Below are 57,671 nucleotides of genomic sequence, written 5' to 3'. Positions count from 1 at the left end.
GCGTGCCGAGATGGCAAGGCCGAGGCCGTTTCCTTCGAAGGTGCGCGACCGTCCTCGCGACTCCTGCTTAAACTCCTCGAAGAGATCCGGCAGAAACGCTTCGTCGATGCCGATGCCCGTGTCCTCCACCTCCACGTACACCCGGTCTTCGGCGGCCCCGGTCGAGACCGCGACGACTCCTTCCTCGGTGTACTTGATGGCGTTCTCGATCAGATTCCGGAGGATCTGCTCAAGGTACTGCTCGTCGAGGTCGGCCCGCGCGGGAGGCCCCGAGGTGTCTACACGAAACGAGAGGCCCTTCTCTTCGGCATCTGTGCGGAGGTCCGACGCCACGCGCGCCACGCACTCGTCGATGGGCATCGGCGTGAGCCCCAGGTCCTCCTCCCCAGCTCGCAGCATCGACAGGTCGAGAAGGGCGTTGAGGGTCCGCTTGAGGCGCTGTCCGTTCTTCTCGATCATGTCCAGAAACTCGGTCTCCTCCCCCTCCATCAGGTCCCGGAGCACCTCCAGGGAGCCGAGGATGTTGGTGAGCGGGGTGCGCAGCTCATGCGAGGTGGTAGCGAGGAAGTCCTCCTTGAGCCGGTTGGCCTCCCGCAGCCGCTCGTTGGCCTTCTTGAGCCGCTCCGCGACGACGCGCTCCCGCTCCAGTTCCCGCACCCGCTTGCGGGCTTGCCGCCGCTCTCTCTTCACCAGGCGGTAGCGCCGGTAGCCATAGGCCAGGCCAATAAACCCGAGGCCGTAGGCGAGGTAGGCCCAGGGCGTGCGGTACCAGGGCGGGAGAATCTGAATGGAGAAGGTCGATGCCTCACTAACCTGCCCACGGTCGTTTCGGGCCTGCACTTTGAGCTGGTACGTGCCCTCCCACAGGCCTCGGTACCGCTGGCTCGCATCGGTCGTCCAGTCACTCCATGCGTCTCCGGCCAACTTGTAGCGGTACTGGTGGGGTTCCACGGTGCTGTACTGGGGCGCCGCGACCTCCACCTGAACGTCTCGGCCGTGCGAAAGGACCAGTGCAGGACCGTCCCCGGACACCGGACCGGTGCCTCCGTGTAGCGTCCGCCCACTTTCAAGCAGAGAGACCCGCCGTACGATCGGCGAGGGCGGCGGCGTCAACGGCGGGCCCCCCGAGCCCTCGTCCCAGTCGTAGCGAAAAAGGTCCGATCCGTGACTGAGCCACAACGTACCGTTCGGATTCACGGATGCTCTCGTCACGTCCGGCTTCGGAAAGTGAAGAGCTTTGACGGATTTCCACCTATACGCTGAGCTCTCCTGACTGCTGTCGGCATCCGCTCGACCAAAAAACACTCGGTTCTCCGCAACGACCCAGAGGCTGTTTTTACCATTCGTTACGGACTGAACCTTGAGGGTATCGGTGCCGCTGATCTTGGGGGGCACGACTTGCTCGCGGACAAACCGCCAGGACTCTGGAGGCTGATCCAAGTTTTGCACCTGGTAGAAGCCCTCCTCTGATACGATAGCGGCTCGCTCACGGATAGAAGCTAAGGCTTTGTATCCATCCGGAAGACCGTCTTTTTCATCGTACTGAGTTATCGTTTCTACCTGGCGTCCGCTGGATGAGAGAGCTATTCGGAGAACGTCGCCGCTCCCAGTGCTAGCCCAGATGTTCCCGTTTTTACCCGCCACGAGTGACCTGATTTCTGTCTCTATCTGGCCCATCGAGAAGGAGGTCCATGTGTCTTCGGACCGTACCAGGCCTTTCAATCCCGAGCGCGTTGCGGCGTAGACGATGTCGCTGCTCCCTAGTTTCAGAAGACTGTAAGTAAATACCCAGTCTTCTGCAATGCGCTTCTCCCTGCCATCGGAGATTTTCAAAACCCCCCGATCGTCGACGGCAAGTAGAAGCTCTTCCCCAACGGAAACCATGTCCCAGACAGTAGGCAGATCTCCGTCTCCCCACTGCTCAAAGCGAGAGGCCGACTGCCCAATCAGGTTGTCCTCTCCGTCTCTGAGTACGTAAAGACCGGCTTCCGTCGAGACATATGTCGTATCCTTGTGCTGCTCGATGGCCTTAACGGTGCTATTCAGGCCTGTCCGTCCATCATGAACCGTGAGGGGAGAATTGAGATCAGCCCGGAAGATTCCCTCATTGTTCAGGGCCATCCAGAGTTGTCCCCCCCGATCCACGTGGAGGTGATTCACTACGTTGTCGGGGAGGCCGGACGCCCTGTCTAGGACCCGGTCCACGTGGCCTTGAGAATCGATGAGAACAACCCCCCCACCGATAGTCGCCAGTGCGTATTGGTCTCCCGGAATGGAACGTCCGTGATAGAAGTCATTCTCTTGAAGGTAGGTAGTCACTCCGGGTCCAAAGGACCGAAATTCTTCCCCGTCGTACCGCAAAAGTCCCTTGTTCTGCGTGCCGACGAGGAGGTCACCGCTCGGATGAGGCGCTATCATGTAGATTGGCGTCCCGTGGAAGATCTCTCCGCCCGGCACGAGGCTCAGGGAGTCCCCCTCCATCCGGAGAAGACCTTTCTCCTTCTCTCGTACGTAGAGGGTGCCGTCCACGACGAAGGACGTATGGAACCCACCGTCGCTGCTCCAAGATGTGACCGTCGATCCGTCCCACCGGAAGAGACGCTGGTTGGATTGGTAGTACACGACGTCCTCAACGACGTGGGTGCTCCATATGTCCTCGAAATTCCGCTCGTCCTTCGGGATGCGGTCGTAAAGGGAGGTGTAGCGAAGGACCCCCACCGAATCGGGTTCTAGGTAGCCGAAATCCCCTTTTTCTCCAACATATACGAGGCTGTCAGCCGCGAGGGACCGCACGAATTCTCCGGAGGCCGTCGGAATAAGGCGCCACCGCTGCCCGTCGTACTGGAGGACCCCGTCGCTATTGGCAAAATACATGAGCCCCCGGTCGTCCTCCACGACGTCCCAGTTCTGGGAGGAATGCCCGTACTCCGGCGGCGCGTGGTGCTCGCTCGGGAAGGGCACCCCACGCTCATCCAGGCCCGCCGGTTGTGCGGCGGCGAGGTGGACGACAGAAAAGAGAAAAAAGGTAATTTTTATACACTTGTGTGTCATAAGTACCTACCGAACACAAGGATATAGCTGATTTAACATGGGTCAGGGTTGGAACGGGGAAACGGAGGACATATAATAGAACTCGTATTACACGGCGAATTTCGTGCCAACAGCCCTGTGAATCAACCCTGTATTTCCATGAACCGTTCTACGTATTCCACCCTCGCGTCCCTGTTCACCGCCGCTCTGGTTGCCAGCACCCTGCTGCTGGGCGGCTGCAGCGACAGCGTCACCGGTCCGCAGCAGGCCGACGAAGACGTGACGGTCCAACAGCAGGCGGAACACAACAGCATGGGCGATGGCGATACCGATCCAAGGGCAGGACACAACACCACCGACGAAGACTAGTAGACCCGTTTTCGGCGGGACCTCGCCTCGTTCGAGGTAGGGTCTATCCACCGTCCCATCGAGCACCGCCCGGTCGGGCCTTCCCGACCGGGCGTTTTCTATGTGTGCTTCTATGTGTGCCGGCTTTTTCATGTCCCTCGGGGCAACGATTGGACCCTGGCTGCGCATCTGCGTACAAGCTACCGGTTTCTTTGCGTGTCATTCTTTTCTCTGTCAGAAGTCGCGGGCCCTAGATGCGCGTCAGTTACTGCGACGGCTACCATCTCCCTCTTCCCGAGGGGCATCCGTTTCCGATGGCCAAGTTCCCGGCCCTCCACCAGCAGCTTCTCGACGAGGACGTGATTCGCCCCCCCGACGTGGTCGCCCCCCGCCAGGCCGACTGGACGGACCTGCGGCGCGTCCACACGGCCGACTACCTGACGCATCTTGCCGAGGGCAGCCTGTCCGAACATGCCGAGCGGCGCATGGGGCTCCCGTGGTCGGAGCGCCTCGTGTACCGGTCCCGACTGGCCGTGCAGGGCACCATCAACGCGGCCCTCATGGCCCTCACGGACGGCGTTGCCGGCAACCTTGCGGGCGGCACCCACCACGCGTTTCCCGGTCACGGCGAAGGCTTCTGTGTGCTTAACGACGTGGCCGTCGCCATTCGCGTGCTGCAGGCCGCCTGCTGGGTCCAGCGCGTCCTCGTTGTGGACCTGGACGTGCACCAGGGCAACGCCAACGCGGCCGTCTTCGCGGACGACGCGTCGGTGTTTACGTTCTCGATGCACGGGGCGAAGAACTACCCGTTCGAAAAGCCCCCGTCTTCCCTCGACGTTCCCCTCGACGACGCAACGGGCGACCAATCGTACCTGGACACGCTGCAGTCGTACCTCCCTCGCACCCTGGACGCCGTGCAGCCGGACCTGGTGTTCTACCTCGGGGGCATCGACGTCGCGACGGACGACCGGTTCGGGCGACTCTCCCTCACCCGGGCAGGCCTTCACGCCCGCGACCGGTACGTGCTGGAGCAGATTCAGGCCCACGACCGTCCGGTGGCCCTTCTCCTCTCGGGAGGGTACGCCGACACCCCCGAGGCCACCGCCGACCTCCACGCCATCATGTACCGGGAAGCTGCCCACGTCTTCGAGACACCACGCTCTTCCACTGTCAACTAGCCTTTGCCCGCTCGGTCCGCCCCCACACGATCCGCGGCCGCCCACTCAGGTCCTCCTCGGTATGGACCGTTTCCACAGTCCCTTCTCCACGGAACAGTCCCTCTACCGCAGCGGCGTACTCCGCATGGACCTCAAAGACAAAAGAGCCCCCTGGCGCGCACAACACCTCCGTCCACCCAACGAGGGCGCGGTAGAAGCGAAGCGGATCGCTCCCGGCGAAGAGGGATTGGTCGGGGTCGTACTCCCGCACAACGGGCGGTAGGGACCCGGCCTCCGCGTCGGGAATGTAGGGCGGGTTGGAGACCAGGAGGTCCACGTCTCGGGGCGCGGCGTCCGGGGCCTCTGAACGCAGATCCCCGTTGAAAAATTGCACGTCGAGATCCAGATCTTGAGCATTGTCCCGGGCCACCCCGAGGGCGTCCGTGCTGACGTCGCAGGCATGCACCTCGGCGTCGGGCCGTTCGTGCTTGAGGGCGAGGGCGATGCACCCGCTTCCCGTGCCGACGTCCAGCACTTGGGGCGATGAGACAGCCTCAAGGCAAGCCAGTGCCCGATCGACGACAATTTCGGTCTCGGGGCGCGGCACCATCACGTCGGGAGACACTCGGACTCGCAGCCCGTGAAAGGAGGCGTACCCGAGGATGTGCTGCAGTGGCTCCCCCTGCACGCGACGCTCCACCATCTCGCGGAATTGCCGCGCCGCCGACGAGGCGACTGTCCGATCTGGATGGGCGTACAGATGCGCCCGGTCGCAGCCCAGCAGCTCTGTCAGCAGCCACTCTGCCGTCCGTCGTGGGGTCGATCGGTCCGCCGCCGTCAAGCGCCGGGCCGCGTGATCGATCAGTTCGAGTCGCGTCGGGGATGCTCCGGCGGTTTTCTTTTCTGCCCCGGGTAGATGCTCCATAGCAGTTCTTCTTGATGGATTGGCGGCCGCGTCCCATCGCCTCAGCGACGTACCTGAAAGATCTCAAACGCGTCGTCGGCGTCGGACCAGTCCACGTCGACCTCCTCGACGCGCGCGGTTCGCGGGCCTTCGTGTACGGCCTCGACGAGCGACTCGAGCGCATCGGTTGGCCCCTCGGCCTCCAACCGGACCGACCCGTCGGGCTCGTTGCGCACCCAGCCGCTGACGTCCAGCCGCCGGGCTCGCCGCTGCGTAAAGTTGCGAAACCCGACGCCCTGCACGCGCCCTGTAATTCGTGCGGACACCCGCTTTTCCGTCCCTGTCTCCATGAGAACGTGTGAGAGACTGATTTGAGAGCTCAACTCACGTTTTCAACCGACGGCCCCATAGATGTTTTCCATGGCCCTGTTGTTCACCGTACGGAAGCGCCCCGCCGCCGGAGGTCCGGCAGGGCGGGGCGCAGTGCTCACTCTTCAAATGGGCGGGGGACGGGGCGACTACAGCAGCCCGTTCTTCGACGTCCAGTCCCGGAAGCCGTCCACGAGCTGTTCGAAGGAGTCGAGGACAAAGAGTTCTTTCTGGAGGTTGTACACCTCGTAGTCGTCCTTCTCGACGATGTGCTCGGGATCGAAGGGATGAAGCGTCACCTCGTCGGAGAGGGCATGCGTCACCTCCTCGTTGGACGACACGATGCCCGCCCCGAAGATTTGCTTCTCATCCTGTTCCTGAATCAGACCAAACTCGACGGTGAACCAGTGGAACCGCTCCAGACGGGGGCGGTCGGCCCCCTCCGCGTTCTGTGCCGCCTGGCCATAGAGCTGGTAGAAGTCCGCAAACTCCGGCTGCGTGAGCATCGGCATGTGGCCGAAGATGTCATGGAAGCAGTCCGGCGCCGGGGTGTAGTCGAGCTCCTCCCGCCCACGGACGTAGTTTGTGGACGGGAACTTGCGCTGCGACAACAGCGAAAAGAAGTTCTTCTCGTGGATGAGGCCGGGCACGTTGGCCACCTCCCATCCGGTCTCCTCGTTGAGGCGCCGGCTCAAGTGTGCCAGGTCCGGAATCCGGTCTCCCTCCAGCCCCAGCACGTCTTGCCCCCGCATGTACGCCTCGCAGGCCCGGCCCGGAAGCTGCTCCATCTGACGCTCCACGAGGATCTGCCACGTCTCGTGGTCCTCTTCCGAGTAGCCCGGATACTCAATCTCGTCCCCCACTGGCGGGGGCTCCTCCAACGTCTGGGGAATGGTGCGCGGGTCAACGTCCTCCTGCTCTTCCTGGGCCGTTTCGAAGGCCGATCGCTCTTCGTCCGGGGTGCTCTCGACGGCGTCGCTGCTCATGGTATCACCTCAGGGGTTGTGTACGTATGAATGGCGGCTCGGAACTGTGCTTCGTACAGGTCGGAAGCGCTCCCAGATCCGATGCGGGTCGAAAGGGCTACGGGATGACCTTCCTTAACGGAACGTCCCCCCGTCCGTGGTTCTCGCGTTCTCGGTCGGGCCCCTGTGCAGGACCTTGATCACGACCGGGCTTCGTCGCGGCGAATCAGCCAGGCGACCCCGAGATACCCGAGGAAGGCCGCGGCGCTCATCAGAAGACCCGCCCGTGTGACGCGGGCGCCGTCCCCTACCACCGTTTCGGCCATTACCATCACGCCCAGAAAGAGGACGGAGATGCTGCAGGCTCCCGCGATGACATGTGTCCAGGTTCGAAATGCTTGTCCGCCGAACATGGCAGTCAGGAGATGCCCCCAGGGGAGTACGGAAGGCCGCCCATCGTTGCCCAGTGGCGGGCCCCACTCAGTGCACAATCCGCTACGCCGCGTGGGCGGGCTTCGCATCGGGCGCCCACTTGATGTTGCAGCCCACAGAGGGAATCTGTTCTACCGTCACGGTGCCGTCGGTGAGAAGCTCGTCGAGGGCCCGGCGGAGATCGTCGCCGTGGGCCTCATCCCCGTCGGGGCGCGTGTCGTCGAAGCGTCCCCGATACGCGAGTGTACGACTGTCGTCAAAGACGTAGAGGTCCGGCGTGCAGGCGGCCTTGTAGGCCTTCGCCACGTCCTGCGTCTTGTCCTGGAGATACGGGAACGGGTAGTCCTTCTCGCGGGTCCGCTCGGCCATGCGGTCGAACGAGTCGTCCGGGTAGCGCTCCGGATCGTTCGAGCAGATGCCCACGACCTGCACGCCCTCCTCCCGATACGCCCGTGCCACGTCGAGGAGAGCGTCCTCGATGTGCTTCACGTACGGGCAGTGGTTGCACATAAATACAATGACGAGCACCTCCGCCTCGTCGTAGTCCGTGAGCGAACGCTGCGCGTCGCCCCGGTCATCCACCTCAGGATTGGCCGCGGGCAGTGAGAAGTCAGGGGCCGAGTGGCCCAGCTCCATCATCGTCGACTCGGTGAGTGCCATGGGCGGGGGGGAAGCATTTGGGAAAACGTAGCGGATCCTCGGTCCGTCCTTTGGCCTAACATTTTAGAACGGCACCGTCCGACACAAGGTTCAGGCGCCGATGCATCGACCGTGGATGCTCCCGCCCTTGCTCATCAGTCGGGTGGCCGGTAGAGGTCATGCGTTTCGATATAGGAGCGCACCGCCTCAGGCACGAGGTGCCGGATGGACCGGTCGGCCCGCCGGCGAGCACGGACCTCGGTCCCCGAGATCTCCATGACGGGAGCCGCCGCATACTGAACATGGTTCGCGAAGCGGGGGGCGGCCACCGACTCGATGGCGCCAGGGCGCTTGTACACGACCAACGGGACACGCTCGGCAATCTCGTCGGGCCGGTGCCAATCGGCAAAGTGGTCGAGGCTGTCACTGCCAAGAATGAGGGCGAAGTCTGTGTCGGGATGCTGGTCCTGCAGGACACGGAGTGTCTCGACCGTGTACGATACCCCTTCCCGGTGTGCCTCAACGCCACACACTCGGAAGGCCGTGTTGCTCTCGACTGTCCGCTCGGTCATTGCCAGTCGGTGCTTCACAGCTGCCAACTCGTCGTTGGGCTTGTGGGGCGGGGTGGCATTGGGGATCCACCACACCTCATCGAGCGCGAACTGGTCGCGGACGACCTCCGCGACGATCAGATGAGCAACATGGGGAGGATTGAACGACCCCCCAAAAAGACCAACAGTCATGGGCACAATGGGCCTACAGAATCCCTCCGTCAGTTGGAGCCGCGAGACGTGTCTTCTTGCGCCAGCGACTGCTCGCCCTCCCGGGCCTGCACGCGGTCGAGCTTCTCTCGGGCCTCGCTGTACAAGTCTTCCGCCCGCCCCAGAACGGTGCTCTCGGGGAAGAGCTGCGTGAGCCGGTTGTGGTTCTCGATCGCTTTCCGGTAGCGCTCGGCCTGCTTGCTTTCCACACTTCGGTCCGCGTACCGGATGTAGGCCCGAACCGCACCGAGCAGGGCATCGTCGGCCCAGCGCGTGTCCGGGTACTGGTCGAAGGCACGTTCGTAGACCGTCGTGGCGGCCTGCCACATGTTCCGCTGCTCGTAGAGCCGGCCCGCCTCGTACTTCTTCCGCGCGAGCTTCGCGCGGAGCTCATTGATCCGCTTCTCCGCCTTCGGCACCAGCTCGTGGTTGGGGTGCCGGTCGATGAAGAGGCGAAAGAGGGAGATGGCCTGCTCCGAGTCGGACTGGTCGAGCCGGTACGCGGGGGATCGGAGGTAGTACGAGTTGGCCCGCTCAAACTCGGCCCGAGCAAGCAAGTCGTCGTTGCGGTAGAGCTGTGTGAAGCGCTGAAACTCGTTCGCGGCCACGAGGTGCTTGCTCAGCTCGCGCTGCGCCATGGCGAGCTTGAAGCGCGCGTCGGGGGCCCACTCGTTGCCCCGCCCGTACTCGAACACAGCGCGGAAGAATCGGATGGCCTGCTGGGGGTCTCCCTCCTCCATTTCTGCGACGCCCTTCTCGTACGCCTCCTCGGGCCCACTGTAGGTAAGCTGGGTGCCACTCGAGCACCCAACGAGGGCCCCAAGAAGCGAAAACACCAGAACGGGAGCGAGAGCCGACGTACGCATGAAGGGACCGCTACGATAAGGGCAGTCGACGAGAGGGCCGCCCCGGCCTTCGATACGAGAGTTGGAGCGGGGACGATAACGCGGGGCCGAAACGGCAGGGGGAAGGGTCTGTTCCTCTCCGTGGCTTTAAGCCCGGATGGATCACACCGCCCTGCGCGGCCCTCGGCCCCTACCGGAGGAGCTCCGTCTGCTGATCCCGATAGCGATGGATAAACAGCGCTTGATTTCCGTTTTCTCCCTGAAAGCCAATGCGCATCCCAAGCCCCTCGTACGTCGGGGCCGTGCGGAGTGCTCGGGGGATGGAGCCGGCCTCAGACGGCGAGAGAGTGGTCAGTAGAAAGCGGGCGACGTCGTAGCCCACGTAGGCCAGACGCCGGCCGTTGGTCGACAGTTCGTCCGGGGAACTGCCCGTGAGCAGGCGGTACCGGCGCACAAACCGCTGTACGGCTGGTCGATCCGTCTGCACGTAAAAGCCGTTCGTGTACGTGGCGGTGACCGCACTGGCCGCCTCTCTAAACGGAAGATCGTGCCACTCGGCGTTGCCGAGCACCCGTCGTCCGGGAAGGATCTGCCGGAGGCCCGTGAGGGCACTCTGGATCTTGCCCGCCGTCCCGCGTCCCGACACGGGGAGGTAGAGCGCCTCCGTCTCGGCCAGCAGAGAATCGATGGCGGCGGAGTCCCGCCGGGTGCGAAGAGAGTCGGTCTCAACGAGGGTTGAATCTTCGAGAAGGGTGGCCAGCCGCGACCAGTCCCGCGCCCCCTGAAGCAGAATGCTCAGCGGCACTGTCAAGTCCTGCCGACGCGCCTCCGTCCGAAAGCCTTCGGCCATGCGCGCCCCCAGGCCCCCGGCCTCTTCGTAAATGATCCCGACGCGGTCGATGAGAAGTGCATTTTTGGCGGCCCGTGCCATGGCCCGCCCCCGGTCCGGAATCGTGGCATTGGCCTGAAACACGTGGGATTTTCCCTCGGAGACACTCTCGTCCGTGGCCATCGGAGCCACGAGGGGCACGCGGGCGGCCTCGGCCCGCGCGCCCGCCGGGCGCGCTGCGCGGCTCCGGAGGGGCCCGAGGATCACGTCAACATTGTCGAGGCGCACAAGCGAATCGACGGCCGCCCGTGCCGCCTCGGGCCGCGAGCCCGCCCGCCGGAAGTGCATCTTTGCAACCCAATCTGGCCGATCCACCTGCTCCGCGACGATTCGCAGCGAGTCGACACGAACCGTGTCGGACGGGGCAGCCACGGTGGTCGTCCCGTCCGTCGTCGCCAGGCTGTCCCCCGAGAGGCGGGCGGTGTCGTAGACCTCGAAGGTGTCGGCCTCTGTCCGCAGTCCCGGCGGACGGATGTACCGCCGCCGCAGGCCGTTGTGCTCGTCGACCGCCAGCCGGACGCCGTTGAACAGGGCCTGAGAGAGGGGCACCTCCGCGGCCCCCATCGGAAGCGTCACGCCAACGCGGAGGGTATCTTGGGCCTGCGTCTCTTCCTGAAGCCGACTCCGGGCCCGCTCCAAGAGACGCTCCGCTTCGTCCCGGTACGTGGTCTCCGCGTATTGGTTGAGGAGGGCCTCAAGCCGGTCGATGGCGTCCCGGTAACGGCGCAGCTGCACGAGGGCCTTGCCCTCCATGAGCAGGGCGGCCGTCGTTTTTCGATTGAGCTCGTACTCGCTCACCAACCGAAAGCGTTCGTGCGCCGTCGCGTACTCGCCCCGCTCAAACGCTGCGACGCCCTCTTCAAACAGCAGCTCCGCATTGTCAATGTTCGGGATGGGGGCTGCCTCCTGAGCGTGCCCCGGTGCCGCCGACAGCCCGACACCAAGAAGCAGAAGAAGCCCAAATACGTAAGCCGATCCGGCGCGGTGCGTCACCATGGAGACGAGAGACACTGTTAGGGAATTGAGAATGTGCCTGACGGGCTGTCCACGCTCCCGAGGAGCGTCCAGGAACCGCATGCTCAGCGCGGCGACGTTCCGGGGCTCACGCAGAGCGGCGTTTGCACTCGCCCCGTCGCTCAAGGCGCATGATCTCACTCATGCACGGCCTTCGCCACAGAGCGCCTGCGGGCGCCGCTCGTGTGCATGCACTCTACCGCCTCGGCGGTCGCCCCCATCCGCCAGACAGGCCCCGATGCCAAAACGATTGTGTCGTCCTCATCCCAACGCAGACGCCCCTCGCAGCATTATTCCCACTCGATGGTTGCCGGCGGCTTGGAGCTCACGTCGTAGACCATCCGGTTGATGCCGGGAACCTCGTTGACAATGCGGTTCGAGACGTGCCCGAGAAAGTCGTGGGGCAGGTGCGCCCAGTCGGCCGTCATGCCGTCCACACTGGTCACGGCGCGCAGGGCACACACATTTTCGTAGGTGCGCTCGTCCCCCATCACCCCCACCGCCTGTACCGGCAGGAGGACGGCAAAGGCCTGCCACACCTCGTCGTAGAGGTCGTTGGCGCGCAGCTCCTCGATGAAAATGGCGTCGGCCTCTCGCAGCAGGGACAGCCGCTCTCGCGTGATCCGTCCGAGAATGCGAATGGCGAGGCCCGGCCCGGGAAAGGGATGTCGCCCCACGATCTGATCCGGCACGTCCAGCAGGCGCCCAATCTCGCGCACCTCGTCCTTGAACAGCTCCCGAAACGGCTCGATGAGGTCAAAGTCGAGCTCCTCGGGCAGCCCGCCGACGTTGTGGTGGGTCTTGATGGTAACGGACGGCCCCTTGAACGAGACGCTCTCAATGAGATCGGGGTAGAGCGTGCCCTGGGCAAGGTAGGTCGGCCGGTGCCCTAGGTCGGCGGCGATGGCCTCGGTCTGCTCCTCGAAGACCTCGACGAACGTATTGCCCACGATGGTGCGCTTTTCCTCCGGGTCCGTCACCCCGTCGAGCCGCTCCAGAAAGCGGTCCGTGGCGTCGGCGGTACGCAGGTCCATCTCGAAGTGGCCCCGGAACGTCTCTTGGACCTGGGCCCACTCCCCCTTCCGCAAGAGGCCATTGTTGACAAAGATGCAGTGGAGCTGCTCCCCAAGAGCGCGCTGCAGAAGGGCCGCGGCGACCGACGAGTCCACGCCTCCGGAGAGCCCCAGAATGACATGGCGGTCGCCCACCCGCTTCCGAATCGCGGCGGTCTGCTCCTCCACGAACGAGGCAGGCGTCCAGTCCCCGCTGCACCCACAGATCTCGTGCGCGAAGTTCTCCAGGATTTGGCGGCCGTAGTCCGTGTGCACCACCTCCGGATGGAACTGTACGCCGTAGGAGGGCGCATCTGTGTCCCGGACGGCCGCCACCGGGGCGTTGTCGGTGCGGGCAATCACCTCGTAGCCGTCGGGGAGGTCCGTCAGGTGGTCGCTGTGACTCATCCAGACGGTGGACCCGCTTGGCACGTCGTCGAAGAGACGCGATTTCTCCGCCCCGGCCGGCGGCAGCTGCAGCTGCGCTCGCCCAAACTCGCGCCGGTCGGCCCGCTCCACCGCGCCCCCAAACTGATGCGCCATCGCCTGCAGGCCGTAGCAGATGCCCAGCAGCGGCACCGGGGCGCCATCGGGCCGTTCCAGGTCGAGCAGCGCGGGGTCCAGCGCCGGCCCCTCCTCATCGTAGACCGAGCACGGCCCCCCAGACAGGATGAGGCCACTCGGGCCCAGGGCATCGATCTCCTCCGCCCCCACGGTGCAGGGACGAATCTCGGAGTACACGCCGGCCTCGCGCACCCGCCGCGCGATGAGTTGCGTGTACTGCGAACCGAAGTCCAGAACAATGATCTTGTCGTGCATCGACGCAGGGATGAGGAGCAGAGGGGGGCAGCGTGTAGAGGCAACTGGTCGCTTCGGGAGGCTTTCTTACTGGGGCGACCGGCGTGCGCGGCGCACAGCGTGAGCAAAGGGGGTCATGTGACGTCCGCGTACGCGTCCGCCCCCATCAGTTCTTCCGCGTCACCGGGCGCTTCGAGGTCGATTTCAATCATCCATCCGTCCCCGTATGGATCCTCGTTCACGACCTCCGGCGAGAGCTCAAGCTCATCGTTGACCGCCGTGATGGTGCCGTCCACGGGCATGTAGAGCTCCGATACCGTCTTGACCGCCTCAACGGTTCCGAAAATGTCGTCCTGCTCGAGCTCCGTCGCTTCCGGCTCCAGCTCGACGAACACAATGTCGCCGAGTTCACTCTGCGCAAAATCCGTAATGCCCACGGTGGCTGTGCCGTTTTCGACGCGCAGCCATTCGTGGTCGTCCGTGTAGTAGAGGTCGTCCGGCGTGTCCATTCGTCGCGTAAGGGTAAGTGAGGGATGCATGTGCAAACAAAGATACAGGACGCAGCGGCGAATCAAAAGACCTCGCGCCCGACCGTGCACGCCACCATTCGCCCTTCAACCGCTGATTCGCCAAACGGATCGGAAGCCCCCCTCGTCTTCGAGACGTGTGCTGTACACGGTCACGACTGGGCCGGCACGCCCTTCTGTTCCAACGCCTCCACGACCGGGGGCGGTACGAATTTTGAGACGTCTCCCTCCCACCGGTGGGCGTCCCGCACCATCGAGGAACTGATGAGGGCGTACTCCTCGGAGGTCATGAAGAACACGGTCTCTAGCTCCGGTGCGAGCTTCCGATTGGCAAACGCCATGCGGAACTCCGCGTCGAAGTCGCTCACCTGACGGAGTCCGCGCACCAGGGCCACCGCCCCCCTCTCTTGCGCCCGGTCTACGATCAGTCCCTGGTGCGCCTCCACCTCCACCCCATCCAGTCCTTCGGTGCACCGCCGGACGAGCGCCGTGCGCTCCTGGGTCGAAAACAGGGTCTCTTTTTCGAGGTTGACGCCCACAGTTACCTCCACCCGGTCGAAGACACGGAGGGCCCGCTCCAAAACGTCCCGGTGGCCGAACGTAAAGGGATCGAACGTGCCGGGATACAGGGCAAAATTCGGGTCCATACGGAGACGAGGGATTGAGGCAAAGCGCGCAGCGGACTACGACATCTCCGACGAAGACTCCGGGGCCGATCCGGTCTCATCCGTGGCCTCCTCCTCAGGCGGAAGCGGGGGGCGGAACAGACTGACGATGGTGCGCCCGTAGGAGCGGCTCGTCATCAACCGGGGATGCTCGTCGAACCAGTCGTGGGAGCTATGTTCGAGCGTGAAGACGCCATCGGTGTGAAGATGAGGGACCGCAAGGTCCGGCATCTCCGTCATCGTGTCCAGCTTGTAGGGCGGGTCCGCCGTAATGAGATCGAGCGCCGGTCCCTGGTAGGACCGAAGGTACTCTACCGCGTCTCCCTGAATGAAAATGCACTTGTCCTCCACCCCAATCTTTTCGGCGTTTTCCCGGGCATACTCGAGAACATCCCGCTTCTTCTCCACGAACGTCACGAGATCCGCGCCCCGGCTGATGGCCTCCAGACCGAGTGCGCCGGTGCCGGAGAAGAGATCGAGCACCTCCGCCCCCTCAAGGTAGATGCGGGCGTCGATGAGCCCGAACAGGGCCTCCCGCGTCCGGGCCGTGGATGGGCGTGTCTCGTGGCCGGAGGGCGTCTTGAGGCCGTGTCCCCCAAACCGGCCGGCGATGAGTTTCATAATGATCCAGGAGCGATGGGTGAGCGGATGACGCAATGAGGCCGTACGAGCCCCGGAAATGGTAAACAGCCTTCGAGGAAGAGATCCCGGACGACGGCGTCAGCGGGGGGTGGAGCCATTCTTTTCGCTCTCACTGCACGGACAGCGCCAGGGCTCCCCCGATGCATGGCACATATTCCCCGGGCTTCTCTGCGTCCGGCTCCCAGGTGCGATGCAGTTGTTCAAACGGATCGAGCACGGCGGGTGTGCACCCAAACACCGACTTGAAAGGCTCATCGGTCACGGCATCTGCGTCCGCTCCGTACACGACGAGGGCGTCGAGCGCGTCCGGCGCCGCCCCGATCCGATTGAGCACTCCCGCAGCGTAGTAGGCCTGGTCCGCCGCCGTCGGGGCGTCTTGGGCCGCGTGGGCATGGTGCCACCTACCGCCTCGCGTCAAGGCATATTCGGTGTGGTCGGCGTACTGTCCAATAGCGAGCCGATACGTCTCTTCACCGTCCGCCGGTGCTACCAGCGCCCCGCCCTCTTCGAATGGCCCCATCAGATGGGCCGCCGCTTCCGCACTGAGGACGCGCCCCGTGGTCTCCTCCGCTGCCACCTCCGCGAACAAGGCATCCGTGCGTGCCTTCACCTGCTGAGGCACGGCCAGGACGTGCACCCACTCGATCGACTCGCCCTTCTCCGTGGTCGTGCGTACCGACTTCGATACGGTGTGGAGCGCGCTGGGCGACCGTGTGTTCGTAACCAGGGCCGCCTGGTACGCCACCCGCCGGTCGCGCTCGTCCGGCGAGAGCCCCTCGGGGAGGGGCATGAAAAAACTGTATGCGTCCTGCGGGTGAACCACCAGTCCCACCGCCGACGTGTCGGCGTCATCGAAGATTCGGGCCAGGGCGGCCGCGATCTCGTCGAGGGCCTCGGGACGTTCTTCTCCCCAGAGGACACGCGCCACGTCCACCTCAAAGGCTTCCTCCCCGCACCGCCGGAGGTCCAGGTCCGAGCCGTCCCGCTCGATCTCGGCGTACCGGATCGTCGAGCCCTGAATGTGAACCGCGGCCGAGATCGACTGCATAGTGACTTCTCTCTGCGTGCACACACGCCGGACTGCTTCCAGGAACTCCGTTTGCCGCCTCCTCGTCGGGCCTACTCCCAACTGGCCGCGTTCGACTGCGTGGGATCACCGGTCAAGGTGCCGATCTGATCGTCGGTGTCTGGGTCTTCGAGCAGGTAGGTTTCCACTCGTCCGGTGTCACTCACGGCGTACTGAAACGGGGTGCCACTCCGGGGGGAGAACGGCAGGGAGTCGGGAGTAATTGAGCCCCCAAAGATGCTGTCCTGTCTGGTTGAGAGAATCGAATCGTCGCGAACGTGCTGGAGCAAGATGTGCAGCGAGTCCGGGTAGGAGGCACTGTCGCGCTCGTAGTCGACGAGTGCCGTTCGAACATTCTCCATGCGCTGGCGCGTCTGCTCTGTTAGCTGCTGCTCCCGCTCGATGCGCTCATAGGGCTCGGTGATCGACTGATACAGGAAGTATGCAAGGCCGACAATTGCGACCACCAGGAGGGCCTGAATGGCAGTCTGGATCGTTCCGCTGCTCGTAGCCATGGGAGCCGTTCGTTCGTGTTGGCAAAGAAGATGACCGGGTGAGTTTTCCGCCCAACGCGACCTGAAGAGACACGGGAAGGCGGAGAATGTGGTAGCGGATCCGAAAATAGGGGGCTCTTCTGCGAAATGCAATTCCCTGCACACCCTTCAAAAAACAAGAGCCCCTATCTCGGTGTTGGGGTAGGCGCGCTTTTAGTCTTTCGACCAGCCCTGTGTCCCTCGTGACGAACCTGCTCATCAACGTCGATCACATCGGCACCCTCCGCAATGCCCGCGAGGAGACCTTCCCCGACCCGGTGCACGCCGCCGCGCGCTGCGAACAGGCCGGGGCGGACGGCATCGTTTTTCACCTTCGGGAGGACCGTCGTCACATCACGGAGCGGGACGTGCGGATCCTGACCGAGACGGTCAACGGCAAGCTTGACTTTGAGCTGTCCACAGAGGAGGAGGTAGTTTCCATCTGCTGCGACGTGGCACCGGACCTCGCCACACTGGTGCCCGAGCGGCGCGAGGAGGTCACCACGGAGGGGGGCCTTGACGTGACAGCGAACCGCCAGCGCCTCGAATCCGTCACGCACCGCCTCTACGACGCCGGGGTGGACCAGGTGAGTTTCTTCGTAGACCCCGCGCCGGCCCAAATCGAAGCCACCGCCGCAGCGGGGGCCAATTGCATTGAGCTCCACACCGGCGACTTTGCGAACGCCTCCACAGAAGCGGCCCAGCGCAAGGAGGCCGAGCGACTGGCCGCGGCTGCCCGGACGGCCCACGAGGCCGATCTTCGGGTACACGCCGGGCACGGCCTGAACTACAAAAACTTTCCCCTCTTCCAAGAAACAGTCCCCCAGGTCGCGGAGGTGTCCATCGGCTTTGCGGTGATGGCCCGTGCCATCCTCGTGGGCATGGACCGGGCTGTCCGTGACATGCGTACAACGATTGCAGGCACCGAACCGCAGAACCCACGTTCTTGATCACCTCTTCTTTCCTCTCTCTATGGAGCATTCCGAGCCCCTTTTCGACGACATCTCCGACGACCATACCAGCGGCTACGTGGCCATTGTGGGCAAGCCCAACGTGGGCAAGAGCACACTGATGAACGCCCTGCTCGGCGAAAAACTGTCAATCGTCACCCGGAAGCCGCAGACCACCCGGCACCGCGTTCTCGGCATCCACTCGGGGCCGGAGCACCAGGCCATCTTTCTGGACACGCCGGGCATCATCGAGCCGCGATACGCGCTGCACGAGACCATGATGGGGCAGGTACAGGGGGCCGTTCGGGACGCGGATCTTCTCCTCTTCTTGCACGAAGCGACCCAGGACGAGCCGGACACCCAAAGCCTGAAGCAAATTGGCGATACGCCGGCGTTCCTGGTGCTTACCAAGATGGACCTGATTTCGAAGACGGAGACCCTTCCCCTGGTCGAGTCCTACGAGGACCTCCGGGCCTTCGACGAGGTGGTGCCCACGTCCGCCAAAGAGGGCTTCAACCTGCAAACGCTTCTTCACCTCCTCCTTGACACCCTTCCGGAGGGCCCGCCCTTCTACCCAAAGGATCAGATTAGCGAGCACCCGGAGCGCTTCTTCGTGGCCGAGATGATTCGGGAGAAGGTGTACAAGCACTACCACCAGGAAATCCCGTACTCCGTGCAGGTCAACGTCGTGGCCTACGAGGAACGGCCGGAGGGGACGAAGGACTACATCGACGCCGAAATCGTCGTCATGGAGGAGTCGCACAAGGGCATTCTCATCGGCGAGGGCGGCAAGGCCCTCAAGAAGGTGGGAATGACGGCCCGCGAAGACATCGAGGCGTTCGTCAAAAGCCCTGTGTACCTGAACCTCCACGTGAAGGTGCGAGAGAACTGGCGCGACCGGAAGAACCTCCTCCGCTCCTACGGCTACCGGTCGTAGCGACACAGGGACCTATCCGATCTGCATCGTCAACCCTTCCGCGACGATCCGCTCGTGCGCGGAGGGAACGGCCGTCGCCGGCACCGTATGCTGCTGCATCTCACGTCGCCGGCGGTACTGGGCCCGGAGCCGCCTGAACGCCGCCCCGCGTGCACCCGGTTCCAGCGCGACCAGATCCCGGAGGGATGCATCGTCGACCGTCGGGTCGTACGCCTGTCGCGCAAGCTGGAAGCCCCAGTCTGCGACGGGCAGCCGAGGGTCCGGGGCCCGGCACCGCAGTGCGTCCGTCGAGGACGGACGAATGGCGGCCGTTCCCTCCCATCGTGCCTCGGCCCCCAGCTCTTCACAAAGCGCCCGGTACAGCATTTCTGTTCCCCGCACCTTGCCGTCGTGGGCGTACCCCGCGATGTGGGGCGTCGCCAGGTCCACAGCCTCAATGAGCGCGGGGTCGGGCGAGGGTTCGTTCTCCCACACGTCCAGCCCCGCTACCCCTAGGCCCCCTTGCCTTCGGGCCTCGAGCAGTGCCCCTCCGTCCACGACTGCCCCCCGGGAGGTATTCAGCAGCCACGCCCCGTCGCCAAGCCGATCCAAAAACGCCTCGTCCACCAGATGATGCGTCGGGTCGGGCCCGGACTCTTTGAGTGGAACGTGCAGCGTTACGACGTCGGCCGTGTCGAGCACTGTGTTGAGGGACACAAACGAATGAGGCTTTCCCGCGGCCTCCGCAGCGCGGGCCTGGGGGGGATCATGTTTTAGAACCTCCATCCCCAGCGCCGGGAGCCGACGGGCAAGGCGCCCTCCAATGTTGCCACAGCCCACAATGCCGACCGTCCGTCCCTCCAACGAAACGCCGCGGCGACGGGCAAGCGCGAGCAGTGCCGCCACCACATAGTCGGCAACCGAGTCGGCGTTGGACCCCGGGGCATGCGCAAACGGGATGCCCCGCGACCGGAGATGCGCTCGGTCCACATGATCCGTCCCAATGGTGGCCGATCCAACAAACCGCAGGTCCGTATCTTCCAAAAGCTCTGGCCCGACGGGCGTCACGCTCCGCACGAGGAGCACGTCTGCCGCCGCAACGTCCGAGGGTTCCATCTCTCGTCCGGGCATCCGGCGCACCGTCCCGAACGGTCCAAAGGCATCCTCTACGCGGGGGATGTTGGCATCTGCAAGGATGTTCAAGGGGGACACAGGTGTAATCACAGCGTGAGTGTATGGGGGCGATGCACGAGACACGCTTTCAAAGAGCGCTTCTGTTAAGACAACACATAGAATTGATTAAACACAAAGCAATGAACGATCAATGACTGGACAATCGGGAGTGAAGAAGAGACTTACCTTTACAAGTACCTGCTTTTTCAGAAGGTTACGGGAACGACCCACCGGAAACTTAGATGGACCCTCTATAGTTTCTCCTTGCACAGTCACAAGATGACTGTGGGAAGGTATATACTGAGAGTACAATAAATCGGCCGGGGAGGCTTCAGTTCTTTGTGGCCCCGACGCCGTCTCGATGGGCTTTGGATAGCATACACCGGTATATGAGCAAGCGCACGGTTCTTCTCTGTGCATCAGTCGGGACCCTCATGTTTTCGGCGGGCACAGTGTCTCCCTCGTCCGCACCCGGGCCCGAAGTGGACGCCCCCCTCCACGCGTCGGCCCCCGAAGTGCAACACGTTGAGGCCGACGGTCGGGAGACCACTTCTGCCCGACAGTTGTCCGCCGCCTACGCCCCTTCCACGCCACGAGCTTCGGGAGGGACCACAAGTTTGGAAGCCGGCGCCCCACCCGCCTCGGCCCGAGGCAAGTCCCCAACATTGCTCCCGGCCCCGACCAACCTTGACGAGTCCACCGTGTGGTTGGCCCGGGCCATCTACTCCGAAACAAAGTTGCCCCACGAGCAGGAGCTGGTCGCCTGGGTCATCCGCAACCGCGTCGAGACCGCCTACCGCGGCCACCGCACCTACCGATCAGTGGTGCTGGACCCCTACCAATTCAGCGCCTTCAACCCCGGGGCCTCGAAGCGCGCCCACTACCTGCGCCTCCGGCCGGAGGCGCCACTCCCGCAGTGGCGCCAGGCCCTATGGGTCGCCCGCTACGTGCGGCACGCGGAGGGGGCAGCCTATCGGCCGTTCCCGGTCGAGACACGGCATTTCTACAGCGAACGGTCGATGCGGGGCCGGGCAGTGCCGTACTGGGCAGAGAGAAGCGGAGTCGTGGCTCCGGAGCACGACCAATACGCGATCGACGAACGGCGCTTTCGGTTCTTTAAGCAGATCTCGTAGGGATCTAGACTGACCTGGGCCTCCGCAGCACAACAGCCCGCCGCCCGACGAAACGGACGGTGGGCTGTACAAAGCGGCTCTGCGTTGATGAGTCTCCTGTCTGGCGCTAGAACAAAACGTTCAACCGAAGCGCGTAGGCACTGAGGGTCTGGTCGCTCGGCGAGAAGTCTTTGCCCCCAACCTCAAAGGCGTCGTCAATGTAGTCCGAGGCCCCAAACTCGTACCGAAACTCCGGCTGAAGGGTTACCCCAACCCCGGGAAGCGACACGTCCGCCCCGACGCCAATATTGAACGTGAAGGAGACGTCCTCAAAGTTGTCGTCGAAGTCGTCTTCGCTGCTTTGGGGAAGGAAGGCGTTCGGCCCTCCCATCACGTAGGGACGTACGAACGGGAACGGAAAGACTGTAACCCGGACATCGACAGGGACTTCGAACGCGGTCACGTCGAGGTCCCCAACGTCCGAGCCCGAAACGTCTGAAAAATCGTAGCTTCCAATTTTTCGGTAGAACAGCCCGGGGCGCAGGCTCACAGGCCCGAGACTGAGATCGTACACAGCTCCGATGTGGTATCCAGTGGATGTGTTCTGTACGTTCTCGGCATCCTGGATGTCATCTACGGAGTCGAAGTTTGCCCCAGCGGCAATGCCGAACTGAGCCTGCGCGGGAGAGACCGTGAGCCCGAGCAGAAGAAGGGCGAAAAGGGCAGAATACGGGGTCTGTTTTGTAGAAGTGTGCATGAAAGAGCGGGTTCGTTCAGCGAGAATGCGGATGCGTGTCGTGGGCCGCCAGCCTCGACCCGGTTCTACACGAGGGAAGACGCGTCTTGGAGGCGGAAAGTAACGGTTCCGACACGGAACGGCCATCTGTAGTGGCCGCTTCACGAGGCACTTCCGCCACCGCCCGACAGTTCCGGACCGATGCCCAGTCATCCATTGTCTGGCAGCGGGGACTCAGGAAAGTATGCCCACCGGCCATTCCAGACGGGACGGAGAACCGATCTCAGTCAAACAGCCACGGACGAGATGCGGACTGCTGAGCCGTTACGATGTGTTCCTGGAAGGAGCACCGGCCGTGATGCCTGCAACCTCCCTCCAAAGCACGAGTAGGGGTCACTGATCCCGCCAACATCCAGGCGTTCCCTTTGCACCTTTCTGTTCAGTTAAAGCCATCGCTTCCCCCTCCCATGAAAGTCGGCATTACCTGTTACCCCACCTACGGCGGCAGTGGGGTCGTAGCCACCGAACTCGGCAAGGCCCTCGCGAAACGCGACCACGAGATTCACTTTATCGCCTCAGATCTGCCCTTCCGGCTTTCTCACGTGGCCGGCAACATCTTCTTCCACGAGGTCAACGTTCAGAGCTATCCGCTCTTTGACTACCCCCCATACACCCTCTCGCTCACCAGCAAGATGGTGGACATCGCCAAGCACGCGGGGCTGGACCTCCTGCACGTGCACTACGCGCTGCCCCATGCGTCGAGCGCCGTGATGGCCCAGCAGATCCTCAACTCAGAGGACCTGGACCTCCCTGTCGTCACCACCCTCCACGGCACAGACATCACGCTCATCGGCCGGGATCCCTCGTTCGCCCCCGTCGTCACGTGGTCAATCAACGCGTCCGATGGGGTGACGGCCGTATCCGACTACCTCCGCCAAGAGACCTACGATCACTTCGAGGTGTCTCAGGACATTGAGGTGGTTCCCAACTTTATTGACACCGACCGCTTCGTGCGCCAGGACAAGGAGCACTTTAAGCAGGCACTCTGTCCCAATGGGGAAAAGGTCATCGTGCACGTCTCCAATTTCCGATCTGTCAAAAACACCGATCAGGTGGTGGAGGTTTTCCACCGGTTGCAGAACGGGACCTCGAACGTGAAGCTCCTGCTCGTGGGCGACGGCCCGGAGCGGGTGCCCACGGAGCGCAAGGCCCGGGAGCTCGGGGTCTACGACGACGTGCGCTTCCTCGGCAAGCAGGACCCGATCGAGGAGATTCTATCGATCGCCGACGTGTTTCTCATGCCGAGCGGCTCGGAAACCTTTGGCCTGGCCGCCCTGGAGGCAATGGCCTGTGAGGTGCCCGTCGTGGCCAGCGAGGTCGGCGGGCTGCCGGAACTGATCGTGCACGGAGAAACCGGCTTCCTTTGTCCACTCGACGACATCGACGAGTTCACCAAATGCACCCGGACGCTTCTCGACGATGAGGAGCTGCACGACGAGATGGCGGCGGCAGCCCGGACGCGAGCGGTCGAGACCTTCGACATCGACCACGTCGTGCCGCTGTACGAGGACTACTACGAGCGCATCCGGGCCGGCACGGTGTCTCCCAGTGCCTGAGTAGACACACAAGGGAATCTTGAGGACGCACCCTTCCGGGCGCAGCGCTGGGGGCGAGAGCAACCGAGCACGCCCGGGAGGGCGACGCGGAGTCGAGGCACTGAAAACCCGCGCTGAGCCCCCGGTACCGCGTGCCCCGGGAATGAGTCGTTTTAGAGGCCCGCAGAAGGACCGGCAGGCCGGGGTGGGTTCACGTCAGTGTGCGCACCGGCTCCCGAGGGGAGTTCTGGGAAATCCCCCTGCAGTTTCTCGGGTTCGTTCGTTCCTCCGGTCGTCCGTCCCTCAGAACCTGGTATGTTGACTTTCCCTCATGAGAGGGGCACCTTCCCGGAGAGATCGGGAAACTTCCGAGGACGCTCGGATCCCCGAGACAGAAATTGAAACAGGTTCTCAGAAGAATGCTCGAATGCATGTATCTCTGCGGGTTTACTCGGCCCGCATCGACTACGCCCGGAGGGCCTCCTGCACGAACGGATTCTGCGTGCGCTCCTGACCGATGGTCGTCGAGGGGCCGTGGCCGGGGTAGATCGTAACGTCGTCGCCGAGGGGAAGGAGCTTCTCGGTAACCGAGTGCAAAAGCTGCGGGCGGGACGTTTCCGGAAGGCCCTGCGTGCGACCAATCGAGTTCTGGAACAGGACATCTCCCGTGAGGGCCTGTCGGCTCGGGCGGTGAACGAACGAGATGGAGTCGGGCGAATGGCCCGGCGTGTGCAGCACGTCGAGGGTCACGTCGCCGAACGAGACGGTGTCTCCTTCCGCGAGGTGGGTCGTGGGCACGGACGGCGGCTCCACCTCCACCCCAAACGCCGTGGCCTGCTCCTCCGCCCGCTCGATGAACGGCACCGCGGCTTCGTGGGCCTGAAATCGCTGGCCGACTTCTTCCTCGAAGAACGTGCACCCGAAGATGTGGTCGATGTGTGCGTGGGTCAGCAGCAGGTGGCGTACGTCGAGATCATGCTCCTCGATGACCTGCATCACCTGCTCACATTCAGCCTCGGTCTCGCAACTCGCGTCGACGAGCACGGCCTCCCCCTGGTCGTGGCAGAGATAAGAGTTCGTCATGAAGGAGCTACACGTAAACGGCTCGACCTGCATCCGGAGTGTGAGAGAGCATTGGGGGTACATTGAGCAGGTGTTCTCAATTCCCACGGCCCTCGGAAGATCCAACGGCGGTGGGCTCACGCCGACGCCGCGCCCCCGTCCCCGAACATGCGATTTGCACCGGGCGTTTGTGCATCCTGTTATTTGGGGCTTCCCCACGACGACACCTCTACATGCTGCGCCGCCTCCACTGGATCGTACTGCGTCGGCTGCCGGGTCCCTTCTTCGGATGGCTCGGCACGCTCATGTTTCTGCTGCTGATGCAGTTCTTGATTCGATGGCTGCCCGAGATTGCGGGCAAGGGCATCCCCGTCCCGGTCATTATCGAACTGATTGCCTACAACTTGGCGTACATGGTGGTGCTGGCAGTGCCGATGTCGGTGCTGCTGGCCGCCCTCATGGCATTTGGCGAGCTGGCCGAATCGCAGTACTACACCGTCATTAAGAGCACCGGGATCTCCTTCGGGCAGATCGTGTGGCCGACGCTCGTGGTGGCCCTTCTTCTCATGGGCGGAATGCTCTATTTCAACAACGTCATGCTGCCGGAGGCCAACCACCGGGCCCGCCAGCTCTGGAGCGACATTCGGGGAAAGCGCCCCGGCTTTGAGCTCCGATCGGGCATCTTTTACGAGGACCTGGAGGACTACAGCATTCTGGTTCGGGACCGTCCGTCCGGAACCAACGACTTGATTGACGTCACCATTTACGACTACACTCAGGGGCGGGACCGTCAGGCGGTCATCAAGGCTGAACGGGGGGTCATCACCTCAAATGACGGGGGCGCCCGCCTTACTCTCACCCTGCGGAACGGAGAGATGCACCGCCCCTTGCCGGCGGATGCGAGCAACCGGTCGGAGCGGTACGAGCGACTTACCTTCGACCGTCACCGCATCCAGTTCACGCTCTCGAACGCCGTCTTTCGGCGCTCCACGTCGGGGGAGACCTCCCGCTCCACCCGCACCATGCGCACCCCACAGCTGCTCGCAACACTCGATTCCCTCAAGGCACTGCGAGACGAGAAGTACCAGTCCCTGTACGAGCAGACCCAAGACCAGCTGTCCCCGTGGCCCCCCGACTCGGCCGCCACGGACACGTCGGCTCCGGCCCCCGTTGCCCCAACGCATTCGTCCCCCTATCTCGCCCTTGCCGACCTCGACGACGGTGCGCGCCGCTCGGTGGTCTCGCCCGCGGTCCAGAACGCCCGGTCGGCCCAGTCCACCATCCAAAACATCCAGCGAGACACGAAGTGGCAAACCCAGCGCATTCGGAGCTACCAGGTCGAGTTCTACAAAAAGTTCTCGATCGCGCTCGCCTGCCTCATTTTTATGATCGTGGGGGCACCGCTGGGCCTTGCCCTGCGCCGAGGCGGCCTCGCCACGATCGGGGCCGTGGCACTCGGCATCTTTATGTTCTACTGGGTTACCCTCGTACAGGGGGAAAAGCTGGCGGAGCGGGGCTTCTTTCCGCCGTGGCTGGGCATGTGGATCGCCAACTTTCTGATGTCCGGCGCAGGGCTCTGGCTGATTCTGTACGTCGTCCTTGACCTGGGCGCAACCCCGCCTCTTCGTCGGCGCCTCTGGGACTGGCTGCGATCCCTTCGGTCGTGAGCCGTCTCGGGGCGCCCCGCTCGACACGTCTCCGCACAACTTGTCCCCAATGCTTTACCTGGTGCCCACCCCAATCGGCAACCTAGACGACATCACGTTGCGGGCCCTCCGGGTGCTGCGGGAGGCGGACCTGATCGCCTGTGAGGACACTCGAACCTCCGGCCACCTTCTGGATCATCATGACGTAGACACCCCCACCACGAGCTACCATGAACACAATGAGCGCGAGAAAACCCCGGAGTTGATCACCCGGATGCGTGTGGGGCGCGATGTCGCCCTCATCAGCGATGCGGGCTCGCCGGGCATTTCGGACCCGGGCTTCTACATCGCTCGGGCCTGCTGGGCGGAGGACATCGAGGTGCAGGCCCTCCCCGGGCCCACGGCCCTCATCCCGGCGCTCACTGCCAGCGCCCTGCCCAGCGACCGCTTCGTCTTTGAGGGCTTTCTGCCCAAGAAGCAGGGACGCCAGACTCGCCTGACCACGCTGGCAACCGAACCGCGGACCATGGTGATCTACGAGTCGCCCCACCGGCTGCTTCGGACCCTGGGGGACCTCATCGAACACTTCGGGGCCGACCGCATGGCCGCCGTGGCTCGAGAGATCACCAAGGCGTACGAAGAGATCGAACGAGGAACGCTCGAAGAGGTGCGGTCGTATTTCGCGGGGTATACGAAAGTGCGGGGCGAGTGCGTTGTTGTTGTTCAGGGAAAGTCGTGAATGCTCCGACGTCCCCACTCGTCCCGAGTGCCCCCGGCGATCCACTCCCATTCTTAAAGCTGTACCCTACCGGGTTCGGTCGTCCCATGAGATCGCTTGTTCTTGTGCTCTTAGGTCTTGCCTGCGTGGCGACTGGTCCCGTACAGGCCCAGGAGGAGCCAGGGGAGTGTGCGGTTGGCCAGCTAGAGAAGGCCGACACACCGTCGTCCACGGCCTCCCAGAGCGGGGGGACCGACTCGTCCGCCGCACGCGCCAGGCGGTCCGCCGTTGCTGGCCCACGTCCCGCCGTGTCGGTGTCGCCCACGACGGAGGCGGAAGCCGTTGTGCAGGACCGCATCCAGGAGAAGGGGCTCCACGTGGTCCACTTCTGGGCGCCCTGGTGCTCCAACTCTCAAAACGAGCTGGACAATGGCTGGGCCGGCCTCGTGGCGGCCAACCCGGCCGTTACCTTCACGTTCGTCACCGTGTGGAACGACAACGAAAGCGGGGCCGCGACGCTAAACGAGCATTCCCTTCCAGATCGGGTCGCCGAGGTGACCCAGCCGGACCTGGGCCCCAGCGACCAGGAGGAGAACCGACGCCATTCGTTCCTGGGGCTCCCGGTCACTTGGGTCCCCTCCACCTGGATCTTCCACGGCAACGGAGAACTCGCCTTCGCCTTGAACTACGGCGAGATGGAAATGGACACCATTCAGGGGCTCCTCGACGCGACGAGCGCAGACTGGTAGCCCCGATCTTTGATTCACCACGACGCTCCCCTGTACCTTCTTGCATTCTCGTGCTTCTCGACACCAGTGCCTTCCCGTTAGGATGAATCGGAAGAGGATCGACCGTCTTACCGCCGGGCTCGTCTTTCTCTGGGCGCTCGGCCTGTACCTGGCGACCGTTGCGCCGACCGTCTCGTTCTGGGACCCTGGGGAGCGCATCGCGAGCGTCTACACACTTCAGGTGATGCACCCGCCAGGAGCGCCGTTCTACCTGCTCCTGGGCCGGCTCTTCTCCATGCTGGCCCCATCGCAGGAAACCGTCGCCCTGGCCGTCAACCTGCTCTCCGTCCTGGCCAGCGCCGGCACCGTCCTGCTCGCCCACCTTGTCATCGTCCGCCTCGTACGTCGATGGCAGGGGGACCGGAGCGAACTCGACACGGGGCCCTACGCCATCTCTCTCGCCAGTGGGGTCATCGGCGCCGTGGCCTTTTCGGTGAGCGACTCCTTCTGGTTCAACGCAGGCATCGCCGAGGTGTACGCCCTCTCCACCTTCTTTACCGCGCTGGTCGTGTGGCTCGTCCTGCGATGGAGCAGCGTGGCCCGCGCCGAGGAAGCCCGGCAGGGCGGCAGCCGGCAGCCGTTTCAGCTCAACGCGAACCGCTACCTCGTCGTCATTGCCTTCCTCTTCGGCATGGCCACCGGGGTCCACCTCCTGAGCCTGCTCGCGTTCTTCTTCGTCGCCTTCATCGTCTTCTTCACCGAGTTCGACCGCGAGCACTGGACCTCCCGCCAGCGCTGGCTTCGCATCGTGGGCGCCGGGGCCCTTGCCTCTGTCCTGTTCTTCACCATCTACCCGGGCCTCATCGTGGGGCTGCCCAGCCTCTTCGCCTCCGTCGGGGCCCCGTTCCTGACCGCAACCGTGCTCGCCCTCATTCTGGCCTACGGGATCTACGCCACGCACCAGCGGCGCATGCCGGCGGCGAACCTGGCCTTTATGTGCGTGACGGTCATCTTCATCGGCTACGCGTCGTATGCGCTCGTCTTCGTCCGGAGCGCAACCGACCCGCCAATCGACATGAACGACCCGGACACCATCGAAAACTTCATCTCGTACCTGGAGCGGGAGCAGTACGGCAATACGCCGCTCCTGCAGGGCGTGACGTTCGACGACGAATCCGGGCAGGTCAGTCGCCGCAACGGTGAATCGACGCTCTTTCCGCGACGTCACTCTGTAGACCCCCAGCACTGGAACGTCTACGAGCGATACGACTCCGACCTGGAGTTCTTTCTCGATTACCAGGTGGGGCACATGTACGTCCGGTACTTCCTCTGGAACTTCTCCGGGCGGGCGAGCGACGTGCAGGGGGCGCCCTGGATCACCGGCATCCCGGGGCTCGACCAGCACGCCAACCCCCAATCCCTAGAGACGCCGAGCGAGAAGGAGTCGCGGAACGTGTACTTTGCCCTTCCCCTCCTCTTGGGGCTGTTCGGCGCCTTCTACCACTTCGGCCGCGACTGGCGACGGGCGTTTAGCGTCTTTGTGCTGTTCTTTATCACAGGCATCGGCATTATCATCTACCTGAACCAAGCGCCGATGCAGCCGCGCGAGCGGCACTACTCGTACGTCGGCAGCTTCTTCGCCTTCAGCCTCTGGATCGGCATCGGGGCCGGGGGCCTGATGCAGATGGCCTACGAGTCGGTCCGAGATTCGCTTTCACAAATGGCCCGACTGATGCCCGCCCTCGGGGCCGGGCTGCTGCTCTTTCTGGCCGTCCCCGGCTGGATGACGCTAGAAAACTACGGCGACCACGACCGCTCCGAGAACTACGTGCCGCGCGACTACGCACACAACATGCTGACCAGCATCGAGGAGAACGGCATCCTGTTTACCAACGGGGACAACGACACCTACCCGTTGTGGTACCTGCAGACCGTCGAAGGAGTACGCAAAGACGTCCGGGTGGTCAACCTATCACTTCTGAACACGAAGTGGTACGTGCGCCAGCTCAAAAACGAGACCGCATACGAGTCGGCGCCCCTGCCCATCTCCCTGTCGGAGGACGAGATCGACCAGTTGGGCTACCGGCGCTGGAAGCCGAAGCAAATGAAACTGCCGGTGGACACCGACGCCCTCCAGTCCGAGCTCTCCGCCTACCTTCCCGACTCGGCCAGTGCCTCGCGCCTCGAACGCCCGATGACATGGACACTGAAGGGACGTCCGTTCCAGCAGGACACGCGCATCCTGCAGACCGCCGACGTGGTCACCTACGACATGTTGCGGACCAACGCGCAGAACGGATGGGACCGTCCCCTCTATTTTGCCGTGACGGTGGCGCGCTCCGGGCAGCTGAACCTCAGCAACTACTTTCAGCTGGAGGGCCAGGCCTACCGCGTGCTTCCCATCAAGCACAAGAAGCCTCTGGGGCGGGTGATCCCGGGCCTGACCGACGAGCGCCTGGCAAACTTCCGGTTTACGAACCTCAACGATTCAACCGTCTACTACAACGAGAATGCACGGCGGATGGTGGATGGCTATCGCCTGCACTACGCCCATGCGGCTGAGCAACTGGGCCAGCAGGACCGTCCGGATACCGCCGAACAGCTCCTGAACGACTTTACGGAGGCCGTTCCGTTTGCCACAATTCCGGCCGACATGCAGACGCTCTTTTTCACGGCTCAGGCGTACCAGAGCCTGGGCAGCACCGACCGGGTGGCCCGTCTCCTGGCCGATGCGGAGCCGATGGTCCTGGCCCAGCTCCGGTCGGCCGGCTCTCGTCGTCGGTTCAGCCGTGCCCTCCAGTACGCGGGTCGGGTGCGGTCTTCGTACCTCAAGGCCAACCAAACGAATGCCGTGGAGGCCTTCGACCGGAAACTTGAACAGGTGCTGGCCAACGCATCATTCCAGGTTCCCGCCCGGGTCCGTCAGGCGTACGGCCTAGCCAGCGACTCGGCCCGCGGACCGTCGCAGATGCCCGCAGTGCCCGGCGCCCCTTCCAGCGCTCCGTCTCAGGAGCCTGCTCTGCCCTCGTCTCCCCCTGGCGAGTAGGGAGGGCCTTCTTTCTGCCCGATGCCCCCGGGCCGGAGCCCCTCCTGCCCGCCCCTCCCGGGTCGGGATTTGCGCGGGCCGAGCTTCACCGGCCGCTCCTCACCTGGAGCCCCCCTCGCTACGGCCGCATCTCGTTCAGAAATCCACCGTGCCTTGACAGAGGGACCGTCCCAGACTATATTTAGCGGCAGTGAGTGCGTTGTGGCACCCGTCGTTCACCCTGTGAGGAACCGCGCGAGTGGCTTTGTATGACCGGTTCCGACTCTCCCTGGGACTCTCTTCACACTCTGCGACACGTCCGCCAACGTCCCGGGACGCAGTGTTGGGGCTTCATACGACCTCTTGCCCGACGCGGACGCATCGTTTAGGACGATCCAGTCATTACGATTGAATCGACATCATGAAGACAAGCACAGTCAAGTGGTTCGACGCCAAGAAGGGGTACGGGTTTATTCTCCATCCCGGCGATGGCGAAGATGTCTTTGTACACTACTCGAACATCCAGTCGGACGACGACTTCAAAACCCTGAAGAGCGATCAGCACGTCCAATTTGAGCTGAACGATGGACCGAAGGGCCTCCACGCCCTGGAGGTGACGCCACTGGACGAAGAAGAAGCGTCTTCCCCGGAGGCCGAGGACGAGCCGGCGCTCACACCCGCGGATGTGGACCCCACCGCCACGGTCGACCCGTCCCCGTCCAGCAGCGGATCCTCTTCGGGATCTTCGTGGTAGCCCCTCGCTCGTTTCTTCCGTCCCCTCCCCCATCTGGCACTGTGTCCCCCGAGTATCCGGAGCCGCTTTCGATTGAGCAGGACCACCCCGCCCGTCAGCTCGACGCCGAAACCCTTCGGCGTATCATCGACCACGTGGTGACCGCGGAGGAGGCGTCACTGGCGCATCTGAGTCTGGTGCTCACCGACCACGATACGGTTGGGCGCCTGAACCGGTCGTACCTTGATCACGACTACGACACGGATGTCCTCTCGTTTTCGCTCCACGAGGGCCCCGCGCCTGCTGCCTCCTCCGACGATGAAGTCGAAGGGGAGGTGTACGTGGATTTAGACACGGCGGCCGAGCGCCACGACGAGTTCGACACCTCATTTGAGCGCGAGGCCTATCGGTACGTCGTCCACGGCCTCCTGCATCTCATCGGGTACGACGACGCACAGCCGTCGGGACAGTCCACAATGCGGGAGAAGGAAGACCGGTACCTCGATGCCGTCCTGTCAACGCCGTCCTCCTGACCGTTTAACACTCGCCCTTGAGGGGCTCGCCTCTGAGGGCACGCCGGGCAGCCTTCCGGCACCTTCGTCGGCCGAGTTCATGGAACCATTCCCCGCATCTCAGAATGTGAAAATATCCCCTCAGGCATTGGGGAGCGGCGGGGAGCTGTCTCGTCTACCCACTCACAACAGAGGGACCGTCCTATGGCCTTTCAGACCCAAGTCACGACGCGTCACGTTGACGTGAGCGACCGTGTCCAGGAGTACGCTCGGGAGCGAACTGCCAAGCTGGAGCAGTTCTACGACGGGATTACGAGCGCCCACGTCATCCTTGGAGAAGACAACTCCCCCGCCGAGAACAAGACCGCCTCGATGAACATCGACGTGTACCAGAAACGGCTTTCGGCCGAGGACTCGGCAAGCAGCCACGAGAAGGCAATCAACCTATGCATTGACCACCTGCGCCGGCAGCTTGAAAAATACAAGGCCAAGCTCCGTAGCAAAGACAAGGACGCACACCGATAGTCACCATGAGAAGACGGGCTCGGCGACGGCCCTCGGCCGCTGAGCCCGTTTTTTCTGTCTGAGTGTCCATCAGAAGGCGTGATGGGAGCACTCATCTACGCCACTTCTCCGCGCATGGGCTCCACGACCTTTTTGACCGTGTCCGCACTCGACATAATGTAGAAGTGAATGCCTGGGGCCCCGGCCTCCATCAGCTCTCGAGCCTGCCGAATTGCCCAGTTGACCCCAATGCGTTCTACATCGTCGGGATCGGCCGCGTCCACCTCCGCGGCAAGTTCCTCCGGGATCTCTGTGTGGAAGTGCTTCGGCAGGAGGCGCAGGTGACGTTTGCGCTTCAGAATTTTAAGGCCGGGCACGATGGGCACGTCGATGCCCACCTCCCGGCACTTGTCTACGAAGTTGAAGAAGTACTCGTTGTTGAAAAACATTTGCGTCACGATGTAGTCGGCCCCGGCGTCCACCTGTTCCTTAAGCCGCATGATGTCCCAGGCCAGATTCGGGGCTTCGAAGTGCGTTTCCGGATAGCCCCCTATTCCCACACAGAAGTCCGTCGGCTCGGCATCCATGAGGTCCTCCAGGTACACCCCGTCGTTCATGTCCTGGATCTGCCGCACGAGGTCAACCGCGTGCTCGTTGCGTGACCGGTTGCCCGTGATGGACTTCTCGTAGCCGTTGTCGTCTCCTCGAATGGCCAGCACGTTCTCGACCCCGAGGTAGTTAAGCTCAATGAGGGCGTCCTCCGTTTCCTCCCGTGTAAATCCCTTGCAGAGGATGTGAGGCACCGTATCGATGTCAAAGCGCGCCTCAATGGCGGCACAGAGACCGATCGTCCCTGGCCGCTTCCGTTTCACGCAGCGGGTCCAGGTTCCGTCGTCCTTCTGCTTGTACTCTGCCTCCGCCGAGTGGCTGGTAACATCGATAAACGGCGGGTCGTAGGGCATGAGCTCCTCAACTACGTTCAGCATCTGGTCTGCCGACCCGCCTCGCTTGGGAGGGATGATCTCATAGGAGATCAGTGGCTCGGACTCATGATCGAAATGCTCGGTAACCTTCATGCGATCCGTGACATTCGTTTGCAAATTCGCTTGATTGGACCCGGACGCTGCTATGCGTTAGCCGTGATACTTTCCAAAATGAAGGGTGTTCGATGCTCGGAGTTATATTTTCTACACCTCACGAAGCAGCTCCCTTTGTGGAGCAATACACTGGGGAACGGTTTGGAGAACTGGAGGAGGGAGCCCATCTAGAAACGGAGGAGCAGGTCATCGCCGTGGTGGGTCCGGGCAAGATCAAGGCTGCCCTCGGGACCAGGCGTCTTCTCCACGAGCACGACCTCGACACGCTCGTGCACGCGGGCGGGGCGGTTGCGCTTGCCGACGAGCTCGAGGTAGGGACGGTGGTGGGCGCAACGTTCGTCCTGGAGGGCGACCGCGTGGAGCTGGAAGCGCCGGACTATCCCCGCATGCCACTCGAGTCTCCCTTCGACCTCGAGGCAGAGGGCACCCTCGTTTCCCAGGATCACGTGCGGGAGGACGCCGACGAGCCAGGCTACTGGGAACGCATTGCGGACATGCGGGACGCGACCGGATACGCCGTGGCCTACGTGGCAGCCCAGCACGGCACCCCGTGTCACATCGCAAAGGGCATTACCGGCCGGGCCCACGGGGACGCGGCCCCCTCCACGGACCAGCAGGCGCTCTACCGGGCCGTTGCCACGTGTCTACAGAAACACATGGATTCCGGGTCGTAGCGCGTCCAGCCCGTTCCGCTCAGTTGCGACGGGTCCACAGATCCTCGCGCCACGCCTCCGGGATGTCCTCTGATCGTCCCCACACATACTCACGCTGGGTCTCTGCGTCCCGATGGGCCCGACGCCGATCGGCCCGGATCTCGCGCACCCCGACCGACACGTGCTCCCCCTCTGCGGTGGCTCGCTCCCGTTGCACAACGGGATGCTCATGAAAAGGGCGGGGATGCTCGGGGTTGTACAGCCGATACACCATGGTACCGGCCCACACCAGCAGCGCGAAGAAGGTGACCCCGACGAGTCCAGCGAACAGAAGAACCATGGGCAGTGGCGGCAGCCCCGTGTAGTCGAAACGAAACCGAAGCCCCAGCGGATTGCCCCCCTCTAGACTGCTCTGCTTCGTGATACCCTAAAGGACCGAAGAAGTTCGTGTGCGTCGTGTCACATATCTACGCCTTCGAAGCGGAAGGCACTGCTGCACCTACGACCCCTCATCGGACTCCATACTCGCCCCTCGGTCCTGGTTGGGATAGTCCGAGGGAGCAATCCGCAGCGAGTCTGACGGGATCGCATCCTGGCGCTGCTGTGCACGCTCCTGCTCGGCCTGAATCTCCTGTACCGTCTGTGCCGTCACGTTCCCCAGGTCGCCCCGGAACGCCGTGTCGAGCAGCGTGATGGTGACGAACACGACGACGAAGATCGTTCCGATCGTGAAGGTCAGGGCGTTGACCGGGTTGTCGTACTTCAGGTGCATGAAGAAGAGCACCACGAGTGTGGCCTTGAGTCCCGCGATGCCGAGGGCAACGGGCACCGTCAGGGGCCCAAGGGGAACGTAGGCCACCCCCACCGTCAGGCCCGTTAGGACGATGAGCGCCCCGAATACCTTCAGGAGAATGGACTTGGGAACGATGTGGGGGCCGTCGTGAGCCATGGATGCAAAGGAAGCTTCAAAACTCGATGGTGTCGACGTGGCAACCGCAAACGCGAGCTGTCTCCTCTAGATGAGATAGAGAAGCGGGAAGAGAAAAATCCAGACGATGTCTACGAGGTGCCAGTAGAGCCCTGTAAGCTCCACGGGCGTGTACCATTCACTGCTGAATGAGCCGCGCCACGCCATGAGCGCGAGCACGCCGATGACGATCATGCCGATGATGACGTGCACCCCGTGGATGCCCGTCATCACGAAGTAGATGCTAAAGAATTGAGGCGCCGCGGTCATCTCGGCCAGGTGTTCGTAGTGGGCCCCGTGCGGGTCGAAGGCCGCACCGGGGAAGACCCCGTGTTCAAACTTGGCCATGTACTCGAAGTACTTGACCACCATAAACCCCCCTGCGAGCCCGAGCGTCCCCAGAAGGTAGTAGATGCACCGCTGCACCCTGTCCTGCTTGATGGCATGAATGGCGAGGGCCACCGTCAGGGACGAGGTAAGGAGCACGACGGTGTTGGCCGCCCCCATCGCTTGGTCAAGCGTTCCACTGGCCGCCGCAAACACGTCAGGGTTCCACTGGCGAAAGACGGCGTAGGCGACGAACATGCCGCTGAAGAGCAGCACCTCAGTAATCAGAAAGACCCACATTCCAAGCTTCGCCGAGTCGAACTGCTGCTTCGACGAGACAAAGTGGTGTTGCAGGTGCTCGGGGTGATGATCGTGCTCGGCCTCTTCCCTCTCGGTGGGGGCCGGGGCTGTTTCCGTTGCCATGGGTCGGGAGGTGTCGTGAGACAAGCGTAGGGCCGCTACTTACACACCGGCCGATTCTGTGGGGTCCGTCTCGGACGGGGCCGAGGGCGCCGGGTCCGGAATCTGGGGCACGTCATCGCTAAGGGCTTCTCCGTCTCCGCCGCCAAACACCTCGTCGGCGAGGTGGAAGTCGTACGGGCCCCGCGTGACGAGGGGGATCCGCTCAAAGTTGTGATGGATCGGGACGGCCGTGGTGTTGGTCCACTCGAGCGTGGTCGCCCCCCAGGGATTGGCCGGGGCCTTCTCTCCGTACGCGAGGGACCACAAGGCGTATCCGAGAATCAGGAAGAGGCCCAGTCCCAGGATCTGGGACCCGACGGTCGAAAGCTGATGCAGGCCCGCAAAGCGCTCCGCGTAGTTCGCGTAGCGGCGGGGCATTCCGCGCGCGCCAAGCACCAGCTGCGGGAAGAAGGTCAGGTTGAACCCGACGAAGACGAGCCCGGCCGCGATTTTGCCGAGCGTCTCGTTGTACATGCGGCCCGTGATCTTCGGCCACCAGTAGTGCATTCCCCCCAAGAGGGCGACCACGGACCCGCCCATCATCACGTAGTGGAAGTGGCCCACCACGTAGTAGGTGTCGTGCAGGTGCACATCCACCGAGAGCACCCCCACCATGATGCCCGTGAAGCCGCCGATCGTGAACATGAACAGGAAGCCCAACGCGTACAGCATCGGGGTTTGCAGCCAGATAGAGCCCTTGTACAGGGTCGCCACCCAGTTGAAGACCTTGATGCCAGACGGAATGCCAATGAGGTACGTGATGAGCGAGAAGACGATGGAGGAGATGGCGGACTGGCCACTCACGAACATGTGGTGCCCCCACACCAGGAAGCCGAGCATCGCGATCGCGACCGACGAGAGGGCAATCGCCCGGTACCCGAAGATCCGCGAGCGGGAGAAGGTCGCAATCAGCTCCGACAGGATGCCGAAGGCCGGCAGGATCATGATGTAGACCGCCGGGTGGCTGTAGAACCAAAAGAAGTGCTGGAACAGCACCGGGTCGCCCCCGAGGGCCGGGTCGAAGATGCCAATCTGAAGCGTCTGCTCCAGAATGAGAAGCACCATTGTGATGCCGATGACCGGGGTCGCCAGCACCTGCACGATGCTCGTGGCGTACATGCCCCACACGAAGAGGGGCAGCCGATTCCAGGTCATGCCCGGCGCCCGCATCTTATGGATCGTCACGATGAAGTTCAGCCCCGTGAAGATGTTGGCGAAGCCGGCGACGAAGATGGCCGACGTCATCCAGAGCACCCCCCCGCCCGTGGACGCAGAGTACGGCGTGTAAAACGTCCACCCGGTGTCCACCCCGCCCGTCAGAAGGGCCGTGATTGTGAAGGCGGCCCCGGCCAAGTACACGTACCACGAGGCAAGGTTGAGCCGCGGAAAGGCCACGTCCTTCGCCCCGATCTGGAGGGGCAGCACGAAGTTCCCCAGAATCGCCGGGATGGACGGCACCAGAAAGAGGAAGACCATCAGGATGCCGTGCATCGTGAACACCTGATTGTAGGTGTCATTGCCCATCAGGGTCTGCCCGGAACCCGACAGCTCAGCCCGCATGAGGAGCGCCAGCACCCCGGCCACGAGAAAGACCACGGCCAGAGAAATGCAGTAGAGAACCCCAATGCGCTTGTGGTCTTTCGTCGTCAACCACGACCAGATGCTCGTCTCGTGGTTGAGGTAGTTGGTTTCCTCCTCATCGGGCCCTGCCTGCTCGACCGGGGCGTCTTGTGTGGTCGTGCTCATAGCGTCTCAGTCTGATGTGTAACAAGCATACACGATGACGGTGGGGCCGCAGCAAGGGCCCAACGGGCTCTCATCGTTACTCCTCGGACAGCTCCTTGTCGCTCTGCTCCTTGATGAACTCAACGAGCCCGGACACCTCGCGCTCCGAGAGACTGGCGTACGACGGCATGACGTTCTGGTACCCGTCCACGACCTTCGCCCCGGACTGCAGGATGGACTCTCGAAGGTAGTTCGCGTCTGCCGTCACCGTCGATCCATCAGCCATTTTGTGTTCCGTTTTTCCGTAAAGCCCCTTCCACGAGGGCCCCACCATCTCGGAGCCATCCAGGCTGTGACACCCTTGGCATCCCTGCTGGGTGTAGAGCTTCTCCCCCAGCTTCGGCAGCGGAATGTCGTCCGGCGTCCCGGCACTTTCTAGCCATTCGTCGAACCGGGCCCGCGAGACAACCTTCACCTCCGCGTCCATTTCAGAATGGTTCCGGCCACAGTACTCGGTGCAGAACAGGTCGTAGGCCCCCTCCTTGGTCGCTTCAAACCAGACGGAGGTGTACCGGTTGGGCAGCACGTCCTGCTTTACCCGAAACGCCGGGACGTAGAAGCTATGAATCACGTCCTGGCTGCTCATGGTGGTCTTCACCGGCTCGTCGGCCGGCACATACAGGGTGTCCGTCGTGACGCCGTTCGGGTACTCGAACGACCACCCCCACGATCGTGCCTGGACCTGAATCTCATAGGCGTTGTCCGGAATCGTCTTCTGCGCCACGAACGACTTGAACCCCCAGTTGAAGACGAGCAGGACGAGGATTGTGGGGATCACAATCCAGGAGATCTCAAGTAGCTTGCTCTCCTTAACGGGACTGGGCCGCTCCGCCGGGTCTTGACGGCGATACCGATACATGAACCAGAGCATCGCCGTGACCACGCCGACGAGGAGAACCCCACTCACGACGTTGACGAAGGTAAATAGACTGTCAATCTTCGGCGCCATTGTGGACGCCGCTTCGGGAAGCCAAAAATCACCCATGTCGTGATTGGTCGTTGGTGGAGACGAATCGCTGCCTCATGTCAAAAGGGCGGCCGATAAGGTGTCGCGCACCGCTGTGCAAGAGTGGCCCTCGTGCCCCATGCCTGCCGCCCGACTCATCATTCCGACGGTTGCCGCTTCCGATACTCTTCTGTCGCGACGAGATCCATGGCACGGTCGATCGGGATCCGGTAGGTGCCCGCCTCTTCGTCCACGACGCCGTACTGCTGCAACTGCTGCGCAGCCTCCATTTCGGCCTGCTTGATGTCGCGGTACTGCATCCGCTTGGCCGACGCCCGCTCTTCGCTCTGAGTGACCTGCCCAAACCACCCGAACAGGATCGCAATGGCGACGAGGACGACGGTAATGATTGAGGCCGAGACGCCCATAATTTGGGTTGCGGCCACGCCTTCGTACGCCACGCCGCGCTCCTTTTCCTTTTCGACTTGATCCTCAAGGTCGAAGGTCTCGGTGGCGGTCGCCTCTCGACGAGCGGCGCGGGCAAGCTCCGTGACGGGCTCTTCGTCGGACGCATCGGGAGGCCCTTGCTCGGCGTCCGCCGCCGTGGTCGCAACGAAACTCTCCACAGAACTCGGCGCGCTCCACTCGCCCTCCATCTTCACGAGCACACGCCAGAAGAACGTCCGCCCGTCTGTGGGCAACTGGTTGCCCACCGTCACCGCGGTCTTGTCGCCCACCTCGGCGTCCACGACGAGGGAGTCAAACCCTGCCGTCTCGGCCACCTGCAGGCGGTATGCGTCGGCCGCCTCAGTAGAGGACCAGACGTACACCACCTCATCCCCATCGACCGAAACAGCGTCTACGGGAGTAATCAGGGACGGTGTATCGTCGGAAGCCATGTGACGAAGGGGATGGTTATGTTGATCTTTTGGGGCGAACGCAGGGGAGTCGGAGGAGGATCACCTGGATGAGTGAAATCGCCGAAAAAGCCTATTCGTTCCGCTCCCAGTCCTGTCAAGACGAGCCCACACCTCAGTCATTGCATGTTTTCGAACTGGAGCGAGTCGTGCAGGGACGGGTGGCCCTGGGGTACGAGGGGGTGTCGGCTGAGCCGATACATCAACCCCCCGGCAAAGATTCCCGTCAATCCCAACCAGCACGTAAAGTCGAGCCAGTGAAAGCCCCCGCTCTCCCGAAGCACCGGGAGCACCACCCAGTGCAGATCAAACCAGTGCATGCCGAGCAGCCACACGGACAGCACGGCCATCACCGTTCCGGCCCGCTTCGTCGCCTGGGGCAGCAACATCAAGAACGGAATGAGGAAGTGGAAGACCACGAGGGCGGCGCTGTGCCAGGCCCAGCCGCCCTGTAGCCGGTGCTGGAACCACACCGTCTCTTCCGGAATGCCCCCATACCAGTACAGCATGTACTGACTGAAGGCGATGTACGCCCAGAAGATCACGAAGCCGAAGAGATACTTGCCCAGGTCATGGTAGTGCTCCGGCGTGATGACGCCCTGGAGCAGCCCTCCGGTTCGTTGCAGCAAAAGCGAAACGAGCGTAATCGTAGCGACGGCCCCCAGGGCCCCTCCGGAGAAGAAGTAGACCCCAAAGATGGTCGAGAACCAGTGGGGGTCGGTGGACATCAGAATGTCGTAGCTGGCGAAGGCCGTGGTGACTGCCAGGAGCGGGAGCCCCCAGGCGCTGGTGCTTCGCAGCGCCGCCGGAATCTCGGGATCAGCGCGCACGTCCTGCCGGAGCGAGAGGGTGTAGAGGCGGTACGAGATGAACGTCCACACCGCAAAGTACACCCCCATCCGGACCAACCAGAACGGCGTGTTCAGGTACGCCCGCTTCCCCGCCAAAATTTCGTCGTACTGGGGACTGCCCGGGTCGTAGAGCCCCGCGTGCGTCCAGTGGTACAGGTCGTGCATTCCAAACAGCAATGGCAGCCCCAACAGAAGAAGCAACGGGAATGCCCACACCAGGGCCTCATTGATGCGATTGACGACCACGCTCCAGTGCGCTCGCGTGAGGTGGTTGAAGACCAGGAAGAAGAGCCCCCCCAGGGCCGTGGTCAGCAGAAATGACCACCCCACCAGGTAGGCAAAGAAGAAGTCGTCCGGGCTCTCCCAGAGCCCCAGGAGGCTAATTGCCAGGAGTGCAACCCCCAGGGCCATCGGCACGAGCCAGGCGCGCCGGTCCCCCACGAACCGATAGGCCCGCTTTGCGACGCCGCTCGTTGACTGGACCGGATCGACCAGCCACTTCAGAAGGGAACTACGATTGATGGAATCGGGCATGGCGTTGAGACGTCAATTCGGAGCCACAAGGGCCCTTCGAAAAGTCGGTTCGGAAGTCCGGGCAATGGGGCCGTGGGGATGCGGCGAAGCCAAGCACTACTCCGTGCTGGCCTGCGCCGTGGCGCCGTCCCCGGGCCCTGCGCCCAGCTCGGCCCGCTCTCCCGGTGGCAGATCGTCGGGGATGGCATTCTGGCTGCGCTGCAGGGCGCGGATGTACGCGACGATTGCCCAGCGGTCCATCACGGACACCTTCTGTCCGTAGGCCGGCATGCTGCGCACGCCGTTCGCGATCACGTCGTAGAGGTACCCGTCCGGCGACTCCCGGAGTCGGTCGATGTGGTAGCTCGAGGCCGGGGTGTAGCCGTAGTCCCCCCGCATGATCACCCCGTTCCCGTCTCCGGTTTTCCCGTGACAGACCGAGCATTGGATCTCGTATTGCTCTCGGCCTCGTTTCAACACTTTCCGGTTGACCGCAATGGGAATCTGGTCGAGGTAATCCCCGTCCGCCGTCCGCCCCTGGTAGAGGGCCGAGCTATCCCGGAGCTCGCCCCGCGGCACCGTGCCCGAGACCGGCGCCCGCATGGCGGCGCCGTCCTCGAAGAACGGGTTCGCCTCCTGCGGCCCGAACTTGGGCTGGAAGTCCATGTCCAGGTTCATGTGGAAGGGCGGATTGTCCGACTGGGTGCCCCGGCACCCCGCCAGGAGCAGGGCGACGAGCATCAAGCCGGTAACGAACAGGCGTCGCATTGGTCGTGCAGAGAAGTCGAAGAAGAGTGTGAGCGGAACGGGCCGATGGCGGCCTCACGCATCGACCGTGCCGTCATCCTTAACGAGCTCAAGGTGGTGCGCCCCGAGCCGCTGGAGCATCGCAGCGCTGTCCTCCACGTCAAACTCGTCGTCGCTGGCGGCGATGTGCAGAAAGAAGCGGTCGTCCGTCGCGCCCCTGAAGCGGTCGGAGTAGAACAGGGGATTGTAGGGCCGCGGCAGTCCATTCAGCGCGAACATGCCCGCCACCGCCCCGAACGCGGCGAACAGCACCGTCAGCTCAAACATGATGGGCACCGAGGGCTCTACCGCGAAGAACGGCTTTCCACTGATGTTGAGCGGGTAGTCCACCGCAGCCGTCCACCACTGCAGGAGGTACGCAACCACGCACCCCGTAATCCCCCCAAAAAACGTGAGCACGCCGACGCCGACCGCGTTGCCCAGGCCCATCGCCTCGTCCATGCCATGGATCGGAAACGGGCTGTGCGTGTCGAAGTGGCGATAGCCCTCTGCCCGGACCGCCTCCGCGGCGTGCAGCAGCGCCCCCGGGTCCGGAAACTCGGCGAGCAGGCCGTGGACCTGATCGGCGTCACTCTCAAAGATCCCCACCTGCGCCTTCAGGTCTTGGATCAGCGTAAACATGGCGTCGCGCGATGCTCGATTGAGAACAGCGATGAGTACAACGTGGGGGACCCACCTATTCAGGGGCGTCGGTCTCGTCGTTCCGGTACGCCTCCGCCAGGGCCGGCTCCGCCGGTGCGATGTAGGGCTCGCCGTCGCCCTCGGCGTGGCCGTTGCCCTCAGGGTCGTAGTGGTGCGGATCGGCCTCCGGCATCACGCCCTTCACCTCCGCCATGGCCACCATCGGCACGAACCGAAGGAAGAGCAGGAAGAGCGTGAAGAAGAGCCCAAACGACCCCACGAACGTGCCGATGTCGACCCAGGTGGCCGTGAAGTAGCCCCACGAGCTCGGCAGGAAGTCGCGGTGGAGCGACGTGATCGTAATCACGAACCGCTCGAACCACATCCCGATGTTCACCACGATCGACAGGGCAAACATGACCGGGATGGAGCGCCGCAGCCGCTTCGACCAGAAGAGCTGCGGGGTGATGAGGTTGCAGGTCATCATGATCCAGTATGCCCAGGCGTACGGCCCAAAGGCCCGGTTGATAAAGGCATACTGCTCATACTCGACCCCCGAATACCAGGCCATGAAGAACTCCGTGATGTAGGCAAAGCCCACAATCGACCCGGTCAGCAGGATGATGATGTTCATCTTCTCCAGGTGGTCGATCGTGATCAGGTTTTTCAGGCCGTAGATCTCGCGGGTGATTACCATGAGCGTGACCACCATGGCGAAGCCGGAGAAGATGGCCCCCGCCACGAAGTAGGGGGGAAAGATCGTCGTGTGCCACCCCGGGATGACCGACACCGCGAAGTCAAACGACACGACCGAGTGAACCGACAGCACGAGCGGCGTGGCAAGGCCTGCGAGCAGCAGGTACGCCTTCTCGTAGTTGCGCCAGTGGCGGTTCGAGCCCGTCCACCCCAGCGAGAAGAAGGCGAGAATGCGCTGCCGCCAGAAGTTCTTCGCGCGGTCGCGGAGCGTTGCGAGGTCGGGCACGAGCCCCACGTACCAGAAGAGGGTCGAGACGATGAAGTAGCTCGACACCGCGAACACGTCCCAGAGCAGTGGGCTCTTAAACTGCGGCCACATGGCCATCTGGTTCGGAATCGGGAGCGTCCAGTAGATGGCCCAGACGCGCCCGACGTGGAAGGTCGGCCAGATGAGGGCACAGATCACCGCGAAGATCGTCATCGCCTCCGCGGCCCGATTGATCGCCGTCCGCCAGTGTTGCCGGAAGAGATAGAGGATCGCGGAGATGAGCGTCCCGGCGTGGCCGATCCCCACCCAGAACACAAAGTTGACGATCGGCCAGCCCCAGCCGACGGGCTGGTTGTTGCCCCACACCCCGATCCCGTTCCAGACCACGTAGGCGAGCAGTCCAATCAGAAGGAGCGCCCCGGACAGGGACACGCCAAAAGCCACGTACCACGCCAGCGGCGCCTTCTTCTCCGCGTGTCGCGACACCATCTCGGTGATGTCGTGAAACGACAGGTTGCCCTGGACGAGACGCTCCGGGTCGGCTGCGCCGTCCCCGGCGGGCGACGGGGGCGACTCGGACGGGTCCGTTGGAAGCTTCTTGGATGTCTCCACGAATGGCTCAGATCAATTCGACGAGTTCGTATGAGCGGGGCTTCTCTGGCCACTAGGCCTCCACCGGCGCCTCTCCCTCCGCGTCGGCGCCCGAGAGGGCCTCTTCCAGGCGGGGATTTGTGTTCCGCACGCGCCCGAGATAAGAAAGACGGGGCTTCGTATTGAGGTAGGAAAGCAACTCGTAGCGGCGCGGGTTTTTCTTCTCCTCCACCACGTCGCTTTCAGGGTTGTTGAGATCCCCAAACGTGATGGCGTCAGTGGGGCACGCCTCTTGGCAGGCCGTCTCCACCTCGTTGGGACGGAGGTCGCGCTCCTCGTTGTCGGCCTGTTGCTGCTGCTTCCGGATCCGCTGGACGCACCACGTGCACTTTTCCATAACGCCCCGAGTGCGCACGGTCACGTCGGGGTTCTGCGCCATCTGCACCTCCGTGGGCAGCGTCTTGGTCCAGTCGTAGAAGTTGAAGCGCCGGACCTTGTACGGGCAGTTGTTCTGGCAGTAGCGCGTCCCGATGCAGCGGTTGTACACCATTTGGTTGGTGCCATCCGGCGAGTGGACCGTCGCCGCCACCGGGCAGACGGACTCGCACGGCGCGTTCTCGCAGTGCTGGCACATGACCGGTTGTGTGAGCATCTCGGGATTGTCGTCCCCCTCCTCCTCACTCACGTAGTAGCGGTCGTTTCGAATCCAGTACATGTGCCGCCCGTTGCTCACCTCCTCCTTCCCCACCACCTGCACGTTATTCTCACTCGTGCAGGCCACCACGCAGGCGTTGCAGCCCGTGCACGTGTTGAGGTCGACGGTCATGCCCCACTGGTTCTGGTAGTAGGGGTTGTTTTTGGACGCCGCCTGGTCCTTCGGGTGGTTCTCTTCCCAAGCCATCGGGTACTCTTGCTGCTGCTCCACCGCGCCCGGTTCGTCGGAGCCGGCGTCGCCGTGCTGACCGGCACCATCGCCTCCGTGAGCAGCCTGCTCGGGCATGTCGTCCGCCCCGTGGGCATCGGCCCCAGGCCCCGCCTCCAAGCCCTGCTCCGACACGTCGTGGGCTGCCCCATCCCCGCTGTGGCCATTCCCCCCGCCGTGGCCCTCTTCCTCGTGCCCCAGGTTCGGAACCGGCGGCTGCGACTCGTTGACGAACTCCGGGTCCTCCTTGAACTCCTCCAGGGTGGCCCACCGCACGATCGGGCGGCCCTGCATGCTCCCCTCCTCCTGCGTCGTTGCCAGAAGATACCCGCTGTCGACCTGCGTGACCTCGGCCCCGGTGGCCACGCGGCCTCCGTTCGGCCGCATCGGCGCCACGTTGCCCCCCACCACGTCCATCGGCTCTCCGGACGCGTCGATCCCCCCCGCAATGGGGCTTCCGTTGTAGATGTTGGTTTCATCGCTGGTGTCCCAGAACGGCGTGCTCTCGGACTCGCGGGCCGAAGCGATGGTGCGCCCGTAGCCCATCGACACCCCGATCGAGCCGTCCGGATACCCGGGCTGCACCCACACGGGCAGCTCCACAGACTCGCCGTCGAGGGCCAGCTCCACCCGGTCGGCGTAGAAACTGCCCTCCCGGCGCTGGACGTCCACTCCCAGCTCGTCCGCCGTCGCCCGGCTCATGACGGCGACGTTGTCCCACACGATTTTCGAGATGGAATCCGGCAGCTCCTGCATCCACGGGTTGTTGGAGAATCGCCCCGCCAACAACTTCGAGTCCGTGCGGAAGACGACCTCAATCTCGTCCGGTTCGGACGCCGGGACGTCGATGGACGGCACGGTCGCCGGGCCCACCGAGGCAACGTCGTACCCCTCCCCCTCCAGGTACCCGTCGTGCAGCGTCCGGCGCCACTGCTCGCGGAACGGCGCCGAGAGCTGCGCGCGCCACTGCTCGCGGACGAGGTCGTGCCCACTGGCGTCCACGCCCGTCGCGGCCAGGTTGAGCACCTCGATGAGCGAGTGCGCATCGTCGTAGAGCGGCTGGATGAGCGGCTGGACGACCGAGGGCGTGCCGTCGTAGGCCCGCCCGTCGCCCCATTGCTCCAGGTAGTGAGTGCGGGGCAGGTGCCAGCGGGCCGCCTGGGCTGTTTCGTTGCGGAGGCGGCCCAGGTGCACCGTGTCGCGCACGTTCGACAGCGCCTCCTCAAAGTTCAACTCGGACGGGGCGTCGTAGACGGGATTCACGCCCAGCATGAAGAGGGTGTCCACCTCGCCCGCCTGCATCGACGCGGTCAGGTCGGCCAGGGCCTCGTCCTGGGGTTGAATCTCGTCGTCTCCGGTGTCGAAAAGCGTAACGGTGGTGCCGAGGCCGCCGAGTCGCTGGTTGACCGCCATGGCGAGGGCGTGCACTTCGGGCGGCTGGGCCTCGCCCGCCATCACCACGCCGTGTTCGCCCGCCTCGCGCAGGTCCCGGGCCATTTCCCGGACGTGCGCCCGCTCTCTCTCGCTCCACGAGACGTCCGGCGCCTCCCCCACGCCCAACTCGGCCGCGAGGGCCGCCGCAAGAGCCGGAATGCGCCCGGCCCGCATCCCGAGCCGGTGGTCCGAACTGCCCCCCGTGGTGGAGTAGCGGCTCTCCACCGTGTAGAGCCGGCTCATGGTGTCCTCTACGCCGTCCAGGCGCCGCCCCTCCGCAAACCCCTGCGTGTGGTACCCGAAGTCGGGGGTGCGCCCGTCGAGGAAGTTGGCGTCGAGGCTCACGATCACCTCCGCCTCCCCAAGCTCGAAGCGCGGCCGGAGGGGGCGACCGAAGGCCTGCTGCGTGCCGAGCCGCCGCGGATCGGTTCCGGTGGGGGCGTACGGCACCCACTGCAGGTTCGGAAAGCGATCCGCCATGCGCTGCCGCATCGCCTGCGCGGTCGGGGAGGAGGTCTCTGCCATCAGGACCGCCACCCGGCGCTGGTCCGCCTCGTTGCCGAGCTGGCGACAAAACGACACGAAGTCGTCCCACGAGGCCGTGCGTCCCTCCTGCCGAACGGACCGGGACCGGTCGGGGTCGTACAGGTTGAGCACCGAGGCCTGTTCGTAGGGGCTGGTGCCGCTCTGCCCCGCCGGATGGTCGTCGTTGCCCTTGATCTTGGTCGGGCGCCCCTCATTGCTCTTGGCGACGACCGGCCGGAGCACGCCCCGGAACGGCATGCCCGTGGCGTAGTGGTCCGCAATGCCGGGCGTCACCGCGTCCGGCTCCCGGGCGTACGGAAGAATCTTCTCTTCCGGCCGCCGGCAGCCAGCCAACCCCGCCATGGCCATGGCCGCTCCCATCAGCTGCAGGAACTGCCGGCGCGACGCCCCACTCGGGGGCTCGCTGTCCCCCGGCACAAACTCCGTCAGGTCGTCGCCGTCCTCGTCGGCCTCCGACTCGGACCAGTGGCGCCAAAAGGTGGGCCCCGACGACGCATCTTGAGCAGTCGCCTCTCCGTCGCGGGCGGCCGTCTCCGAATCTATGACGTCTAGTTCGATCATACTACACTGTGGCGTTGCGGGTTGAGGGGACAGTCCCGAGCGCTGCGCGCTCAGCATCCGGCGTCGCAGACGATCCGCCTTTCCAGGCACGACGCTCGACGCTTCCCGAGACGATTAGTAGTGGCAGGCCGAGCAGTTGGTGGGCGGCTGGATGCCCTGCTCCTCGATGCGCTCCAGGTTTCGCTCGACGAAGCTGGCCGGCTGGGTGTACCCCATGGTCGTGATCTGGTCGTTGGGACGAAGGTACTTCTCCGGCTGCCGGTGGCAGTCCAGACACCATCCCATCGACAGGGGCTCGGCCTGATACACACCGTCTGCTCCCATCTGATCGATGCGGCCGTGGCACGTCTCACACCCAACCCCTTTGTTCACGTGCGACGCGTGGCTGAAGTGCGCGTAGTCCGGCAGATGGTGCACCTTGGTCCACTCGATGGGCTCATTGTTGGCCCAGCTCTCCCGCACCGAAAGCAGCTTCGGCGAGTTGGTCTTCACCTGGCTGTGGCACGTCATGCACGTCTGGGTGGACGGCACGTTGGCGTGCTTCGAGTTTGCCACGTTGGTGTGGCAGTACTGGCAGTCCATCCCCAGCTTCTCGACGTGGGTCTCGTGGCTGTAGGGCACCGGCTGCTCCGGTTGGTACCCCACCACCTTAAACTCGGGCGAGAAGTAGTACCAGACCAAAAACACCAGAAGGACGCCCCCAAGGAGCGAGGCCCCCAAGGAAAGAAAGGGGAGCGTGTTGGCCTTCTTGGGAAAAAATTGCGGCATACTAGCGAATCATTCGACAGTGAGTAATCGGGCACCGCTGTCCGTCCGGGCAAACAGCCCCACCGAGATCCTTCGTCTTCAGATTCAGTTCCAAGGCGAATAGAACATACGATATGGCGTTCAACAAGCCAAAGCCCCAAGCGGCTTTCCGCTGAATCCTAGGGGATTTACGCCAAACCTTAACGCTTATGGGAAAGATCGAGCGGCAGAACTTCGATGGAATTCGCGGGGGTACTCGGCGAGCGTACCGTCCTAAAACGGGCTTGCTTCGCTCCTTGTCACTGTGTCGAGACGAGCGGCACGGAAGAAGGACGGGCCCCTTTCCACCTCGGACATCTATTCGTGACAAAGCCGAGCCCCAGGGATGAACCTCTCTCTCCTCTCCTCAACTTCCTCGTCGGTCCACTCGGGTGCAGCTGTTTTTGTTGCAGCGTTGTACTTCATACATGCACGGCAACGTCGCGTTCGTTCACCACGGCGCCCCAACAATCGCCCCTGCTCTTGCACGCGGTGCAAATCCGTCGGGACGACCTTTTCCGCCTGGGATTCCTCCATCTGCAAAACACACGCCAGATGCCGAGTACAGAACCAGGACGCGTGCACCGCCGGACGAGAACCTCCACGGCGCCACCCTCACTACCGCCGTCGGACGGGGGCAGGGTGAACCTGTGTTGCCTCCTCTGCCCACGCCCCTTCACGAGTCTGCCTTGCGCCTCCCTTTGGCGACTGAATGTGACTCCGTCCGTGCACTGTTTCTGATCGGCAGCAGTTGCCCGTTGGGGTTGGGCCCCAAGGAAGCCGGGCGGGGGACTCTGTCTCTCGGCCCCAGCGTCCCCGCCGAACAACTTGGGGATCGGTTCTCTTTCCGCGGGCGGTTCACCGGACGTACGCGGGCTTTCCAGACGCCACGACTGGGCTACGGATTGGGGGAAACGGAGCGCTCTTCCTCCGCACCCTTTTTGAGATGGCGTGTTGGGGCAACGTGCGATAGCACCGTGAGTGCCTGCCTGTGGCGTTCGTCACAGCTTCGTCCTCTGCCCGTGCCGCCCTTCACGTCCTCCGGTGTGCCGATCAACATTGCGACGGACCCCGATGCGACCCCCCAATCGACAGGGCGGCCCAGCCGTGTGTGTCTCCACGAGTTCCACGGCCGGACCGCCCTGCGATCCGAGCAATCCTCCCCCCGTCGATATGTGCGTCCTGCCACGCCGGTTAGAACCGCAGGCGCAGCGTCGTCGACACGACGCGGCCCGGCTCCGGCAGCGAGTCGCCGGAGAACGGATTCTTGGCATTCAAGTGGTTGACGTATGTCTCATCGAACAGGTTTTCGACGCTCACGTCGAGTCGCACGCGCTCCAGTACGGTCGCGCCGGCCCGCAGGTCGACCGTGGTGTAGCCGTCGGTCTCCGTCTCTCTGCGAGTGGTGGCCGCGCGGTCCTGCTCCGCCACGAGTTCCACACCTCCGTCTACGAAGACTTCTCCTACGGCCGATGTGGTGGGTTGATGTGTCCACCGAAGGCCAAGGGCAGCCGACGCGGGAGACACCCCAAAAGCCGGCTCGTCCGCCGTCTCGTCCTCGCCCCACAGATAACTTCCGGAGGCCCGGGCCGTGAGCGGCTCCGCGAGGGACACCGTCGCGTCCACCTCCGTCCCGTAGAAGGTGGCCTCCCCGTTGACGTACCGGAACACCGTCTGCGGTTTGCTCAGCGGGAGAATCGGATCGATGCCCGTGGGGGCGAGGGTGATGTAGTCGTCGACGCGACGAGCGAAGGCATTGACGCTGAGCGACCAGGCCTGCCCGTCCCCTTCGAGCCAGAGGTCGCCCTGCGTGCTGCGCTCCGGATCGAGTGACGGGATGCCCTGGAACTCGGCGCTCATCTGAGACTTGCTAGCGGGGAAGCGATCTGCATAGCGCTCTAGGGCGCTGGGCGGCCGCGCGACCGTCCCGCCTCCCAGCGAAAGGGTCCATCGCTCCGTGAGGACTAGCGACGCCGTCACGGCCCCGCTCGGCATCACGTCGCTCTGGTCCAGCCCGGCCTCCGAAACGCCAGCATTCTCCAGAAACGGCTGGGTCGGGTCGTTGGCATCGGACTGGGCCAGGTCGAGGCGCGTGGTGCCCGTCAAGGTCAAAAGATCGCCGAGGGCGCGGCTCGCCTCGGCAAACACCCCCTCCTGCGTGATCGTCACGCCGGGCCAGGCGTTATCGAGAATTTCGTCCCCTCTCCTGTAGAATGGCGGCACGACGCGATTCCCATTCGGCATCACCGCCTCCAGGGGCCGGGTGGCGTCCCGGAAGGTGTGCACCACGTCGCCCCCGACCGTGAGGTCCCAGGCCCCAAGGACCAGATCGGCCGCCACACGTCCACTGACGTTCTGAATCTCCGAGTCGACGCCAATGCGGAATGGAGCGGGCGGCTTTCCGTCCGGACAACCGTTCTTCTCAAACGTACACTTGCCCTCGTTCGTCATGCCGTGGAGCGTCTGCTGGGCGCTGGCGCGCACCGTCAGGCCCCGGAGCATGTTCTCATTCTGGGCAAACTCGTATGTGAGCTGCCCCATGCCGGTCTCGAAGAAGTCGGCGTTGAGGAGGCGGCCCGGATAGTCGATGTCCTCCTGATCCTGGTAGCTGCCGCTGAGTGAGAGGGTGGACCGGTCGGTCAGCTCCACCCCGATGCGGGCCCGCCCCTCGGCGGATTCATAGTCGGCCGGGATCGGTTGTCCATTTCCGGCGTCGAAGGTGCTGCCCCCCCGCCAGGCGCCATTGACGCTGTAGAACCAGTCGCCCTGCCGCCCCATCCCAAAGACCGTCGCCTCGCGGGCCTCTCGGTTTGTGTCGTAGCCGGCACGGACGGTTCCGGTCAGCGGGGTGCGGGGCGGATCCTCGCCACGCTGCGTCACCTGGATGGCGCTCATGTTGCCAGGGCCCCAGGTAAGGGCGTACGGCCCCTTCACCACGTCGATGCTCTTGATGGTGCTCGGGTCAACATGGCTCATGGGCGAATCCATGCGGGCCGGCCCCGCGGGAAAGGTGCGCATCCCGCCGATGTAGGTCCCAACCTCCGTCTCCGAGAGGCCGCGCACATTGGGGTCGAGCCCCACAGGGCCCCGCCGCACCGAGTTGATGCCCGGCAGGTCACGGAGCAGGGCGCCGGGGTCGGCCACCTCCGCCGTCCGGATCTGCTCCGCGTCGAGCGAGCCGGTGGGCTCCCGGTCGGGCGAGAGGGCCGTGACCTGAATGCCGCTCATCTCGACGGATGAGCGGGACAGGCGAAGGCGAAGCTGTGTGGCACTACCGGCCGTCACCTGTACGGTGCGGGTCGTGGTTTCGTAGCCCACGAAGCGGGCCTGTAGCTGGTACGTTCCGGAGGGCACATTCCGAAGTGCAAAGCGCCCCTCCTCGTCCGTGACGGCCCCACGGTCCAGGGTGGAAATCACAACATTTACCTCCGGCAGGGTCGTATCCGTCTCCCCGTCGAAGACACGCCCCTCAACGGCGCCGGTCGACTGGGCCGAAGCGGCGGGAACGAGTAGAAGAAAGGCACACGAGAAGCATGCAAAAGCGATGTAGCGATGCATAGTATCCATAACAAGAAGTCCTCCAAGTCTTGAGAGATGCACGGATGACCTCGTCAGCGCAGAAGTCCGAACGACACAAGTGGGAAGACGCCTGCCGGTCAGCGCAGGCGCACGGAAGGTGCCGGTCGAGGAGGACGAAAGATATCATCGCCGAAGCGGTGCGGCGGCCGGGACGGCGACGAAGACAAAAACGTCGCCTCAGAGACGAGAGGGCCCGGAACAGAGATGGGGGCACGGAGCAACTGCCATGTGGACACAGGCCCCAGGACCTCCGATCCGCCATGACACGCCCGGATGGTCGGACCCTCCGTCTCCCCATCGGATTCGGTGTGGGCACAGGTGCACGCCCCATCGGGGTTGCGCGGACACACGTCATGCGCAGTGTGAGCACACTGATGGGTCCCCATCGCCTCATGGGCCCCCTGCACGAGGCCCTGGAGAGGCCCCTGCATCAACAGAGCCCCGACGATCAGGACGGACAGGGTCCGCCCCCACTGGGGACACCGGAATGTATGCAGTCCTAAACGCATCGCGGACGCGGCTGGGGAAATGAGTACTAATCGTTACGTCTTTTCATCTCCGGAGATCAACCTGTGCCCCTCGTTTTCGTGCCATTCAGCGTATCTTCGTGGAGTTTGGCGACGCACTGAAACATCTCGACGATGCACTTTCCATAATCCTGCGCCCACGCTGCACTCCATTCCTACATTCCCATGGACCGCAAAACGTTTCTCAAACACTTGGGCTGGGCCGCCATGGCGCCCCTGGCGCTGACTGCATGTACGCCCGGTCGGTCGAGCCCCGCGTCTGCTTCCGCCCCCGACACGCTCGGCGTGCATTCGCTTCCCGAGGATTTTCCTCCACTGGACAAGCCTGAGGAGGAGTGGCGACGCCTCTTGACAAAAGGCGAGTACCAGATTCTTTTCGAGGAGGAAACCGAGCCGCGACGATCGAGCCCACTGCTAAACGAGCCCCGGACCGGGACCTACATCTGCGCGGCCTGCCGCCTGCCGCTGTTTTCGTCGAAGACCAAGTACGAGAGCGGAACGGGCTGGCCGAGTTTTTGGGCCCCGCTCGACAGTCAGGTGGACACGAAGAAGGACACGAAGCTGGGATACACCCGCACTGAGTATCACTGCGCCCGCTGCGGCGGCCATCAGGGCCACATCTTTACGGACGGCCCGGACCCCACCGGCCTTCGCTACTGCAACAACGGCCTCGCCCTCTCTTTCGTCCCGGCCGACGCTCCGCTGCCCGACTTTCGCTCCTGACACGGCGCACTTACGGGTCCTGGGGCGTGGTGTCGTCCGGCGACGATGCGTCGATGGCGTGCGCCTTCAGCGTCTCCAGGTCGACCGCCTGCAGGGCCGCCTCGCTGGTGGCTGCCAGTACGACGGGCGGGGCCACCCCGTCCTCCACTGCCTCCCGCCACCGTGCGGCACAGAGACACCACCGGTCGCCCGGCTCCAACCCCGGAAAGTCCATCTCTGGACGCGGGGTCATCAGGTCGTTGCCCTGGCGCTTCGTGTACTCCAGGAATGCCTCCGTCATCCTGGCACACACGACGTGGCTGCCGGCGTCACGCGGCCCGGTCCGACAGTGGCCATCTCGGTAGAACCCAGTCTCGGGATCCATCGAGCACGCGCGAAGCACGCCGCCGAGAACATTTTGGGATTGTTGCACCTTCATGAGACGGGTTGATTTGGGAGCACGCTGGCGAGCTGTCGAAAGACCCTGGACAGCTTCTAACGTGCGTGGGGGGGGGCGGAGTTTTTCGTCGAACCGCGGCGGCTCCGGACCGCCCCGAGCGCACCTCCAAACGCCTGTGCCGAGACGGAGAGACTTCGTTTCGCCCGAACGAATCTCTTTTTCGCATCTCCTCCACACACATTCGGCTCCCTGCTCATTAGATGGGCGGTCGGCACCGTGCCCCCATCCCACCATTCCCTTCCCATCTCCGCGCCGCCCCATGCCCAACAACTCTCTTCGCGTCGGCGTCCTCACCGGCGGGGGCGACTGCCCCGGCATCAACGCTGCGCTCCGCGCCGTCACGAAGAGTCTCACCCTCCAGCACGACGCGGAGGTCCTCGGCTTCCGCGACGGGTTTCGCGGCGTCGTCAACCGAAACGTAGAGCCCCTTCACTACCGCGACGTGAGCGGCATTCTGACCCGGGGCGGCACCATTCTCGGGGCCAGCAACAAGGCCGACCCCTTCAACTACCTGCCACGGGGCGGGGCCGACGTCTCCGCTCAGGTGGTGAAGACCTACCGCACCCTCGACCTGGATGCCCTCGTCGCAATCGGCGGGGACGGCACCATGTCCATCGCCCATCGCCTCACCGACCTCGGGGTCGGCATCGTGGGCGTGCCCAAGACAATCGACAACGACCTGGTGGGCACCGACCGCACGGTCGGGTTCGACACCGCCGTCACCATTGCGACCGACGCGATCGACCGCATCCACACGACGGCCCAGAGCCACCACCGGGTCATGATCGTCGAAACGATGGGGCGGTACTCGGGCTGGATTGCGCTGCACGCAGGGGTCGCCAGCGGCACCGACGTGATTCTCCTCCCCGAGATTGAGTACGACGTGGAAACGGTCGCGGGCGTGTGTCGGGACCGCGCACGGAGCGGCCAGCGCTTCACGATCGTCGCGGTGGCCGAGGGGGCCCGACACGAGGAGGGAGACTACGTGGTGCAGGAGCGGGGACAGGAGTACACCGACTCCATCCGCCTCGGCGGCATCAGCCGCGTCCTCGCCGATCAACTGCGGGAGCCCCTGGACACCAGCATCCGGACCACCGTCCTGGGACACATGCAGCGCGGCGGGTCCCCCACGGCCTACGACCGCAACCTGGCCACCACCCTGGGTAGCCGCGCCGCCGCCCTGGTCGCCGACGGCACCACCGGGGTCATGGTCGCCGTCCAGGACGACACGTTCACACAGGTCCCACTCGACGAGATTGCGGGACAGACCCGGACCGTCCCCCTGAACCATCCGCTGATTGCCTCCGGGCTGGACGTGGGCACGTCCTTCGGGGTGGACGACCTGGCGGTCCAGGCCGGGGCCGGGGACGCCTCGTTCCCTCACGGGCGGTGACGAGCCCGGACAGGCAGAGCAGCGGGACGTCCGGAACAGAACGGCACCGGCATCGAGTTGGTGATCCGCCGGGACGCCCTCAGGCCCCTTTCGCTGGAGTAGGCCTGCCCAGAGCGGCCAACGCGTTTTTCGGCGCGTGGGTAGTGGGGGCCCACGGCCTTGGGGCGTCTTTCACGAATCCGCCCTCCCGCTCGGTCATGTAAGAGGCGTACGCTCCTCTCGTTACGCCCCTGCGTCTGCCATGGACGACACGCCCACCATCGCCGACATCGCCACGGCCCTCGAGGCCTGGGCCCCGCCCGGCTCCGCCCAGGACTACGACAACGTCGGCCTACAGGTCGGGGACGCGGCCCGGGGCGTCACCCGCGCGGTGCTGGCCCTCGACGCCACGCCGGAGGTGCTGGCGGAGGCGAAGGCCCACGACGCCGAGCTCGTCGTCACCCACCATCCCCTCCTCTTTCGGCCGCTCGACGGGGTGACGGCCGACGGGTACGTCTCGAACCTGGCCCTCCGGTTCGCGGAGGCGGGCATCGGGCTCTACAGCATCCACACCAACCTCGACGCCGCGCCGGAGGGGGTCTCGTTTGCCCTCGCCGAGCGCCTGGGCCTCACCGACGTCGGCTTTCTCGACGGCTTCGCGGACACGCTCTACAAGCTGGCCGTCTTTGTGCCGGAGGACGCGGTCGACGACGTGCGGCAGGCCCTCGCCGACGCGGGCGCCGGCCAGATCGGCGACTACGAGGCCTGCGCGTTCGCGACAGAGGGCACCGGCTTCTTTGCGCCCGGGGCCGACACCGACCCGCACATCGGCACGGCCGGGGGCAACGTGGAGTCGGCCGACGAGCGGAAGCTGGAGGTAGAGGTGGCCCGCTGGGCACTGGGCCCCGTAAGGGCCGCTCTGCAGGAGGCCCACCCGTACGAGGAGGTGGCCTACGACCTCTATCCGGTCAAGCAGAAGAATTCGCAGGCCGGACTCGGCGCGCTGGGCCACCTCGACGATCCGTTGCCCCTCTCCGCGTTCCTCGACCGCGTGGCGACCCGCCTCGATGCCGGGAGCCTGCGCTACGTGGGCGACCCGGACGCGACGGTCGAGCGCGTGGCCGTCTGCGGCGGGGCCGGCAGCGACTTCATCGGCACCGCCCGCGGCGCCGGGGCCGACGCCTACGTCACCGCGGACGTGACGTACCACGAGTTCTTCGACGTGCTCGGCACGGACGGGGCCCCTGAGATGGCCCTCATCGACCCCGGGCACTACGAGACGGAGGCCCTCACTGAGGCCCTGCTCCGAGACCGGCTCCGCGAGCACTTTCCCCGGGTCGACTGGCACCGGACCGACACCACCACCAGTCCCGTGCGTACGTTCGTTCCCTCCGGAGACGCAGGGGACGAACCGTCGTAGGCACCAGGGCCCGCGGCGAAATTGAAGGCCGCCTTGGGAGTCGCCGCGTCGTGTGATGCACGCTGCGCAGCCGCTCGTCTCGACCTGACGCCGTCCCTCCCGCCACACGAGACGCACAACGCGAGATTCTCAGGAGCGCTCCCCCCGGGTCCCCAACAGAGTGACGGCCCGACTCTCGATGTTTTTGCACGAAATGAAAGAAGTCCCATATGGAGGTACGAACCTCCGTCCAGTCTGGATGTACTTATTGAATGGTGTTCATCTGCGCTCAAATGATCAAAACAGCTAGTCTATGCCGACTGCTCGAAAGAAGAAGACAGATGTAAAGGACCAGCTCCGTGCCCTGGTCCGGCTCCAACATATTGACAACCGGATCGACCAAATTCAGAAGCTCCGCGGCGACCTCCCCGCCGAAATCCGTGACCTGGAGGACGAGAAGGCGGGCCTCGAAACGCGCCTCGAGAACTACGAGGAGGAGGTTCAGGAGCAGAAGGTGGCCAAGCGGCAGGCCGAGCTCGACATCAAGGAGGCGGAAGGCCTCATCGACAAGTACGAAGAGCAGCAGCTTGAAGTCCGCAACAACCGCGAGTTCGACGCGCTCACGAAAGAGATTGAAAGTCAGGAGGAGCGCATCGCCGAGGCCGAAGAGACCATCGAGGAGGCCGAAGAAACCATCGAGTCGAACGAGGGGGCCATTGAAGACACGCAGGACCGCCTCGACGAGCTCAAGGAGGCTCTCGACGAGAAGCAGGACGAGCTCGAAGAAGTCGTCGACGACACGGAGGACGAGGAGAAGACCCTTGAGGAGCTCCGGGAAGAGGCATCCGAGAAGGTCGACAGCCGCTACGTCAAGGCCTACTCGAAGCTCCGCGACCGCCTTCGCGACGGCCGGGCCGTTGTGCCGCTCAAGCGAGGCGCTGCCGCCGGCTTTGCCGTTCCGCCGCAGCGGCAGGTCGAAATTCGGAAGCGAAAGACCATCGTCGCCTGCGAGCACACCGGACGCATCATCGTCGACCAGGACCTCTACAACGAGACGGTCGACGACATGAAAGACGCACTCGCCCTGTAAAGCGCAGCTGTCCGCCGAGGCCGCTGCGCTTTTTTGCGTGGCCCTAGGCCGCTGGCGCGCATGGGACCTTCCTCCACCGGCACGGGTGTACATCAAAGGACGTGCGAATCGGGCCATCGCTCCGTCGCGCCCCAGCTGTACACCACTGGGCCGGCGGTGAGGAAAGTCTGAACACCACAGGGCACCGTGCTTCCTAACGGGAAGGCGTGCCGGGCCTCCCCGGCACGACGGCATGTGCAACAGAGAGCAGTCCCGCCCCGGCAGCCGTCGGGGTAAGGGGTGCAAGGGTGCGGTAAGAGCGCACCGGCGCTCCGGGCAATCGGAGCGGCCCGGCAAACCCCACGGGGTGTAAGGCCAAGTGGCACTGGGCCCCGGCGATCGGGACCGGAGGCTGCCCGCCTCCTTGGTGCAGGTAGGCCGCTTGAGGCGACCGGCAACGGCCGTCCCAGATAGATGATGGCCTCCTCGTCGGCCGGCCACGGCGCCGGGGGCGAGCAGACCAAATTCGGCTTACAGACTTGCACGATCCGCCTGGATACGAGCGGCAGTCCCAAGACGGGGCTGCCGCTTTTTTGTTTTGACGAGCCGCCCGCAGCCATGCAAAAATGGCGAGGGGGGATGCCCCTCGCCATTTTGTGATGTCGGTCTTTGTCGCAAGTTGCCAAGGAACGGGCGCTCAGTTCCCGCCCCCACTGCCGCCCTGCCCCCCTCCCCCCTGGCCCCCGCCTTGTCCGGGAAGCGGCTCC

The 57,671-nt window shown here is 64.0% G+C and carries 51 protein-coding genes and 1 other RNA gene (1 of these 52 running past the window's edge); 19 read left to right on the top strand and 33 right to left on the bottom strand.

All coding sequences use genetic code 11. The features are described from left to right. On the bottom strand, positions 1-3,051 hold the 5' portion of the coding sequence (locus B7R93_RS06435) for an ATP-binding protein (protein WP_103020000.1). Its footprint begins 117 nt before the window's first position; 3,051 of the gene's 3,168 nt are visible here — the first part of the coding sequence; its start codon is at positions 3,049-3,051; its stop codon lies beyond the left edge, outside the window. 138 nt (positions 3,052-3,189) lie between these two features. Here B7R93_RS06435 and B7R93_RS06430 point away from each other — a divergent pair, with 138 nt between their 5' ends. Together B7R93_RS06430 and B7R93_RS06425 are read left to right on the top strand one after the other, a co-directional pair. Then, entirely contained in the window at positions 3,190-3,399 is a 210-nt protein-coding gene (locus B7R93_RS06430; protein ID WP_103019999.1) for a hypothetical protein, read from the top strand. 233 nt (positions 3,400-3,632) lie between these two features. Further along, entirely contained in the window at positions 3,633-4,556 is a 924-nt protein-coding gene (locus B7R93_RS06425; protein WP_103019998.1) for a histone deacetylase family protein, read from the top strand. Here the strand turns inward: B7R93_RS06425 and prmC are convergent. The 14 genes from prmC to B7R93_RS06355 form a co-directional block, all read right to left on the bottom strand. Beyond that, complete coding sequence (gene prmC / locus B7R93_RS06420; RefSeq protein ID WP_103019997.1) at positions 4,549-5,460, bottom strand: peptide chain release factor N(5)-glutamine methyltransferase; 912 nt, start codon at positions 5,458-5,460, stop codon at positions 4,549-4,551. The genes B7R93_RS06425 and prmC overlap by 8 nt on opposite strands. A 41-nt stretch (positions 5,461-5,501) precedes the next feature. Continuing rightward, on the bottom strand, positions 5,502-5,789 hold the full coding sequence (locus B7R93_RS06415) for an acylphosphatase (protein ID WP_103019996.1): 288 nt from the start codon (positions 5,787-5,789) through the stop codon (positions 5,502-5,504). Positions 5,790-5,957: 168 nt separating this feature from the next. After that, positions 5,958-6,794, bottom strand: coding sequence for a phenylalanine 4-monooxygenase (locus B7R93_RS06410; RefSeq protein ID WP_103019995.1), 837 nt, complete (start codon positions 6,792-6,794; stop codon positions 5,958-5,960). A 179-nt stretch (positions 6,795-6,973) separates the two neighbouring features. Beyond that, positions 6,974-7,186: an ABC transporter permease gene (locus B7R93_RS06405; RefSeq protein WP_103019994.1), complete on the bottom strand. Its 213-nt coding sequence runs from the start codon at positions 7,184-7,186 to the stop codon at positions 6,974-6,976. 82 nt (positions 7,187-7,268) lie between these two features. Beyond that, a complete protein-coding gene (locus B7R93_RS06400; RefSeq protein ID WP_103019993.1) occupies positions 7,269-7,865 on the bottom strand; it encodes a thioredoxin family protein in 597 nt (198 codons plus the stop codon). A gap of 134 nt (positions 7,866-7,999) precedes the next feature. Beyond that, positions 8,000-8,587: a nicotinate (nicotinamide) nucleotide adenylyltransferase gene (gene nadD / locus B7R93_RS06395; protein WP_103019992.1), complete on the bottom strand. Its 588-nt coding sequence runs from the start codon at positions 8,585-8,587 to the stop codon at positions 8,000-8,002. A 29-nt stretch (positions 8,588-8,616) separates the two neighbouring features. Next, on the bottom strand, positions 8,617-9,471 hold the full coding sequence (locus tag B7R93_RS06390; RefSeq protein WP_103019991.1) for an outer membrane protein assembly factor BamD: 855 nt from the start codon (positions 9,469-9,471) through the stop codon (positions 8,617-8,619). A 169-nt stretch (positions 9,472-9,640) separates the two neighbouring features. Beyond that, on the bottom strand, positions 9,641-11,350 hold the full coding sequence (locus B7R93_RS06385; RefSeq protein ID WP_232798100.1) for an ABC transporter substrate-binding protein: 1,710 nt from the start codon (positions 11,348-11,350) through the stop codon (positions 9,641-9,643). Positions 11,351-11,643: 293 nt separating this feature from the next. After that, a complete protein-coding gene (gene guaA, locus B7R93_RS06380) occupies positions 11,644-13,224 on the bottom strand; it encodes a glutamine-hydrolyzing GMP synthase (RefSeq protein ID WP_103019989.1) in 1,581 nt (526 codons plus the stop codon). A 113-nt stretch (positions 13,225-13,337) separates the two neighbouring features. Further along, positions 13,338-13,712 (bottom strand): glycine cleavage system protein GcvH, encoded by a 375-nt coding sequence (gene gcvH, locus B7R93_RS06375; protein ID WP_103019988.1) that lies wholly within the window; start codon positions 13,710-13,712, stop codon positions 13,338-13,340. A gap of 170 nt (positions 13,713-13,882) precedes the next feature. Further along, the gene (coaD, locus tag B7R93_RS06370; RefSeq protein WP_103019987.1) at positions 13,883-14,377 is read right to left on the bottom strand and encodes a pantetheine-phosphate adenylyltransferase; all 495 of its coding nucleotides are present in this window, start codon (positions 14,375-14,377) and stop codon (positions 13,883-13,885) included. A 36-nt stretch (positions 14,378-14,413) separates the two neighbouring features. Next, on the bottom strand, positions 14,414-15,016 hold the full coding sequence (locus B7R93_RS06365) for an RsmD family RNA methyltransferase (RefSeq protein WP_103019986.1): 603 nt from the start codon (positions 15,014-15,016) through the stop codon (positions 14,414-14,416). A gap of 130 nt (positions 15,017-15,146) precedes the next feature. Then, positions 15,147-16,085, bottom strand: a complete 939-nt coding sequence (locus B7R93_RS06360; RefSeq protein WP_103019985.1) for a hypothetical protein — start codon at positions 16,083-16,085, stop codon at positions 15,147-15,149. Positions 16,086-16,156: 71 nt separating this feature from the next. Further along, positions 16,157-16,618 carry a hypothetical protein gene (locus tag B7R93_RS06355; protein WP_103019984.1) on the bottom strand — a complete coding sequence of 154 codons (462 nt, stop codon included), beginning with the start codon at positions 16,616-16,618 and terminating at the stop codon, positions 16,157-16,159. Positions 16,619-16,839: 221 nt separating this feature from the next. On the opposite strand from B7R93_RS06355, the gene B7R93_RS06350 reads away from it, so the two are divergent. After that, positions 16,840-17,586: a pyridoxine 5'-phosphate synthase gene (locus B7R93_RS06350; protein ID WP_103020045.1), complete on the top strand. Its 747-nt coding sequence runs from the start codon at positions 16,840-16,842 to the stop codon at positions 17,584-17,586. Positions 17,587-17,608: 22 nt separating this feature from the next. Next, a complete protein-coding gene (gene era / locus B7R93_RS06345; RefSeq protein ID WP_103019983.1) occupies positions 17,609-18,523 on the top strand; it encodes a GTPase Era in 915 nt (304 codons plus the stop codon). 12 nt (positions 18,524-18,535) lie between these two features. Here the strand turns inward: era and B7R93_RS06340 are convergent, their stop codons facing one another. Beyond that, positions 18,536-19,714 carry a 4-phosphoerythronate dehydrogenase gene (locus B7R93_RS06340; RefSeq protein ID WP_103019982.1) on the bottom strand — a complete coding sequence of 393 codons (1,179 nt, stop codon included), beginning with the start codon at positions 19,712-19,714 and terminating at the stop codon, positions 18,536-18,538. Positions 19,715-20,064: 350 nt separating this feature from the next. On the opposite strand from B7R93_RS06340, the gene B7R93_RS06335 reads away from it, so the two are divergent. Continuing rightward, entirely contained in the window at positions 20,065-20,808 is a 744-nt protein-coding gene (locus tag B7R93_RS06335; RefSeq protein ID WP_103019981.1) for a cell wall hydrolase, read from the top strand. Positions 20,809-20,914: 106 nt separating this feature from the next. On the opposite strand, the gene B7R93_RS06330 is transcribed toward B7R93_RS06335, so the two are convergent. Then, positions 20,915-21,544, bottom strand: coding sequence for an outer membrane beta-barrel protein (locus B7R93_RS06330; protein WP_103019980.1), 630 nt, complete (start codon positions 21,542-21,544; stop codon positions 20,915-20,917). Positions 21,545-21,990: 446 nt separating this feature from the next. On the opposite strand from B7R93_RS06330, the gene bshA reads away from it, so the two are divergent. After that, positions 21,991-23,139: an N-acetyl-alpha-D-glucosaminyl L-malate synthase BshA gene (gene bshA, locus B7R93_RS06325; RefSeq protein WP_103019979.1), complete on the top strand. Its 1,149-nt coding sequence runs from the start codon at positions 21,991-21,993 to the stop codon at positions 23,137-23,139. Positions 23,140-23,583: 444 nt separating this feature from the next. On the opposite strand, the gene B7R93_RS06320 is transcribed toward bshA, so the two are convergent. Next, positions 23,584-24,201: an MBL fold metallo-hydrolase gene (locus tag B7R93_RS06320; RefSeq protein ID WP_232798098.1), complete on the bottom strand. Its 618-nt coding sequence runs from the start codon at positions 24,199-24,201 to the stop codon at positions 23,584-23,586. Positions 24,202-24,413: 212 nt separating this feature from the next. On the opposite strand from B7R93_RS06320, the gene B7R93_RS06315 reads away from it, so the two are divergent. The 7 genes from B7R93_RS06315 (at position 24,414) to hpf (ending at position 32,067) form a co-directional block, all read left to right on the top strand. Beyond that, entirely contained in the window at positions 24,414-25,847 is a 1,434-nt protein-coding gene (locus tag B7R93_RS06315; protein WP_103019977.1) for an LptF/LptG family permease, read from the top strand. Positions 25,848-25,896: 49 nt separating this feature from the next. Beyond that, positions 25,897-26,565: a 16S rRNA (cytidine(1402)-2'-O)-methyltransferase gene (gene rsmI / locus B7R93_RS06310; RefSeq protein WP_103019976.1), complete on the top strand. Its 669-nt coding sequence runs from the start codon at positions 25,897-25,899 to the stop codon at positions 26,563-26,565. Between the two features lie 86 nt (positions 26,566-26,651). Further along, positions 26,652-27,293, top strand: coding sequence for a TlpA family protein disulfide reductase (locus B7R93_RS06305; RefSeq protein ID WP_232798095.1), 642 nt, complete (start codon positions 26,652-26,654; stop codon positions 27,291-27,293). Between the two features lie 82 nt (positions 27,294-27,375). Further along, entirely contained in the window at positions 27,376-30,318 is a 2,943-nt protein-coding gene (locus tag B7R93_RS06300) for a glycosyltransferase family 117 protein (RefSeq protein ID WP_103019975.1), read from the top strand. Between the two features lie 400 nt (positions 30,319-30,718). Beyond that, a complete protein-coding gene (locus tag B7R93_RS16325) occupies positions 30,719-31,051 on the top strand; it encodes a cold-shock protein (protein WP_103019974.1) in 333 nt (110 codons plus the stop codon). Between the two features lie 41 nt (positions 31,052-31,092). Beyond that, positions 31,093-31,563, top strand: a complete 471-nt coding sequence (gene ybeY, locus B7R93_RS06290) for an rRNA maturation RNase YbeY (RefSeq protein WP_103019973.1) — start codon at positions 31,093-31,095, stop codon at positions 31,561-31,563. A 183-nt stretch (positions 31,564-31,746) separates the two neighbouring features. Further along, positions 31,747-32,067, top strand: coding sequence for a ribosome hibernation-promoting factor, HPF/YfiA family (gene hpf, locus B7R93_RS06285; protein ID WP_103019972.1), 321 nt, complete (start codon positions 31,747-31,749; stop codon positions 32,065-32,067). Positions 32,068-32,162: 95 nt separating this feature from the next. On the opposite strand, the gene metF is transcribed toward hpf, so the two are convergent. Then, a complete protein-coding gene (metF, locus tag B7R93_RS06280; protein ID WP_103019971.1) occupies positions 32,163-33,122 on the bottom strand; it encodes a methylenetetrahydrofolate reductase [NAD(P)H] in 960 nt (319 codons plus the stop codon). A gap of 92 nt (positions 33,123-33,214) precedes the next feature. On the opposite strand from metF, the gene B7R93_RS06275 reads away from it, so the two are divergent. Beyond that, a complete protein-coding gene (locus B7R93_RS06275) occupies positions 33,215-33,817 on the top strand; it encodes a phosphorylase family protein (RefSeq protein WP_103019970.1) in 603 nt (200 codons plus the stop codon). Between the two features lie 19 nt (positions 33,818-33,836). On the opposite strand, the gene B7R93_RS06270 is transcribed toward B7R93_RS06275, so the two are convergent. The 13 genes from B7R93_RS06270 to B7R93_RS06210 form a co-directional block, all read right to left on the bottom strand. Continuing rightward, complete coding sequence (locus B7R93_RS06270) at positions 33,837-34,136, bottom strand: hypothetical protein (protein WP_232798092.1); 300 nt, start codon at positions 34,134-34,136, stop codon at positions 33,837-33,839. A gap of 159 nt (positions 34,137-34,295) precedes the next feature. Continuing rightward, positions 34,296-34,745, bottom strand: a complete 450-nt coding sequence (locus B7R93_RS06265) for a cytochrome C oxidase subunit IV family protein (RefSeq protein ID WP_103019968.1) — start codon at positions 34,743-34,745, stop codon at positions 34,296-34,298. Between the two features lie 66 nt (positions 34,746-34,811). Beyond that, positions 34,812-35,513 (bottom strand): cytochrome c oxidase subunit 3 family protein, encoded by a 702-nt coding sequence (locus tag B7R93_RS06260; RefSeq protein WP_103019967.1) that lies wholly within the window; start codon positions 35,511-35,513, stop codon positions 34,812-34,814. A gap of 39 nt (positions 35,514-35,552) precedes the next feature. After that, a complete protein-coding gene (gene ctaD / locus B7R93_RS06255) occupies positions 35,553-37,298 on the bottom strand; it encodes a cytochrome c oxidase subunit I (RefSeq protein ID WP_103019966.1) in 1,746 nt (581 codons plus the stop codon). Between the two features lie 76 nt (positions 37,299-37,374). After that, positions 37,375-38,322 (bottom strand): cytochrome c oxidase subunit II, encoded by a 948-nt coding sequence (coxB, locus tag B7R93_RS06250; RefSeq protein WP_103019965.1) that lies wholly within the window; start codon positions 38,320-38,322, stop codon positions 37,375-37,377. A 119-nt stretch (positions 38,323-38,441) separates the two neighbouring features. Beyond that, positions 38,442-39,182 carry a hypothetical protein gene (locus B7R93_RS06245; RefSeq protein WP_103019964.1) on the bottom strand — a complete coding sequence of 247 codons (741 nt, stop codon included), beginning with the start codon at positions 39,180-39,182 and terminating at the stop codon, positions 38,442-38,444. 137 nt (positions 39,183-39,319) lie between these two features. Next, positions 39,320-40,585, bottom strand: coding sequence for a hypothetical protein (locus B7R93_RS06240; RefSeq protein WP_103019963.1), 1,266 nt, complete (start codon positions 40,583-40,585; stop codon positions 39,320-39,322). A gap of 96 nt (positions 40,586-40,681) precedes the next feature. Beyond that, positions 40,682-41,332 (bottom strand): c-type cytochrome, encoded by a 651-nt coding sequence (locus B7R93_RS06235; RefSeq protein WP_103019962.1) that lies wholly within the window; start codon positions 41,330-41,332, stop codon positions 40,682-40,684. Between the two features lie 54 nt (positions 41,333-41,386). After that, a complete protein-coding gene (locus B7R93_RS06230) occupies positions 41,387-41,992 on the bottom strand; it encodes a DUF3341 domain-containing protein (RefSeq protein WP_103019961.1) in 606 nt (201 codons plus the stop codon). A gap of 55 nt (positions 41,993-42,047) precedes the next feature. Beyond that, positions 42,048-43,469, bottom strand: coding sequence for an NrfD/PsrC family molybdoenzyme membrane anchor subunit (gene nrfD / locus B7R93_RS06225; RefSeq protein ID WP_272482662.1), 1,422 nt, complete (start codon positions 43,467-43,469; stop codon positions 42,048-42,050). 151 nt (positions 43,470-43,620) lie between these two features. Beyond that, the gene (locus B7R93_RS06220; RefSeq protein WP_103019959.1) at positions 43,621-47,010 is read right to left on the bottom strand and encodes a 4Fe-4S dicluster domain-containing protein; all 3,390 of its coding nucleotides are present in this window, start codon (positions 47,008-47,010) and stop codon (positions 43,621-43,623) included. A gap of 114 nt (positions 47,011-47,124) precedes the next feature. Next, positions 47,125-47,778, bottom strand: coding sequence for a cytochrome c3 family protein (locus tag B7R93_RS06215; RefSeq protein WP_103019958.1), 654 nt, complete (start codon positions 47,776-47,778; stop codon positions 47,125-47,127). Between the two features lie 1,212 nt (positions 47,779-48,990). Next, positions 48,991-51,354, bottom strand: coding sequence for a TonB-dependent receptor (locus tag B7R93_RS06210; RefSeq protein WP_232798091.1), 2,364 nt, complete (start codon positions 51,352-51,354; stop codon positions 48,991-48,993). Positions 51,355-52,067: 713 nt separating this feature from the next. Here B7R93_RS06210 and msrB point away from each other — a divergent pair. Then, positions 52,068-52,625 (top strand): peptide-methionine (R)-S-oxide reductase MsrB, encoded by a 558-nt coding sequence (msrB, locus tag B7R93_RS06205; RefSeq protein ID WP_103019956.1) that lies wholly within the window; start codon positions 52,068-52,070, stop codon positions 52,623-52,625. A gap of 10 nt (positions 52,626-52,635) precedes the next feature. Here the strand turns inward: msrB and B7R93_RS06200 are convergent, their stop codons facing one another. Continuing rightward, a complete protein-coding gene (locus B7R93_RS06200; RefSeq protein WP_103019955.1) occupies positions 52,636-53,043 on the bottom strand; it encodes a DUF2237 family protein in 408 nt (135 codons plus the stop codon). Between the two features lie 280 nt (positions 53,044-53,323). Between B7R93_RS06200 and B7R93_RS06195 the strand changes: the two genes are divergently transcribed. The 4 genes from B7R93_RS06195 to rnpB all read left to right on the top strand — a co-directional run bounded on the left by B7R93_RS06195 (position 53,324) and on the right by rnpB (position 57,454). After that, positions 53,324-54,457, top strand: a complete 1,134-nt coding sequence (locus tag B7R93_RS06195; protein WP_103019954.1) for a 6-phosphofructokinase — start codon at positions 53,324-53,326, stop codon at positions 54,455-54,457. A 241-nt stretch (positions 54,458-54,698) separates the two neighbouring features. Further along, positions 54,699-55,856 (top strand): Nif3-like dinuclear metal center hexameric protein, encoded by a 1,158-nt coding sequence (locus B7R93_RS06190; RefSeq protein ID WP_232798090.1) that lies wholly within the window; start codon positions 54,699-54,701, stop codon positions 55,854-55,856. Between the two features lie 292 nt (positions 55,857-56,148). Then, positions 56,149-56,925 carry a zinc ribbon domain-containing protein gene (locus B7R93_RS06185; RefSeq protein ID WP_103019952.1) on the top strand — a complete coding sequence of 259 codons (777 nt, stop codon included), beginning with the start codon at positions 56,149-56,151 and terminating at the stop codon, positions 56,923-56,925. Positions 56,926-57,025: 100 nt separating this feature from the next. Next, positions 57,026-57,454: RNase P RNA component class A (gene rnpB / locus B7R93_RS06180), an RNA gene on the top strand. The last annotated feature ends 217 nt before the right edge of the window (positions 57,455-57,671 follow it).

The organism is Salinibacter altiplanensis (genome assembly GCF_002894645.1).
Taxonomy (GTDB): domain Bacteria; phylum Bacteroidota; class Rhodothermia; order Rhodothermales; family Salinibacteraceae; genus Salinibacter; species Salinibacter altiplanensis.
The sequence above is the reverse complement of the archived record's forward strand: the minus strand, read 5'-3'. Positions and strand labels throughout refer to the sequence as shown.

Coding starts and splice junctions, on each gene's coding strand:
- B7R93_RS06430 (WP_103019999.1), top strand. CDS start 3,190: ATGAACCGTTCTACGTATTCCACCCTCGCGTCCCTGTTCACCGCCGCT.
- B7R93_RS06425 (WP_103019998.1), top strand. CDS start 3,633: ATGCGCGTCAGTTACTGCGACGGCTACCATCTCCCTCTTCCCGAGGGG.
- prmC (WP_103019997.1), bottom strand. CDS start 5,460: ATGGAGCATCTACCCGGGGCAGAAAAGAAAACCGCCGGAGCATCCCCG.
- B7R93_RS06415 (WP_103019996.1), bottom strand. CDS start 5,789: ATGGAGACAGGGACGGAAAAGCGGGTGTCCGCACGAATTACAGGGCGC.
- B7R93_RS06410 (WP_103019995.1), bottom strand. CDS start 6,794: ATGAGCAGCGACGCCGTCGAGAGCACCCCGGACGAAGAGCGATCGGCC.
- B7R93_RS06405 (WP_103019994.1), bottom strand. CDS start 7,186: ATGTTCGGCGGACAAGCATTTCGAACCTGGACACATGTCATCGCGGGA.
- B7R93_RS06400 (WP_103019993.1), bottom strand. CDS start 7,865: ATGGCACTCACCGAGTCGACGATGATGGAGCTGGGCCACTCGGCCCCT.
- nadD (WP_103019992.1), bottom strand. CDS start 8,587: ATGACTGTTGGTCTTTTTGGGGGGTCGTTCAATCCTCCCCATGTTGCT.
- B7R93_RS06390 (WP_103019991.1), bottom strand. CDS start 9,471: ATGCGTACGTCGGCTCTCGCTCCCGTTCTGGTGTTTTCGCTTCTTGGG.
- guaA (WP_103019989.1), bottom strand. CDS start 13,224: ATGCACGACAAGATCATTGTTCTGGACTTCGGTTCGCAGTACACGCAA.
- gcvH (WP_103019988.1), bottom strand. CDS start 13,712: ATGGACACGCCGGACGACCTCTACTACACGGACGACCACGAATGGCTG.
- coaD (WP_103019987.1), bottom strand. CDS start 14,377: ATGGACCCGAATTTTGCCCTGTATCCCGGCACGTTCGATCCCTTTACG.
- B7R93_RS06365 (WP_103019986.1), bottom strand. CDS start 15,016: ATGAAACTCATCGCCGGCCGGTTTGGGGGACACGGCCTCAAGACGCCC.
- B7R93_RS06360 (WP_103019985.1), bottom strand. CDS start 16,085: ATGCAGTCGATCTCGGCCGCGGTTCACATTCAGGGCTCGACGATCCGG.
- B7R93_RS06355 (WP_103019984.1), bottom strand. CDS start 16,618: ATGGCTACGAGCAGCGGAACGATCCAGACTGCCATTCAGGCCCTCCTG.
- era (WP_103019983.1), top strand. CDS start 17,609: ATGGAGCATTCCGAGCCCCTTTTCGACGACATCTCCGACGACCATACC.
- B7R93_RS06335 (WP_103019981.1), top strand. CDS start 20,065: ATGAGCAAGCGCACGGTTCTTCTCTGTGCATCAGTCGGGACCCTCATG.
- B7R93_RS06330 (WP_103019980.1), bottom strand. CDS start 21,544: ATGCACACTTCTACAAAACAGACCCCGTATTCTGCCCTTTTCGCCCTT.
- bshA (WP_103019979.1), top strand. CDS start 21,991: ATGAAAGTCGGCATTACCTGTTACCCCACCTACGGCGGCAGTGGGGTC.
- B7R93_RS06320 (WP_232798098.1), bottom strand. CDS start 24,201: ATGACGAACTCTTATCTCTGCCACGACCAGGGGGAGGCCGTGCTCGTC.
- B7R93_RS06315 (WP_103019977.1), top strand. CDS start 24,414: ATGCTGCGCCGCCTCCACTGGATCGTACTGCGTCGGCTGCCGGGTCCC.
- rsmI (WP_103019976.1), top strand. CDS start 25,897: ATGCTTTACCTGGTGCCCACCCCAATCGGCAACCTAGACGACATCACG.
- B7R93_RS06305 (WP_232798095.1), top strand. CDS start 26,652: ATGAGATCGCTTGTTCTTGTGCTCTTAGGTCTTGCCTGCGTGGCGACT.
- B7R93_RS06300 (WP_103019975.1), top strand. CDS start 27,376: ATGAATCGGAAGAGGATCGACCGTCTTACCGCCGGGCTCGTCTTTCTC.
- B7R93_RS16325 (WP_103019974.1), top strand. CDS start 30,719: ATGAAGACAAGCACAGTCAAGTGGTTCGACGCCAAGAAGGGGTACGGG.
- hpf (WP_103019972.1), top strand. CDS start 31,747: ATGGCCTTTCAGACCCAAGTCACGACGCGTCACGTTGACGTGAGCGAC.
- metF (WP_103019971.1), bottom strand. CDS start 33,122: ATGAAGGTTACCGAGCATTTCGATCATGAGTCCGAGCCACTGATCTCC.
- B7R93_RS06275 (WP_103019970.1), top strand. CDS start 33,215: ATGCTCGGAGTTATATTTTCTACACCTCACGAAGCAGCTCCCTTTGTG.
- B7R93_RS06270 (WP_232798092.1), bottom strand. CDS start 34,136: ATGGTTCTTCTGTTCGCTGGACTCGTCGGGGTCACCTTCTTCGCGCTG.
- B7R93_RS06265 (WP_103019968.1), bottom strand. CDS start 34,745: ATGGCTCACGACGGCCCCCACATCGTTCCCAAGTCCATTCTCCTGAAG.
- B7R93_RS06260 (WP_103019967.1), bottom strand. CDS start 35,513: ATGGCAACGGAAACAGCCCCGGCCCCCACCGAGAGGGAAGAGGCCGAG.
- ctaD (WP_103019966.1), bottom strand. CDS start 37,298: ATGAGCACGACCACACAAGACGCCCCGGTCGAGCAGGCAGGGCCCGAT.
- coxB (WP_103019965.1), bottom strand. CDS start 38,322: ATGGGTGATTTTTGGCTTCCCGAAGCGGCGTCCACAATGGCGCCGAAG.
- B7R93_RS06245 (WP_103019964.1), bottom strand. CDS start 39,182: ATGGCTTCCGACGATACACCGTCCCTGATTACTCCCGTAGACGCTGTT.
- B7R93_RS06240 (WP_103019963.1), bottom strand. CDS start 40,585: ATGCCCGATTCCATCAATCGTAGTTCCCTTCTGAAGTGGCTGGTCGAT.
- B7R93_RS06235 (WP_103019962.1), bottom strand. CDS start 41,332: ATGCGACGCCTGTTCGTTACCGGCTTGATGCTCGTCGCCCTGCTCCTG.
- B7R93_RS06230 (WP_103019961.1), bottom strand. CDS start 41,992: ATGTTTACGCTGATCCAAGACCTGAAGGCGCAGGTGGGGATCTTTGAG.
- B7R93_RS06220 (WP_103019959.1), bottom strand. CDS start 47,010: ATGATCGAACTAGACGTCATAGATTCGGAGACGGCCGCCCGCGACGGA.
- B7R93_RS06215 (WP_103019958.1), bottom strand. CDS start 47,778: ATGCCGCAATTTTTTCCCAAGAAGGCCAACACGCTCCCCTTTCTTTCC.
- B7R93_RS06210 (WP_232798091.1), bottom strand. CDS start 51,354: ATGCATCGCTACATCGCTTTTGCATGCTTCTCGTGTGCCTTTCTTCTA.
- msrB (WP_103019956.1), top strand. CDS start 52,068: ATGGACCGCAAAACGTTTCTCAAACACTTGGGCTGGGCCGCCATGGCG.
- B7R93_RS06200 (WP_103019955.1), bottom strand. CDS start 53,043: ATGAAGGTGCAACAATCCCAAAATGTTCTCGGCGGCGTGCTTCGCGCG.
- B7R93_RS06195 (WP_103019954.1), top strand. CDS start 53,324: ATGCCCAACAACTCTCTTCGCGTCGGCGTCCTCACCGGCGGGGGCGAC.
- B7R93_RS06190 (WP_232798090.1), top strand. CDS start 54,699: ATGGACGACACGCCCACCATCGCCGACATCGCCACGGCCCTCGAGGCC.
- B7R93_RS06185 (WP_103019952.1), top strand. CDS start 56,149: ATGCCGACTGCTCGAAAGAAGAAGACAGATGTAAAGGACCAGCTCCGT.